This window comes from Pseudaeromonas paramecii (assembly GCF_039540575.1).
GTDB classification, from domain to species: domain Bacteria; phylum Pseudomonadota; class Gammaproteobacteria; order Enterobacterales; family Aeromonadaceae; genus Pseudaeromonas; species Pseudaeromonas paramecii.
In genome coordinates this window covers 1-56,578 of record NZ_BAABFC010000007.1, presented here as the reverse complement: position 1 = coordinate 56,578, position 56,578 = coordinate 1, and the positions used below count along the sequence as shown (strand labels likewise).

49 protein-coding genes and 3 tRNA genes (1 of these 52 cut by a window edge) are annotated in these 56,578 nt (G+C 63.2%); 32 read left to right on the top strand and 20 right to left on the bottom strand.

Annotated elements, in window-relative coordinates:
* The 10 genes from radD to ABD847_RS04935 form a co-directional block, all read left to right on the top strand.
* Positions 1-645: the 3' portion of a DNA repair helicase RadD gene (gene radD, locus ABD847_RS04980; RefSeq protein WP_345010664.1), read on the top strand. 1,125 nt of this gene lie to the left of the window's left edge; the window shows 645 of its 1,770 coding nt (coding positions 1,126-1,770); its start codon lies beyond the left edge, outside the window; it ends in the stop codon at positions 643-645.
* A 25-nt stretch (positions 646-670) separates the two neighbouring features.
* A complete protein-coding gene (dacB, locus tag ABD847_RS04975; RefSeq protein ID WP_345010662.1) occupies positions 671-2,125 on the top strand; it encodes a D-alanyl-D-alanine carboxypeptidase/D-alanyl-D-alanine endopeptidase in 1,455 nt (484 codons plus the stop codon).
* A gap of 247 nt (positions 2,126-2,372) precedes the next feature.
* Entirely contained in the window at positions 2,373-3,587 is a 1,215-nt protein-coding gene (locus ABD847_RS04970; protein WP_345010660.1) for a pyridoxal phosphate-dependent aminotransferase, read from the top strand.
* A 108-nt stretch (positions 3,588-3,695) separates the two neighbouring features.
* Positions 3,696-4,013, top strand: coding sequence for a hypothetical protein (locus ABD847_RS04965; RefSeq protein ID WP_345010658.1), 318 nt, complete (start codon positions 3,696-3,698; stop codon positions 4,011-4,013).
* Positions 4,014-4,021: 8 nt separating this feature from the next.
* Positions 4,022-4,612 carry a 5'-deoxynucleotidase gene (gene yfbR / locus ABD847_RS04960; RefSeq protein ID WP_345010656.1) on the top strand — a complete coding sequence of 197 codons (591 nt, stop codon included), beginning with the start codon at positions 4,022-4,024 and terminating at the stop codon, positions 4,610-4,612.
* A 63-nt stretch (positions 4,613-4,675) separates the two neighbouring features.
* Complete coding sequence (gene acsA, locus ABD847_RS04955) at positions 4,676-6,430, top strand: acetate--CoA ligase (protein WP_345010654.1); 1,755 nt, start codon at positions 4,676-4,678, stop codon at positions 6,428-6,430.
* Positions 6,427-7,410 carry a pyruvate dehydrogenase (acetyl-transferring) E1 component subunit alpha gene (gene pdhA / locus ABD847_RS04950; RefSeq protein ID WP_345010652.1) on the top strand — a complete coding sequence of 328 codons (984 nt, stop codon included), beginning with the start codon at positions 6,427-6,429 and terminating at the stop codon, positions 7,408-7,410. Before acsA ends, pdhA begins: the two co-directional genes overlap by 4 nt.
* The gene (locus ABD847_RS04945) at positions 7,403-8,392 is read left to right on the top strand and encodes an alpha-ketoacid dehydrogenase subunit beta (RefSeq protein WP_345010650.1); all 990 of its coding nucleotides are present in this window, start codon (positions 7,403-7,405) and stop codon (positions 8,390-8,392) included. The genes pdhA and ABD847_RS04945 overlap by 8 nt, the downstream gene beginning before the upstream one ends.
* A complete protein-coding gene (locus tag ABD847_RS04940; RefSeq protein WP_345010648.1) occupies positions 8,389-9,630 on the top strand; it encodes a dihydrolipoamide acetyltransferase family protein in 1,242 nt (413 codons plus the stop codon). The genes ABD847_RS04945 and ABD847_RS04940 overlap by 4 nt, the downstream gene beginning before the upstream one ends.
* Positions 9,603-9,845: a phosphopantetheine-binding protein gene (locus tag ABD847_RS04935; protein WP_345010646.1), complete on the top strand. Its 243-nt coding sequence runs from the start codon at positions 9,603-9,605 to the stop codon at positions 9,843-9,845. Before ABD847_RS04940 ends, ABD847_RS04935 begins: the two co-directional genes overlap by 28 nt.
* Positions 9,846-9,902: 57 nt before the next feature.
* Here the strand turns inward: ABD847_RS04935 and fabB are convergent, their stop codons facing one another.
* Complete coding sequence (fabB, locus tag ABD847_RS04930; protein WP_345010644.1) at positions 9,903-11,117, bottom strand: beta-ketoacyl-ACP synthase I; 1,215 nt, start codon at positions 11,115-11,117, stop codon at positions 9,903-9,905.
* A 123-nt stretch (positions 11,118-11,240) separates the two neighbouring features.
* Here fabB and mnmC point away from each other — a divergent pair, with 123 nt between their 5' ends.
* Positions 11,241-13,115 (top strand): bifunctional tRNA (5-methylaminomethyl-2-thiouridine)(34)-methyltransferase MnmC2/FAD-dependent 5-carboxymethylaminomethyl-2-thiouridine(34) oxidoreductase MnmC1, encoded by a 1,875-nt coding sequence (mnmC, locus tag ABD847_RS04925; RefSeq protein WP_345010643.1) that lies wholly within the window; start codon positions 11,241-11,243, stop codon positions 13,113-13,115.
* 59 nt (positions 13,116-13,174) lie between these two features.
* Here the strand turns inward: mnmC and ABD847_RS04920 are convergent, their stop codons facing one another.
* Complete coding sequence (locus ABD847_RS04920) at positions 13,175-13,804, bottom strand: DUF922 domain-containing protein (RefSeq protein WP_345010642.1); 630 nt, start codon at positions 13,802-13,804, stop codon at positions 13,175-13,177.
* A 262-nt stretch (positions 13,805-14,066) separates the two neighbouring features.
* On the opposite strand from ABD847_RS04920, the gene corA reads away from it, so the two are divergent.
* Positions 14,067-15,014, top strand: a complete 948-nt coding sequence (gene corA / locus ABD847_RS04915) for a magnesium/cobalt transporter CorA (RefSeq protein ID WP_345010641.1) — start codon at positions 14,067-14,069, stop codon at positions 15,012-15,014.
* A 61-nt stretch (positions 15,015-15,075) separates the two neighbouring features.
* Here corA and ABD847_RS04910 read toward each other — a convergent pair whose 3' ends face one another.
* Positions 15,076-15,696, bottom strand: a complete 621-nt coding sequence (locus ABD847_RS04910; protein WP_345010639.1) for a lysozyme inhibitor LprI family protein — start codon at positions 15,694-15,696, stop codon at positions 15,076-15,078.
* A gap of 348 nt (positions 15,697-16,044) precedes the next feature.
* Between ABD847_RS04910 and nrdD the strand changes: the two genes are divergently transcribed.
* Positions 16,045-18,162, top strand: coding sequence for an anaerobic ribonucleoside-triphosphate reductase (gene nrdD / locus ABD847_RS04905; RefSeq protein ID WP_345010637.1), 2,118 nt, complete (start codon positions 16,045-16,047; stop codon positions 18,160-18,162).
* 51 nt (positions 18,163-18,213) lie between these two features.
* Here the strand turns inward: nrdD and ABD847_RS04900 are convergent, their stop codons facing one another.
* Entirely contained in the window at positions 18,214-18,558 is a 345-nt protein-coding gene (locus tag ABD847_RS04900; protein WP_345010636.1) for a DUF805 domain-containing protein, read from the bottom strand.
* Between the two features lie 149 nt (positions 18,559-18,707).
* On the opposite strand from ABD847_RS04900, the gene nrdG reads away from it, so the two are divergent.
* The gene (gene nrdG, locus ABD847_RS04895) at positions 18,708-19,244 is read left to right on the top strand and encodes an anaerobic ribonucleoside-triphosphate reductase-activating protein (RefSeq protein WP_345010635.1); all 537 of its coding nucleotides are present in this window, start codon (positions 18,708-18,710) and stop codon (positions 19,242-19,244) included.
* Positions 19,238-19,546: an HlyU family transcriptional regulator gene (locus ABD847_RS04890; RefSeq protein WP_345010633.1), complete on the top strand. Its 309-nt coding sequence runs from the start codon at positions 19,238-19,240 to the stop codon at positions 19,544-19,546. Before nrdG ends, ABD847_RS04890 begins: the two co-directional genes overlap by 7 nt.
* A 65-nt stretch (positions 19,547-19,611) precedes the next feature.
* On the opposite strand, the gene ABD847_RS04885 is transcribed toward ABD847_RS04890, so the two are convergent.
* From ABD847_RS04885 to uvrB, 5 genes are all read right to left on the bottom strand, one after another.
* Positions 19,612-22,236 (bottom strand): hsp70 family protein, encoded by a 2,625-nt coding sequence (locus ABD847_RS04885; protein WP_345010630.1) that lies wholly within the window; start codon positions 22,234-22,236, stop codon positions 19,612-19,614.
* 2 nt (positions 22,237-22,238) lie between these two features.
* Positions 22,239-24,044, bottom strand: a complete 1,806-nt coding sequence (locus ABD847_RS04880; protein ID WP_345010628.1) for an Hsp70 family protein — start codon at positions 24,042-24,044, stop codon at positions 22,239-22,241.
* On the bottom strand, positions 24,041-24,568 hold the full coding sequence (locus ABD847_RS04875) for a DUF2760 domain-containing protein (protein ID WP_345010626.1): 528 nt from the start codon (positions 24,566-24,568) through the stop codon (positions 24,041-24,043). The genes ABD847_RS04880 and ABD847_RS04875 overlap by 4 nt, the downstream gene beginning before the upstream one ends.
* Before the next feature lie 211 nt (positions 24,569-24,779).
* A complete protein-coding gene (locus tag ABD847_RS04870; protein ID WP_345010624.1) occupies positions 24,780-25,340 on the bottom strand; it encodes a hypothetical protein in 561 nt (186 codons plus the stop codon).
* Positions 25,341-25,407: 67 nt separating this feature from the next.
* Positions 25,408-27,417: an excinuclease ABC subunit UvrB gene (gene uvrB / locus ABD847_RS04865; RefSeq protein ID WP_345010621.1), complete on the bottom strand. Its 2,010-nt coding sequence runs from the start codon at positions 27,415-27,417 to the stop codon at positions 25,408-25,410.
* 190 nt (positions 27,418-27,607) lie between these two features.
* On the opposite strand from uvrB, the gene ABD847_RS04860 reads away from it, so the two are divergent.
* A tRNA-Asn gene (locus ABD847_RS04860) sits at positions 27,608-27,683 on the top strand.
* A 620-nt stretch (positions 27,684-28,303) separates the two neighbouring features.
* Positions 28,304-28,379 (top strand) — tRNA-Asn (locus ABD847_RS04855).
* Between the two features lie 53 nt (positions 28,380-28,432).
* Here ABD847_RS04855 and glgC read toward each other — a convergent pair.
* Positions 28,433-29,725, bottom strand: coding sequence for a glucose-1-phosphate adenylyltransferase (glgC, locus tag ABD847_RS04850; RefSeq protein ID WP_345010619.1), 1,293 nt, complete (start codon positions 29,723-29,725; stop codon positions 28,433-28,435).
* Positions 29,726-30,010: 285 nt separating this feature from the next.
* On the opposite strand from glgC, the gene ABD847_RS04845 reads away from it, so the two are divergent.
* On the top strand, positions 30,011-31,930 hold the full coding sequence (locus ABD847_RS04845; protein WP_345010617.1) for an EAL domain-containing protein: 1,920 nt from the start codon (positions 30,011-30,013) through the stop codon (positions 31,928-31,930).
* Here ABD847_RS04845 and ABD847_RS04840 read toward each other — a convergent pair.
* The 5 genes from ABD847_RS04840 to gyrA form a co-directional block, all read right to left on the bottom strand.
* Complete coding sequence (locus ABD847_RS04840) at positions 31,872-32,387, bottom strand: hypothetical protein (RefSeq protein WP_345010614.1); 516 nt, start codon at positions 32,385-32,387, stop codon at positions 31,872-31,874. The two genes, ABD847_RS04845 and ABD847_RS04840, sit on opposite strands and share 59 nt — an antisense overlap.
* A 126-nt stretch (positions 32,388-32,513) precedes the next feature.
* The gene (gene aroA, locus ABD847_RS04835; protein WP_345010612.1) at positions 32,514-33,791 is read right to left on the bottom strand and encodes a 3-phosphoshikimate 1-carboxyvinyltransferase; all 1,278 of its coding nucleotides are present in this window, start codon (positions 33,789-33,791) and stop codon (positions 32,514-32,516) included.
* Between the two features lie 117 nt (positions 33,792-33,908).
* Entirely contained in the window at positions 33,909-35,003 is a 1,095-nt protein-coding gene (hisC, locus tag ABD847_RS04830; RefSeq protein ID WP_345010610.1) for a histidinol-phosphate transaminase, read from the bottom strand.
* Between the two features lie 81 nt (positions 35,004-35,084).
* Entirely contained in the window at positions 35,085-36,173 is a 1,089-nt protein-coding gene (gene serC / locus ABD847_RS04825) for a 3-phosphoserine/phosphohydroxythreonine transaminase (RefSeq protein ID WP_345010608.1), read from the bottom strand.
* Between the two features lie 139 nt (positions 36,174-36,312).
* Positions 36,313-38,880 carry a DNA topoisomerase (ATP-hydrolyzing) subunit A gene (gene gyrA / locus ABD847_RS04820; RefSeq protein ID WP_345010606.1) on the bottom strand — a complete coding sequence of 856 codons (2,568 nt, stop codon included), beginning with the start codon at positions 38,878-38,880 and terminating at the stop codon, positions 36,313-36,315.
* Between the two features lie 170 nt (positions 38,881-39,050).
* Here gyrA and ubiG point away from each other — a divergent pair, with 170 nt between their 5' ends.
* From ubiG to ABD847_RS04795, 5 genes are all read left to right on the top strand, one after another.
* Positions 39,051-39,749 (top strand): bifunctional 2-polyprenyl-6-hydroxyphenol methylase/3-demethylubiquinol 3-O-methyltransferase UbiG, encoded by a 699-nt coding sequence (ubiG, locus tag ABD847_RS04815; RefSeq protein ID WP_345010604.1) that lies wholly within the window; start codon positions 39,051-39,053, stop codon positions 39,747-39,749.
* On the top strand, positions 39,746-40,411 hold the full coding sequence (locus tag ABD847_RS04810) for an HAD family hydrolase (RefSeq protein ID WP_345010602.1): 666 nt from the start codon (positions 39,746-39,748) through the stop codon (positions 40,409-40,411). Before ubiG ends, ABD847_RS04810 begins: the two co-directional genes overlap by 4 nt.
* A 210-nt stretch (positions 40,412-40,621) precedes the next feature.
* A complete protein-coding gene (gene nrdA, locus ABD847_RS04805) occupies positions 40,622-42,892 on the top strand; it encodes a class 1a ribonucleoside-diphosphate reductase subunit alpha (protein WP_345010600.1) in 2,271 nt (756 codons plus the stop codon).
* A 46-nt stretch (positions 42,893-42,938) separates the two neighbouring features.
* On the top strand, positions 42,939-44,039 hold the full coding sequence (gene nrdB / locus ABD847_RS04800; protein WP_345010598.1) for a class Ia ribonucleoside-diphosphate reductase subunit beta: 1,101 nt from the start codon (positions 42,939-42,941) through the stop codon (positions 44,037-44,039).
* Complete coding sequence (locus ABD847_RS04795; protein ID WP_345010596.1) at positions 44,039-44,299, top strand: 2Fe-2S iron-sulfur cluster-binding protein; 261 nt, start codon at positions 44,039-44,041, stop codon at positions 44,297-44,299. Before nrdB ends, ABD847_RS04795 begins: the two co-directional genes overlap by 1 nt.
* On the opposite strand, the gene ABD847_RS04790 is transcribed toward ABD847_RS04795, so the two are convergent.
* Positions 44,292-44,585, bottom strand: a complete 294-nt coding sequence (locus ABD847_RS04790) for a DUF1496 domain-containing protein (RefSeq protein WP_345010594.1) — start codon at positions 44,583-44,585, stop codon at positions 44,292-44,294. The two genes, ABD847_RS04795 and ABD847_RS04790, sit on opposite strands and share 8 nt — an antisense overlap.
* Before the next feature lie 105 nt (positions 44,586-44,690).
* Positions 44,691-44,903, bottom strand: a complete 213-nt coding sequence (locus ABD847_RS04785) for a cold-shock protein (protein WP_345010592.1) — start codon at positions 44,901-44,903, stop codon at positions 44,691-44,693.
* A gap of 451 nt (positions 44,904-45,354) precedes the next feature.
* Here ABD847_RS04785 and ABD847_RS04780 point away from each other — a divergent pair, with 451 nt between their 5' ends.
* The gene (locus ABD847_RS04780; RefSeq protein WP_345010590.1) at positions 45,355-46,041 is read left to right on the top strand and encodes an NAD(P)H-binding protein; all 687 of its coding nucleotides are present in this window, start codon (positions 45,355-45,357) and stop codon (positions 46,039-46,041) included.
* A gap of 75 nt (positions 46,042-46,116) precedes the next feature.
* The gene (locus ABD847_RS04775; protein ID WP_345010588.1) at positions 46,117-46,311 is read left to right on the top strand and encodes a heavy-metal-associated domain-containing protein; all 195 of its coding nucleotides are present in this window, start codon (positions 46,117-46,119) and stop codon (positions 46,309-46,311) included.
* 53 nt (positions 46,312-46,364) lie between these two features.
* On the opposite strand, the gene ABD847_RS04770 is transcribed toward ABD847_RS04775, so the two are convergent.
* The gene (locus tag ABD847_RS04770; protein WP_345010586.1) at positions 46,365-47,534 is read right to left on the bottom strand and encodes an aminotransferase-like domain-containing protein; all 1,170 of its coding nucleotides are present in this window, start codon (positions 47,532-47,534) and stop codon (positions 46,365-46,367) included.
* A gap of 112 nt (positions 47,535-47,646) precedes the next feature.
* Between ABD847_RS04770 and ABD847_RS04765 the strand changes: the two genes are divergently transcribed.
* The gene (locus ABD847_RS04765) at positions 47,647-48,120 is read left to right on the top strand and encodes a MarR family winged helix-turn-helix transcriptional regulator (RefSeq protein ID WP_345010584.1); all 474 of its coding nucleotides are present in this window, start codon (positions 47,647-47,649) and stop codon (positions 48,118-48,120) included.
* On the opposite strand, the gene ABD847_RS04760 is transcribed toward ABD847_RS04765, so the two are convergent.
* Both ABD847_RS04760 and ABD847_RS04755 read right to left on the bottom strand, forming a co-directional pair.
* Positions 48,101-48,262, bottom strand: a complete 162-nt coding sequence (locus ABD847_RS04760) for a rubredoxin (protein WP_345010582.1) — start codon at positions 48,260-48,262, stop codon at positions 48,101-48,103. The genes ABD847_RS04765 and ABD847_RS04760 overlap by 20 nt on opposite strands.
* A 95-nt stretch (positions 48,263-48,357) precedes the next feature.
* Positions 48,358-49,587, bottom strand: coding sequence for an iron-containing alcohol dehydrogenase (locus ABD847_RS04755; protein WP_345010581.1), 1,230 nt, complete (start codon positions 49,585-49,587; stop codon positions 48,358-48,360).
* A 294-nt stretch (positions 49,588-49,881) separates the two neighbouring features.
* Between ABD847_RS04755 and ABD847_RS04750 the strand changes: the two genes are divergently transcribed.
* The 6 genes from ABD847_RS04750 (at position 49,882) to ABD847_RS04725 (ending at position 56,510) form a co-directional block, all read left to right on the top strand.
* Complete coding sequence (locus ABD847_RS04750) at positions 49,882-51,297, top strand: alkaline phosphatase (protein ID WP_345010579.1); 1,416 nt, start codon at positions 49,882-49,884, stop codon at positions 51,295-51,297.
* A 22-nt stretch (positions 51,298-51,319) separates the two neighbouring features.
* The gene (locus ABD847_RS04745) at positions 51,320-52,699 is read left to right on the top strand and encodes an alkaline phosphatase (RefSeq protein ID WP_345010577.1); all 1,380 of its coding nucleotides are present in this window, start codon (positions 51,320-51,322) and stop codon (positions 52,697-52,699) included.
* Positions 52,700-52,755: 56 nt separating this feature from the next.
* On the top strand, positions 52,756-53,442 hold the full coding sequence (locus ABD847_RS04740; RefSeq protein WP_345010575.1) for a hypothetical protein: 687 nt from the start codon (positions 52,756-52,758) through the stop codon (positions 53,440-53,442).
* A gap of 131 nt (positions 53,443-53,573) precedes the next feature.
* A tRNA-Thr gene (locus tag ABD847_RS04735) sits at positions 53,574-53,649 on the top strand.
* 90 nt (positions 53,650-53,739) lie between these two features.
* On the top strand, positions 53,740-53,964 hold the full coding sequence (locus tag ABD847_RS04730) for a hypothetical protein (protein ID WP_345010573.1): 225 nt from the start codon (positions 53,740-53,742) through the stop codon (positions 53,962-53,964).
* Positions 53,965-54,179: 215 nt separating this feature from the next.
* A complete protein-coding gene (locus ABD847_RS04725) occupies positions 54,180-56,510 on the top strand; it encodes a methyl-accepting chemotaxis protein (RefSeq protein ID WP_345010571.1) in 2,331 nt (776 codons plus the stop codon).
* The last annotated feature ends 68 nt before the right edge of the window (positions 56,511-56,578 follow it).

The following is a 56,578-nucleotide window of genomic DNA, read 5'->3' as shown; positions in this document are numbered from 1 at the left end:
CCCAGGCCCGCCGCCGATACGGTGCCGGTGCAGGTGCTCTGTCCGGCCTGCGGCTTTGCCAACCAGTTTTGGGGCCGACTGGACGCCCAGGGCCAGCTGTTGGAGCACTTTGGCCGGCGCTGCCAGGGATTTTTTGAAGAAGAGGATGGACAACGGGAATTTTGCGATTATCGTTTCCGCGCCAAGTCCTGCCCGCATTGCGGTGAGGCCAACGACATAGCCGCGCGCATCTGCCACGGCTGTCAGGCCACCCTGGCGGATCCGGATGACAAGCTCAAGGCCGCCCTCGCCCTCAAGGATGCCAAGGTGATCCGCTGCGCCGGCCTCAGCCTGGCACGGGTCAGCGTCAAGGGACAGCCCAGGTTGCGGGTGACCTACCACGACGAGGATGGCGCCAGCTTGAGCGAGTCGTTCGATATCGGCTCGCCCGCCGGCCTGGCCCGGCTGCAACAGCAGTTGGTGCAGCGCCACTGGCACCTGCCGGGACTGGTGGCACCGACCCTGTCGGTGGAGGCCCTGCTGGCCCAACCCGCTTGCCTGCGCCATCCGGATTTTGTGGTGGCCCGCAAGCAGGGGCCCGTGTGGCGGATCGTGGACAAGATTTTTGATTATCAGGGCCGTATTCGTCTGGCCAATGCCCTGTGAGAAGGCCGCATTCAAGGTAAATGTCATGCTGAAAAAAGTACTGCTGGGCCTGTGTGCCCTCCCCCTGCTGGCCCAGGCCTCCATCCAGGCGCCCACGGGTGCCCGCGTCGCCCTGGCCTACAACGAACCCGGCCAGGCCGGCAGCCAGGGAGTTCATGCCGATGCCTTCATGATCCCCGCCTCAACCCAGAAGGTGCTCACCGCCTTGGCGGCCTCCTTGTATCTGGGCAAGGAGTGGCGCTTCAAGACCCGGCTGCTGGCCCCCACCGGCGCCCTAGCCCAGGCCAAGCAGACCGGTGTGCTGCAAGGAGATCTGGTGCTGGAGTTCAACGGTGCGCCGGATCTAACCCGCCAAGCCCTGGTCAACCTGCTGGCCTACCTCAAGCAGCAGGGCATCAGCCAGATCCAGGGGGATCTGCTACTGGATACCGGCAACTACGCCGGCTACGACCGAGGCAACGGCTGGTCCTGGAACGATCTCTCCATCTGCTTCACCGCCCCGGCGTCGGCGGTGATCGTGGATCGCAACTGTGTCTACGCTCAGCTCGAAGCCAACCAGATAGGCGAGACAGCCCAGCCCAAGGTGCCCGCCGGCCAGCCCATACAGGTGACCAGTGATGCCAAGGTGGTGGCCCTCAAGGAGTATTACGCCGGCTGCGAGTTGCGGGTGGACATGAATACCGGCAACAACTACCACCTCACCGGCTGCATCCCGCCCCAGCAGCAGGGCAAGCCCTGGCCCCTGTCGTTTGCCATTCAGGACCCCACCGCCTGGGGCGAATCCCTGTCGGCCTGGGCCCTGGCCCGGGCGGGCCTCAGCCTCACCGGTCAGGTTAAGGCGGTGCGCCATGCGCCGGCCAACCTGGAGGAGATTGCCCACCTGCCCTCGGCGCCCCTGTATAAGCTGATGGACCGGATGCTGAAGAAATCCGACAACCTGTATGCCGATGCCATCGCCCGCGCCCTGGGTCACCTCTATCTGAACCGGCCGGCCAGCTATGCCACCGGCGCCGAAGCTGTGCGCCTCATCCTCAAGAACAAGGCCGGCATCGATCTGGGCTCCGCCCTGCTGGCCGACGGCTCCGGCCTGTCGGCCCATAACCTGATCACCGCCAACCAGATGCTGCAGGTGCTCGATTACATGGCACTGCACGATGACGAGCTGGGCATCATAGGTCTGCTGCCGGTGGCCGGCATGAGCGGCACCCTGGGCTCCCGGGGCAGCGTGCAGCGGGCGCCGCTGCTCAAGAACGTCACCGCCAAGACGGGCACCCTGCAGAACGTCTCCAACCTGGCAGGCTTTCTCACCACCGCCAGCGGCAAGCGCAAGGCCTTCGTGCTGATGGTCAACGGTCTCACCTTCCCGCCCAAGGTGCGCCAGGCCCTGAAGGCTCACCGCATCAGCTCGCCTCACTACCCGTTCGAGCGTGCCGTGCTGGAGCAGATCTACAAGGAACAACCGGTGCAGATCACCGACTAGCAGCAGCTACCGCCAGCCGCTCAACGGGCGATTTACATAAAAAACCACACCAAGTAGAAAGTGTGGTTTTTTATTTCGCAGCTTAAACAGAAATCAGAATCTAAAACTAAGATCTTCCATGAAACCGCTAGCTAGCGACGAAGAAAAAGCCCGCGTCAGCCGTTGTGTTACGCACCAAGAAGGGGAAGAATAGGGGGCCTTGGCCGGCCCCCGCCGGCCCGCGGTATTGCAGAAGGCGCCCCCACAGATGTATTCAATTGAGAAATCCCACAAGCTGGACAATGTCTGTTACGACATTCGCGGCCCGGTGCACAAGGAAGCCCGCCGCCTGGAAGACGAAGGTCATCGCATCCTCAAGCTCAACATCGGCAACCTGGCCTCCTTCGGCTTTGATGCGCCCGAAGAGGTGATCAAGGACGTCATCGTCAACATGTCCCAGGGCCAGGGCTATTGCGACTCCAAGGGGCTGTTCGCCCCTCGCAAGGCCATCGCCCACTACTACCAGCAAAAAGGGTTACGCAACGCCGATGTCAACGACATCTACATCGGCAATGGGGCCTCCGAACTCATCGTCATGGCCATGCAGGCCCTGCTGAACAACGGTGACGAGATGCTGGTGCCGGCGCCCGATTATCCGCTGTGGACCGCCGCCGTCTCCCTGTCCGGCGGCAACCCGGTGCATTACATCTGTGACGAGCAGGCCGACTGGTACCCGGATCTGGATGACATGCGCAAGAAGATCACCCCGCGCACCCGGGGAATCGTGCTCATCAATCCCAACAACCCCACTGGCGCCGTCTACAGCAGCGAATTCCTGATGGAGGTGATCGAGCTGGCCCGTCAGCACAAGCTCATCATCTTCGCCGACGAGATTTACGACAAGATCCTCTACGACGACATCGCCCACCACAGCGTCTGCTCCCTGTGTGACGATGTGCTGGTGGTGACCTTCAACGGTCTGTCCAAGGCCTACCGCGCCTGCGGCTTCCGTCAGGGCTGGATGATGGTCAGCGGCCCCAAGCAGTTTGCCCGGGATTACATCGACGGCCTGGAGATCCTGGCCTCCATGCGTCTGTGCGCCAACGTGCCCATGCAGTTTGCCATCCAGACCGCATTGGGCGGCTACCAAAGCATCAGCGAGCTGATCCGGCCCGGTGGCCGGCTGCGCAAGCAGCGGGATCTGGCCTGGGAGCTGATCAACCAGATCCCCGGTGTCTCCTGCGTCAAACCCAAGGGCGCCTTGTACATGTTCCCGCGGCTGGATCCCAAGGTCTACCCCATCAAGGACGACCAGAAGATGGTGTTCGATCTGCTGCAGCAGGAGAAACTGCTGGTGGTGCAAGGCACCGGCTTCAACTGGCCGGCGCCGGATCACTTCCGCCTGGTGTTCCTGCCGCAAGAAGAGATCTTGGAGGACGCCATCGGCCGCCTGGGTCGCTTCCTCAAGAACTATCACCAATAGTCTTGCCGACAGAGGGGCCCAGCCGGGCCCCTTTCGTTTTGCCTTGCCGCAGCGGCCAATGCTATGGTGCGCCTCTGGCTGCGTGTTACCGCCCCGTTAGGAGAACCCATGAAACAGCTATTCCAAGCCGGCCTCATCCTGTTACCCCTGATGCTGCTCAGCGGCTGCGGCGAACCCTCGGAAGCCGATCTCAAGGCCGCCCTGGAGCACGACCTCAAGGAAGCCAATGCGGTCACCACCTCCGTCATGGGGGACAGTGGCAAGATTGAGATACTGTCGCTGAAGAAGCTGGGTTGTGCCGAAACGGGCGGGGCCTGGCAGTGCACCGTGGACATCCAAAGTCGCCTGCCCCTGATGGGCGACAAGCGGCAGACCCGCCAGATCAAGGTGGCCAAGGCCGACGACGGCTGGCAGCTGGTGGAGTAAGCCAGAACATGAGCAGTCATTTCTTCGCCCAACTGTCGCGGATGAAACTCATCAATCGCTGGCCCCTGATGCGCAACGTGCAGAGCGAGAATGTCAGCGAGCACAGCCTGCAGGTGGCCATGGTGGCCCACATGCTGGCGCTGATTGAGAATCGCCACTTCGCCGGCCAGCTGAACCCGGAGCGGGCCGCCCTGATGGCCCTCTACCACGATGCCAGCGAAATCCTCACCGGCGATCTGCCCACCCCGGTGAAGTACCAAAATCAGGCCCTGGCCACCGAATACAAGAAGATCGAGAAGCTGGCCGAGCAGCGGCTGCTGGCCATGCTGCCCACCGAATTTGTGGAAGATTTTCGTCCCCTGCTGGACTCGGGGAGCCAGGATGCGGCCCACGCCGCCGTGGTGAAGGCCGCCGATACCCTGTGCGCCTACAGCAAATGCCTGGAGGAGCTGGCCGCCGGCAACCACGAATTCACCGTGGCCAAACGCCGGCTGGAAGCCATGCTCGCTGATCGCATGACCCCGGCGGTGCGCTACTTCCTCGACACCTTCATGGCCAGCTTCTCCCTGACCCTGGATGAGATGAGCCAGCACGACTGAGGTTCACGGCGGGCGCGGGTGGTCTAGGCTTCTGATAGGTGTTCATGTCACCGGAGGCCCCAGATGCCCACGCCCCCCATCCTCAAGGATCCCACCCAGGCCAGCCGCCACAACCTCGACGACTATGCTCGCTGCTACGCCAGCTTCGACTGGCAACAGGCCCAGGCCCAGATCAAGGGGCTGGGTCTGGCCCTCAACATCGCCTATGAGGCGGTGGATCGCCATGTAGAAGAAGGCCATGGCGAGCTGGTCGCCCTGCGCTGGCTGGGCAAAGACGGCCAGCAGGTCGACATCAGCTACCAGCAATTGATGGCCGACACCGCCCGCTTCGCCAACCTGTTGGCCAGCCTGGACGTGCAACCCGGCGATACCGTCTTTGGCCTGTGCCACCGGGTGCCCCAGCTCTACACGGCGCTGCTCGGCAGCCTCAAGTTCGGCGCCGTCTTCTCGCCCCTGTTCAGCGCCTTCGGCCCCGAGCCCATCCAGGCCCGCATGGCCATCGGCCAGGCCAAGGTGCTGGTGACCAGCGAAGCCCTCTACCGCAAGAAGGTGCAGCGCTGGCGCCACGAGCTGCCGAGCCTGCAGCAGGTGCTGCTGTTCGACATCCAGGGAGAGCTGCCGGACGGCTGCCTGGATCTGGACGCCCTGCTGCCCCAGGCCAGCGACGACTTTTCCCCCCATCGCAGCAATCCTGAAGATCTGGCGCTGCTGCACTTCACCTCCGGCACTACCGGCAAGCCCAAGGGCGCCATGCACGTGCACAAGGCGGTGATCTACCACGCCTACTCGGGGCGCATGGCGCTGGATCTGCAACCGGGGGACATCTTCTGGTGCACGGCGGACCCGGGCTGGGTCACGGGCACCAGCTACGGCATCATCTCCCCCCTGTGCAACCGGGTGACCCTAATCATCGATGAGCAGGAGTTCGATCCCCAGCATTGGTACCAGCTGCTGGCCCGGCAGCGGGTCAACGTCTGGTACACGGCCCCCACCGCCATCCGCATGCTGATGAAGGCCGGCGCCGCCCTGGCCCTGGGCCACGATCTCAGTGCCCTGCGCTTCATGGCCAGCGTGGGGGAACCCCTCAATCCGGAGGCGGTGCTCTGGGGCCAGCAGGTCTTCGGCATGCCGTTTCACGACAACTGGTGGCAGAGCGAGACCGGCGGCATCATGATCGCCAACTTCGCCGCCGAGCCCGTCTATCCCGGCTCCATGGGCCGTCCCTTGCCCGGTATCCGCGCCGCCATCGCCCTGCATCAGCCTGACGGCAGCATTCAGATCAGCGACAGTCCCAACCAGATAGGTGAGCTGGTCCTCAAGCCCGGCTGGCCTTCCATGTTCCGCGGCTACCTACACGAGGAGGCCCGCTATCAGAAGTGCTTCGTCGACGGCTGGTACCTCTCCGGCGATCTGGCCCGCCAGGACGAGCACGGCTTCTTCTGGTTTGTCGGCCGGGCGGATGATGTCATCAAGTCCGCCGGCCACCTCATAGGGCCCTTCGAGGTAGAGAGCGTGCTGATGGAACACCCAGCGGTGGCGGAGGTAGGCGTCATCGGCCTGCCGGACGAGATGGCTGGCGAGGTGGTCAAGGCCTTCGTGGCCTTGAAACCGGGTTACGAGCCCGACGAAGCCCTGCAACTGGCGTTGCTGGGCCATGCCCGCTCCCGTCTGGGGCCCGCCGTTGCGCCGCGTGAGATCGCCTTTCGCCACAACCTGCCCAAGACCCGCAGTGGCAAGATCATGCGCCGCCTGCTCAAGGCCCGGGAGCTGGGGTTGCCGGAGGGGGATCTCTCCACCCTGGAGAGTGACGAGTCATGAACAAGCCACATCTGAACCCGTCCCAGCTGCAGCAGCTGCTCTACCAGATGCTGCGGATCCGTCGCTTCGAAGAGCGCTGTGCCGAGCTGTACCAGCAGGAGAAGATCCGTGGCTTCCTGCACCTGTACAACGGCGAGGAGGCGGTGGCGGTAGGGGTGATCCAGGCCCTGACGCCTGCCGATGCCCTGCTTTCTACCTATCGGGAACACGGCCATGCCCTGGCCCGCGGCGTGAGCATGAACGCCATCATGGCCGAGCTGTTCGGCAAGCAGAGCGGCTGCAGCGGTGGCCGCGGCGGCTCCATGCACCTGTTTGATGTGGCCCACCGCTTCTACGGCGGCAATGCCATCGTCGCCGGCGGCCTGCCCCTGGCGGTGGGGCTGGCCCTGGCGGACAAGATGCAGGGGCGGCGTCCGGTCACCGCCTGCTTCTTCGGCGACGGCGCCACCAGTGAGGGTGAGTTTCACGAGAGCCTCAACCTGGCCGCCCTGTGGCAGCTGCCCATCTTGTTTGTCTGCGAGAACAACCGCTATGCCATGGGCACGGCCCTGGAATACGAGATGGGCAATCCCCAGCTGACTCAGCGGGTGGCCGCCTATGGCATGGATGCCCAGTCGGTGGATGGCATGAACGTGGTGGCGGTCTTGAGCGCCGCCCAGCTCGCCTGTGAGGCCATCCGCACCGGCGGCGGCCCTGTGTTTATCGAATGCCAGACCTACCGCTTTCGCGGCCACTCCATGTTCGATGCCCAGCTCTACCGGGAGCCTGCTGAGATTGCCCAGTGGAAGACCCGCTGCCCGATTGACCAACTGAGCCAGTGGTTGCGGGCCAATGACCAATTGGAGGAAGCCCAGCTCACCGCCCTGGAGCAGCAGGTGGAGGCCGAAATCGACGTCGCCGTGGCCTTCGCCGAGGCGGCTCCCCTTGAGCCCACCGAGGCCCTGCTACACCACCTGGTCACGGAGGCACCCCATGAGTGAAGCCAAGACCGAGCTGACCTATCGGGAGGCGATCAAAGCCGCCCTGCGGGAGGCCCTGCAGCAGGATCCCCGGGTATTCTTGATGGGTGAGGATGTGGGCCATTACGGCGGCTGCTATGCGGTGAGCAAGGGCCTGCTGGAGGAGTTCGGCCCGGAGCGCATCCTGGACACCCCACTGTCCGAGTCGGGCTTCGTCGGGGCCGGCATCGGTGCCGCCTTGGGCGGCATGCGGCCCATCGTCGAGGTGATGACGGTGAACTTCAGCCTGCTGGCGCTGGATCAGATCGTCAACAATGCCGCCACCTTGCGCCACATGTCCGGCGGCCAGGTCTCGGTGCCCCTGGTGATCCGCATGGCCTGTGGTGCCGGCCGCCAGCTGGCCGCCCAGCACAGCCACAGTTTCGAGGGCTGGTACGCTCATATCCCGGGGATCAAGGTGCTCTGCCCCGCCACCGTCACCGATGCCCGCTACATGCTGGGCCAGGCCCTGGCGGATCCCGACCCCGTGATCCTGTTCGAGCATGTGATGCTCTATAACCGCCAGGAGTCCGTGGCGGATGGCCCGGCGGCGCCCATGACCCAGGCCCTGGTGCGGCGGCCAGGGCTGACCCTCAGCCTGTTCACCTGGGGAGGCAACCTGCCCAAGGCCTTGGCGGCGGCGGAACGCCTGGCCGAGGAAGGCATAGAGGTCGAGGTGGTGGATCTGCGCTGTCTGCGCCCCTTGGACAAACCCAGCCTGCTGGCCTCCCTGGCCAAGACCCACAAGGCGCTGATCGTCGATGAGGCCTGGAAGCAGGGGGGCATGAGTGCCGAGATTGCCGCCTTTGTTGCCGAGGAGGGCTTCTGGCTGCTGGATGCCCCCCTGGCCCGGGTGTGCAGCGCCGAGGTGCCCATCCCCTACCCCGCCCACCTGGAGCAGGCCGCCCTGCCGTCGGTGGAGCGCATCCTGGCTGCCGCCCGGTCTCTGGTGGCGAACCGATGAAGACCATCCCCATGCCCTCCTTTGGCGCCGACATGGCCGAAGGCACCCTGATCGAGTGGCAGGTGAAACCCGGAGACAGGCTCAGCCGTGGCCAGGTGGTGGCGGTGATCGAAACCAACAAGGGGGCCATCGAGCTGGATCTGTTCGAAGAAGGCATAGTGGACGCCTGCCTGCTGGGGCTGGGGCAGACCGCCCGGGTCGGCACCCCCATACTCCGGCTGCGGGATCCTGCCGAGGCCGCCAGTGCCACGCCACAGGATGCCAGCGTTCCCGTCTCGCCCCAGACCGCACCAGCCGGCGAGGCGCTGCCGGCCCATGCCGAGGCCGCGGCCCCGGCGCCGGGTGCCCCCCTGCGTCACGCCGGTTTTCTGCCCGCCAGCCCCGCCGCCCGGGCATGGGCAACGACACTGGGCCTGCCCCTGGCCAGCATTCACGGCAGCGGGCCAGACGGGGCCATCCTCCTGCGGGATATCGAGGCCAGCCAAGCTGAGGCCCGGGCCAAATCGGCTGAACGCCTTGTCACCGCCCCGGCCAGCGGAGGCGGGCTGGATATGGCCGCCATGCGCGCCGCCATCAGTGCCACCGTCAGCCGCGCGAAAAAAGAGATCCCCCACTACTACCTGAGCCTGGATGTCTGCCTGGGCGCCGTGCAGGACCAACTGACCGCCGGCAACGCCCAGCGGGCGGTGGAGGATCGCCTGCTGCTGGCCGCCCCCCTGCTGTGCGCCATCGCCCGCACCCTGAGCCGTCATCCCGAACTCAACGGCAGCTGGCGTGATGACCAGTATCAGGGCTGCCAGGAGGTTAACCTGGCCAATGCCATCAGCCTGCGGGGTGGCGGTCTGCTGATGCCGGTGATCCCCCAGGCTCAGCAGTTGGACGCCCCCGGCATGATGGCTTGGCTCAACCGCCTGGTGGACAAGGCTCGCCATGGCAATCTGCGCCATTCGGAACTCAATGGCGCCACCTGTACCGTCAGCAACCTGGGTGAGCGGGGCGCCGATCGTCTGCTGGCAGTCATCTATCCGCCCCAGGTGGCCATTCTTGGGCTGGGCCGGCCACGCCAGGCGCCCTGGGTACTGAACGGGCAACTGACGGTGGCGCCAGTGATCACCATCAGCCTGAGCGCCGATCACAGGGTGAGTGACGGCCACCAGGGCGCCCTCTTCCTGCACGAGCTGGACAAGCTGCTACAACAACCGGAGGTCTTATGGACACCACTGACGCCCTCACCCTGATCCAGACCGAACTCTACCGCATCGCTCCTGAGCTGATGGGCGGCGAGCTACCCCTAAACGAAGATCTGCGGGATGCCGCCGATCTCGACTCCATGGACTTCCTGCGGCTGGTGGCTGCGGTCAGCAAACAGAGCCAGTGCATCATTCCCGAGGCGGATTATCCGAAGATCCTCACCCTGCAGGACTTTGCCAGCTATCTGGCCCAGCCCCGATAAGCGGATAAAACAAAGGGGCCATCAGGCCCCTTCTTTCGGACAAACCAGAACGTCTGCTTAGCCCTTGTACTTGCTCATCACCAGAGTGGCATTGGTACCGCCAAAGCCGAAGCTGTTGGACATGACGGTGTTGAGCTCAGCCTCTTCGTAGGCGGTGACGATGGGCAGGCCAACGGCTTCGGCATCCAGCTCGTCGATGTTGATGCTGGGGGCGATGAAACCGTGCTCCATCATCAGCAGGGAGTAGATGGCCTCATGCACACCGGCGGCGCCCAGGGAGTGACCACTCATGGCCTTGGTGGCAGAGATCTTGGGCGCCTTGTCACCAAACACCTCGCGGATGGCCTTGAGTTCCTGCACATCACCCACAGGGGTGGAGGTGCCGTGGGTGTTCAGGTAATCGATGGGGCCCGGCGCAGTGGCCATGGCCTGGCGCATGCAGCGCACCGCACCTTCACCGGACGGCGCCACCATGTCATAGCCGTCGGAGGTGGCACCGTAGCCGGTGATCTCGGCGTAGATCTTGGCACCACGGGCCAGAGCATGCTCCAGCTCTTCCACCACCACAATACCGCCACCACCGGCGATGACGAAGCCATCCCGGTTGGCATCATAGGTACGGGAGGCCAGCTCGGGGTTCTCGTTGTACTTGGTGGACAGGGCGCCCATGGCGTCGAACAGACAGGCCATGGTCCAGTCCAGCTCTTCACCACCACCGGCAAACACCACGTCCTGTTTGCCCAGCTGGATCTGCTCTACGGCGTGACCGATGCAGTGGGAAGAGGTGGCACAGGCGGAGCTGATGGAATAGTTGATGCCCTTGATCTTGAAGGGGGTGGCCAGACAGGCGGAGGTGGTGGACGACATGGTGCGGGGCACCATGTAGGGACCAACACGCCGCACGCCCTTGTCACGCAAGGTGTCACAGGCTTCCAGCTGGTTCTTGGAGGAAGCGCCACCGGAGCCGGTCACCAGACCGGTACGCTCGTTGGATACCTGTTCTTCGGTCAGGCCAGAATCGGCAACGGCCTGTTGCATGGAGAGGTAGGCGTAGGCAGCCGCCTCGCCCATGAAACGCATCACCTTGCGATCGATGAGGGTGCTGGGATCCAGTTTGATGTTGCCCCATACCCGGGAACGCAGGTTCATCTGCTCGAACTGCTCGGAGTAGGTAATGCCGGACTTACCCGCCTTCAGGGAGGCGAGGACTTCGGCGACGTTGTTACCCAGGCTGGAGATGATACCGATGCCGGTAATAACAGCTCTTCTCATTGAATGTGGTCTCTGTTGATAGATATGGACAAACCCTAGCCGAGTTTACCGTTTTTGGCCTCAACAACTGGTCTGCTTTCACGTAGAATCCCAGCGCTTTTTGTGAGCCGAGCCGAGGTATGCATGTCTACTCCCGCCCTGACCCCAGCCAGCGTGCACTGGAACGAACAAGGTACGCCGGTGGCCGACACCTTTGATGACGTCTACTTCTCCAACGACAACGGGCTGGAGGAGACCCGCCATGTGTTCCTGCACCACAATGGTCTGCCCGAACGCTGGCACCACCACGACAGGCCCCTGTTTGTGGTGGGGGAAACCGGCTTCGGCACCGGCCTTAACTTCCTGGCGCTGTGGCAGAGCTTTCGCCTCTACCGGCAGCAGCAGCCACAAGGCGCGGTACAACGACTGCATTTTATCAGCACAGAGAAGTACCCTTTATGTCAGGCGGATCTGCAACGGGCGCTGGCGGCCTGGCCCATGCTGGCGGAGCTGACCGAACCACTGCTTGCCCAGTATCCTCTGCCGCTGCCCGGCTGTCACCGATTGATCCTGGATGAGGGGCGCGTAACCCTGGATTTGTGGTTTGGCGATGTGAACGACAGCCTGCCGCAATGGCCGGCGCAAGAGGCTGGCTGGGTGGATGCCTGGTTTCTGGACGGCTTTGCCCCCAGCAAAAATCCCCAGATGTGGCAGCAAGACCTGTTTGAGCAACTCTATCGGCTGGCCCGCCCCGGCGCCACCCTGGCCACCTTTACCTGTGCCGGCTTCGTGCGCCGCGGCCTGCAGGCCGCCGGCTTCACCATGGCCAAGGTGCCGGGTCACGGCAGCAAACGGGAGATGCTGGCGGGCCACAAGCCAGGTCAGGCCGCACCGTCCCCCGCCCTGCCCACCATCACCCTGATAGGTGGTGGCATTGCCTCCGCCTGTCTGGCCGAGGCCCTCACCCGGCGTGGCCAGGCGGTACGGCTGCTCTGCGCCGATCCAGCGCCAGCACAAGGCGCCTCAGGCAACCGCCAGGGCGCCCTCTACCCCCTGCTGAACCCCAATGCCCCTGTGCTGAGCCAGTTCTACGCCACAGCCTTCATCCTGGCCCGTCGCCTGTATGATGGGCTCGCCGACAGGGTGGATCACAGCTGGTGTGGTGTCATCCAGTTTGCCCAGGATGCCAAGGCCCAGCGCAAGCTGCAGGCCCTCACCGAGGCAGGCTACCCGGTGCAGCTGGTCGAGGCCTTGAGCCCGACCCAGCGGGACGACCTGGCCGGCCTGTCCTTGGCAGGCACGGCGGTACACTATCCCCAAGGCGGCTGGATCTGCCCGGCCCAGCTAACCCAGGCGTTGCTCGATCGCGCTCAGGCCAGCGGCCGGCTGGAGCTCGTCACCGACTGTCGCATAAGCCACTGTGCGCCCACAGAGCAAGGTTGGCAGCTCACCGACCAGCATGGCCGCCACTGGTCGGCCCCCATCTTGGTGGTGGCCGCCGGCCATGAGACGCCACACCTGCCGGGTCTGGCGGACGTGCCGATGAGCGCGGTACGCGGTCAGGTCACGCATCTGGCGCCCCAGGCCGCCTTGCAGCCCCTCAATACCGTGCTGTGTTATGGCGGCTATCTCACGCCCCTAGGCCCCTTGGGCCACTGCATCGGCGCCAGCTTCGAGCGGGAGTTTGACCAGCTTGACTACAGCCCCAGCGAGCAGGCGGCGAATCTTGCCAAGCTGCAGCAGGCGCTGCCCAATGCGTCCTGGCCACAGCAGCTGCAGCTGGGCGAGGAGGCCCGGGTGAGTGTGCGGGCCACAGTACGGGATCATCTACCCATCGTGGGCCCATGGGCGTCGGCCGGGGACCCTCTGTGGCTGCTCACCGGTCTGGGGGCCCGGGGCCTGTGTTCTGCCCCTCTGCTGGCCGAGGTGCTGGCAGCGCAACTGCTGAACGAGCCCATTCCTCTGGCGGCGGATCTGCTGGCTGCCATCGACAGCCAGCGCTTTTCCACCGCCGGCTAGGGTGGCAGGCAGCAAAAAGGGGCGCGATGCGCCCCTTCTTTCGTTGTTAGTTTGCCGTTCTACAGGCCTGTCGGGAGGCTCATGCCCAGATGCTTGCCGTTGGCGGTCTCTTTTTGATAGCGCCGCACCTGCTGGCGGGCATCGTTAAGCTCCTGGCGCCCCAGGGCGTCCGCCTGCTGGCGCAACAACTGGCAAGACTCCGCCTTCGGCAGCTCGGCGATGCCCTGGCCGATGCGTTCACTGGTGGAAAGCACCAGATCCTTATGCCAGGCCTCGTATTCCAGCATGCTGCCCAAGAAGCCGTTCCAGCGCTCCTGGGCATCGGCGTTGAGCTTGGAGAGCTGCAACCAGTTGGGCACCAATACATCCACCTGGGTCTTTACCTTGACCCCATAGAGGTAACAGGCCCCCTTGCGCTGGCTGGTATCCAGTTGCCAGTCCACCTTGTAGATGGCCCGTCCTACCGCCCGACGCCCTGACTGCCCCACCGGGGCCTGGCGCAGTATGCTGCTGGACAGCTGTGCCGGAGTGGCCGCATCCAGATCGTAGAAGCGGAAATTCACACTGGTCTTGGGCTCGATCTTGACGTTGGCGTAGTGATCGGCCGCCTGCACTGTGCCACACAAAAGCAGGCCCCCCAGGATCAGGGCCAAGGGGCGGATCCGTGACTCCCTGCCGCATGCAGTCATGGCATCATCCTTACACATCTTCTGACGCATTAACCGAAACCATTGTATTTCGTACACTATTGACCGGGGGTAACATAGCATAGGCGAGACTCATAGGAGCAAGAGATTCTGTGATCTCCCTTAAACTACCCGGCATGCGCTGGAGGATGCCGCGCCCAATAATTAGCCGGTCGCGCCTGCTCAGACCTGACTTTGTCACCTTGGGCGAGTATAGTGCGGGCGTTTACACTAGAGCCATAAAACAGTTGGAAAAGGGGACGAAATGATTACCGCCTACATGCTGCATAATCAGGTGCTGGAAGTGGTGCCCCTCACCACCAACGACGTTCTGCCCCCCAACACCATCTGGCTGGATGCCTACAAGCCCGATGATGACGAGCGGGAGTGGCTCAGCGGCCTGTTTCTGGAAGATGTGCCCGAAGAAGAGGAGCTGGACGAGATCGAGGCCTCGGCCCGTTTCTACTGGGACACCGACGGTCTGCACATTCTCTCCCTGTTCCCCCAGCGCATCGGCGGCGAAACCCGCGGCGTCAACATGTCCTTCACCCTGCGCAACAACCTGCTGATCAGCTTCCGTGAGGAGGACATCGGTGTGGTGCGTCTGCTGCGCCACTACCTGCGCCACGACAGGGTGGAGATCACCGACGCCATGGACGTGCTGCTGGAGCTGCAGGATCTCAAGGTGGAGTACCTCTCCGATCTGATTGAGGACGGCTACACCACCCTGGAGGAAACCTCGGAACAGGTGCTCAACGACGATGAAATCTACGACATGTTGAAGGAGCTGATGGAGCAGGAAGAGACCAACAGCCAAATCCGTCTGGCCCTGCACGACACCCGACGCGCCCTGCGCTTCGTGCGCCGCACCGTGCGTCAACAGCTGACCAACAAGCAGAAGAAGGCCATCGATGAGGTATTGCATGACATCGAATCCCTGCTGCCCCACACCCAGTTCCTGTTCGACAAGATCAACTTCCAGCTGGAGGCGGCCATGGGCTTCACCAACCTGCAGCAAAACAAGGTGATCAAGATTTTCTCGGTGGCGGCCGTGGTGTTCTTGCCTCCTACTTGGATTGCCAGCATCTACGGCATGAACTTTGAGCGGATGCCCGAGCTCTCCTGGGCCTTCGGGTATCCCTTCTCCATCGGCCTGATGCTGATCTCGGCGTTTGCCACCTATTACTTCTTTAAGCGACGCGGCTGGCTCTAGTCGTAGGCCGAGAACAAGAAACCCCGCCATCAGGCGGGGTTTCTTGTTTACATCGAACGCATTATTGCTGCTGGCACTGGCGCCACTGGCCCTGCCATTGAATACGTGCCGCCCCCTTTTGTTCGTCAACGTTGGTGGCCACGCCCCGGTAATGCACACCCATGCCATCGGGATGCAAAAAGGCCAACTCACTCACCGCGTCCTGCTGTACCACCACCGCCGGCGGCTCGGTCGCCAAGAAGCTCACGGCCAGCTCCCCTTCAGGGCAGTGGTAGGGGATAGGTCCCTGGGCGACGATCCGCTCTCTGTGATACCGCCAGTCCAACTCGATCATTCGCTCGGCATAGATCAACTCCAAGCAGCGATGAATGTCCTGGCGCTGGGCACAGGCATTGCGCCGCTGAAACCAGTGATCATGGCTGCGCTCGAGTTCTGTGCCGCCCACTTGGGCAAGCTCCTGCATCTTGGCCTTGAGCTGCTTGTCCAAGGCCACGAGTGTGGTGCGCTCACAAACGGTGCGATTCACCGCATCGCTGATGAGACGGCAGGATGGATCATTGGTGCGAGACGGCGGGCGCTTGGTGGGCACCCGCTTGGTCGCCTCCTCTGCCAGGCTGGCGCCGGAGGTCAAGAGAAAAAGTGTGCAACAAGCCCACACCAGGGGGCGAAAACCAGGCAACAAGGCGAACCTCCTCACAGACTGCACTCAGGGCAGGCGCTAGCTTACACGCTGGGCCCCATCCCTGGCAAAGCCGCCGCACAGGCCTCATTCCAGCTGGCCAAATAACGGTCAAATGGAACCATGAATCCGATCGCATCTTTCGGCCAACGCTTGACCCATCCCTCGAAAACCCTGCGCTGGATCAATAAATTCGGCGTCGCGATTGTGCTTAATACCCACCACATATAGGCAAGGAGCTACACAAAGACCCAACATGTTGTGTAAGCAGGGTCAACTTTTCGTCAGCCCCCCGCCACAGTAGCGCCCCCTCGCGGCGCCCTCTTTGCCACTCTCACAGGAGTCAAGCGCGTGAAACCAGTTGTCATCAAACGGGATGGGTGTCGTGTGCCCTTTAGCGGCATGCGCATCATAGAGGCGGTCGCCAAGGCCGCCGAGGCGGTAGGCGTCAAGGATCTGGCCTATTGTGCCCAGGTGGCCGAACAGGTGGCCCAGCGCCTGAGCGAACAGGATGAGGTGGCCATCGGCGACATCCAGTTGCTGGTGGAAAACCAGCTGATGGCGGGCCCCCACAAGGAGATGGCCCGCGCCTACATCGAATACCGTCACGACCGGGATCTGGCCCGGGAGAAGCAAGGGCGCCTCAATCAGGAGATCCAGGGGTTGGTGCAGCAGAGCAACTCGGATCTGCTGAACGAGAACGCCAACAAGGACTCCAAGGTGATCCCCACCCAGCGGGATCTGCTGGCCGGCATCGTCGCCAAACACTACGCCAAGCAGTACCTGCTGCCGCGGGACGTGGTGCAGGCTCACGAACGGGGTGAGCTGCACTTCCACGATCTGGACTATTCCCCCTTCTTCCCCATGTTCAACTGCATGCTGATCGACCTGCAGGGCATGCTGACCCACGGCTTCAAGATGGGCAATGCGGAGATCGACACCCCCAAGTCCATCAGCACCGCCACCGCGGTCACCGCCCAAATCATCGCCCAGGTGGCCAGCCACATCTATGGCGGCACCACCATCAACCGCATCGACGAGGTGCTGGCGCCCTATGTCACCAAGAGCTACGACAAGCACCTGGAAGTGGCCCACGAGTGGGGGATCCCGGACGCCGAGGGCTATGCCCACTCCCGTACCGAGAAGGAGTGCTACGACGCCTTCCAGTCCCTGGAGTACGAGGTCAATACCCTGCACACCGCCAACGGCCAAACCCCCTTCGTCACCTTCGGCTTTGGCCTGGGCACCAGCTGGCAGTCCCGCCTGATCCAGGAGTCCATCCTGAAGAACCGCATCGCGGGGCTGGGCAAGAACAAGAAGACCGCCGTCTTCCCCAAGCTGGTGTTTGCCATCCAGGCCGGTCTCAACCACAAGCCGGGCGAGCCCAACTACGACATCAAGCAGCTGGCCCTGGAGTGCGCCAGCAAGCGCATGTACCCGGACATCCTCAACTATGACCAGGTGGTCAAGGTGACCGGCTCCTTCAAGACCCCCATGGGTTGCCGCTCCTTCCTGGGCACCTACGAGGAAAACGGTGAGCTGGTGCACGAAGGCCGCAACAACCTGGGGGTGGTAAGCCTCAACCTGCCGCGCATCGCCCTGGAGGCCCGGGACGAAGCCCACTTCTACGATCTGCTGGACGGCCGCCTGCGCCTGGCCAAGAAGGCGTTGCTGGCCCGCATCGAGCGGCTCAAGGACGTCAAGGCCCGGGTTGCCCCCATCCTCTACATGGAAGGGGCCTGCGGCGTGCGCCTCAAGGCCGACGACAACGTCAGCGAGATCTTCAAGCACGGTCGTGCCTCCATCTCCCTGGGCTACATCGGCATCCATGAGACGGTCAACGCCCTGTATCGGGAACAGGGTCACCTGTTCGACAGCCAGGTGCTGCGGGACAAGGCCCTGAAAATCGTGCAGACCCTGCGTAATGCGGTGGACGAATGGAAGGCCGAGACCGGCTATGGCTTCAGCCTCTACAGCACCCCCAGCGAAAACCTCTGCACCCGGTTTTGCAAGCTGGACGCCAAGGAGTTCGGTGTGGTGGAGGGCGTCACCGACAAGGGCTACTACACCAACAGCTTCCACCTGGACGTGGAGAAGAAGGTGGACCCTTACGCCAAGCTGGACTTCGAGATGGGCTACCCGCCCCTGGCCAATGGCGGCTTCATCTGTTACGGCGAGTACCCCAACATCCAGCACAACCTGGAGGCGCTGGAAGATGTGTGGGACTACAGCTATGACAAGGTGCCCTACTACGGCACCAACACCCCCATCGACGAGTGCTACGACTGCGGCTTCACCGGCGAGTTCGAGTGTACCAGCAAGGGCTTCACCTGCCCCCGCTGCGGCAATCATGACTCCACCCGGGTCTCGGTGACCCGCCGGGTGTGCGGCTACCTGGGCAGCCCGGATGCCCGCCCCTTCAACTCCGGCAAGCAAGAAGAGGTCAAGCGGCGGGTCAAACACCTGTAACCGGACACAAAAAGGGCGCCTTTAGGCGCCCTCTGTCGGTGTTCAGAGACCTTAGGCCGCCTTGGGGTCGGCGCCGAAGCGGTTCTCCTGCTTCTCCCCTTCCAGGCAGAAGAACACCAGCAGCACTATGGCACCGATCAGCGGGATCAGGCCGATGAGCATCCACCAGCCGCTGCGATCCGTGTCATGCAGGCGACGCACGCCCACGGCGATGGCCGGCAGCAGGACCGCCAGGGTGTAGATCAGGTTGATGAAGCCCAGGCCCAGCACGGCGTCCAACACACCGGCGACGATGGAGAAGATGATGTTGAACAGGGTGAACATCCAGTACTCGGTGCGACGCGCACGGCCATTGAAGGTGACGTAGTTCTTCAGGACGGAGATATACCAGTTCATTCCATGATTCCTTTATTAGTGAGGGAGTAATTGAAAGCCCGGCTTCATCCGGGCTTGGAGCCAAATGGTATACAGACCCGACCGTCAAGCCAAGGACGCACATCAAATTTATCGATAAAACAACAACATCTAATGTAAAGGACCGTCCGATGCACTATCACCAGTACTACCCCATCGACGTGGTCAATGGTCCCGGCACTCGGGCCACTCTGTTTGTCTCCGGCTGCGAGCACCAGTGCCGGGGCTGCTACAACCAGAGCACCTGGCGGCTGGACTCCGGTCATCCCTTCGACCCAGCCCTGGCCGATCGCATCATCGCCGATCTCAACAACCCCCGGATCAAGCGTCGCGGCCTGTCGCTGTCCGGCGGCGATCCCCTGCACCCGGCCAACCTGGCGGAGGTCGCGACCCTGGTGGCCCGGGTGCGGGCCGAGTGTCCGGGCAAGGACATCTGGTGCTGGACCGGTTACCGGCTGGAGGAACTCAGCGACGCCCAGTGGCAACTGGTGGAGCAGCTGGATGTGCTGGTGGATGGCCGCTTCGAACAGGCCCTGGCAGACCCGGCCCTGCGCTGGCGCGGCAGCCACAATCAGCGGATCATCCAGTGCCCCCGCCGGCAGGCTTGCGGCGGCAGCCGGGATCAGGCGACACTGACGGCCTCGCATAAGGAGTCAGTGTCATGTTGAAGAAACTGTTTGGCAGCCTGTTTGGTGCCTCGGCCACCGCCCAGGCGGCACCCACCGTGGAACCCGTGGCCTACCAGGGCTATCTCATCTACCCCGAGCCCAAGGCCGAAGGCAGCCAGTTCCGTCTGGCCGGTCGCATCACCCGGCAGCAGGGCGACGAGACCCTGAGTCATACCTTTATCCGTGCCGATCTGCTGCCCAGCGCTCAACAGGCCGAGGAGCTGATGGTGGACAAGGCCAAGCGGCTGATCGATCAGCTGGGTGACGAGCTGTTTACCCCACCCAAGCGGAACCAAGACTAAGGCATTTACCGCTACCTTGCTGTCCCCGTTCCTCACATCGAGCCTGGTCTGCTGACTCACAACGCTCAGGCCAGGCTTAGTCCCAGCGGCAGGCTGTCCCCCCACAGCTGGCTGAGCAGATCCGCATCTGCCGCCGTCTCACCATTGAGCCAGCCCTGCCAGCGTTCCCGCTGCCGACTGTCCAGCCGGGCCAGCACCGCCTGACGCAGGGGCTCCTCCAGCCCATCGGCCCCCTGGCAGCTCATGGCCACGGCGGCAAAGGCCAGCTCTGGCACAGCCCCCCAGTCCAGCGCCAGCAGTGCCGCTAGCCAGGGGCGTATGGTCGCGGCCGGCAGACGATAGTCAGCCTCGGCATAGGCCAGCTGCCGCGCCGCGAGGCGGGCCAGGGCCCAGGCGTCGGCCGCCGCCGGTTGCCGGCACAGGCGGGCCAGCACCAGTTCCGCCACCTGGGTCTTAAGGCCTACGGGAATGCGCTCCAGGGCGCCGATCAGCCGCAGCGGCTCGTCGCCACGCACCTTGGCCGGCGGCGTCGGCATCAGGGCCGCCCCCACCTCGTCCAGCACCGCCAGCTGCGCCGCCTCGTCGAGCCCCGCCGCCAGCCGCCGCCAGAAGATCCACCAGGTATCCCAGGCGCCGGCCTGATGGCCGTGCTGCAGCCCTTGGGCAAACAGGGGCCACAGCTGGGCCACCCGGTCTGGATCGCCGGGCATACCCAGGCCGGGCCGCAGGCAGTAGCCCAGCAGGCTAAACCAGATCTGCTCGTGCTCGGCGCTGCGCCGCCGCCGCGGCAAGCCAATCAGCAGGGCGTCCGCCAAGGAGCGGGCCTGCTCACTGGTCCACTGGGCGCGGGGCCCCAGCCGCTGCTCCAACTGATGGCGCAGATGCCGCGGGATCAGCCCAGCCGTGGCCTGGCGGGCACCATACAAGCCCTGGATGGGCGCCAGGACAGTAGCCGGCAGCGCGGCAGTCGCTGGCTGCGCCTGTTCATGGCCGCGCAGGTTGAACTGCAGGGGCCAGCGTCGCGCCGAGCCGTCCGTGGCGGCGCAGTGCAGCGCCAGCAGCCCTATCTCGTCGAGGTGGGCACTGAGCGCCACCGGCACCTGGCCCTGACCCGCGAGCCGGGTGCTGAGCCGAGGCAGCGGATGCAGCCTAGCCGGCGCCTGGGCCGGCTCGCCGGGGGCATAATTTTTCGTCTCGGTAGAGCTGGCCAGGACAAACTGCACCGGCGCGCCGCATTGCAGCTGCAAGGGCAGCGCCAACGGACACTCGGCCCCCACCGGAGTGCCTCTGGGCAGCAGGCACAACCAGCTGAGCCCCTGGGGCCCTGCCAGCTGCACAAAGTAGTGCCGGGCCACGTCGGCCTGGATGAGGCGCTCACCCTGTTGCCGATGCCAGCCAAACAGGGCCGCGCCCCGGGCCACCGCCGAGTCCAGATCCGTTTGTTGCAGCAGACGCACCGGCGCGCCGCGCCATTGGCTCAGCTGCTGAGCCAGGCGCTGGGCCAGGGCGGGGCTGGCAAAGGGTCCGCCGTTGAGCAGCAGGGCGTCCGGCAGGGGCTCCTCGCCCCCGGCATCCAAAAAGGCCGCCAGATGGCGGCTGATGGCCACATCCGCAGGGTACGGCAGGCCAGTCTGGCGCAGGGCCGAGCGGGCCCCCTGGGGCCGGGCGGTCAGGGGCACCAGGGGGAAGAAGCCCTCCAGCAGCAGCTGCGCCACCTCTTTTGCACTGAGCCGGGAGCTCTGGCTCTGGCCGATGAGGGCGCTGCCACGGCCCAGCAGGGTCACCGGCAGGGCCTCCGGGGCCGCCGGCCCCAGCAGGGCTTCTTTCACCGGCCGACAGGCCTGGGCCAGGGCCGGCCACTGGCGCGGCGTGAGTCGCTGCGCCGCGCCTAACTTACTGGCTGCCTGCAACGCCAGCGCCAAGTCCATGTTGTCCCCCCCCAGCATCAGGTGCTCCCCCACCCGCAGGCGGCGCAGGCTGCCGTCCTCCGCTACCTGCAGCAGGCTGAAGTCGCTGGTGCCGCCCCCCACATCACAGACCAGCAGCCGCTGGCACTGCTTAAGCTGCGCCTGAGCGTCGGGCTGCTGCAACCAGGCATGACAGGCGGCCAGGGGTTCTTCCAGCAGGGTGACGTGCGTGAGCCCGGCCAGATGCGCCGCCGTCAGGGTCAGCTGACGAGCCTGCTCATCGAAGGAGGCCGGCAAGGTCAGCACGATTTGCTGCTGCGCCAGGGGATGGTCGGGATGCTGCCAGTGCCAGGCCTGGGCCAGATGCTCCAGATACCCGGCGCTGGCCAGCAGGGGGGAGATGCCCTGCTCCGCCGGCAGAGCCGGAGGCAGGTGCAGGGCCTCGGCTTGCTCCAGTGCCAGGTAGCTCTTGGCGCTGTGCACCAGGCGTTCTGGCTGCTGCTGGCCCAGCTGGCGGGCCCAGGCCCCCAGCACCGCCGGGGGCTGCTTGGCCGCCAGGGGGCCGACTGGCCAGGGCAGGCTGATGAGGGCGGGATCCAGATCCGCGCCGGGGTGAAACCGCAGGGCCGGCAGGCTGGGCAGGGCCTGCCACTGCCCCGGCCCGGTGGACTGAGGGATGGGCAGGATCTGCACCTGGGGTTCAGCCCCCCCCAAAGGGGTGTAGGCCAGGACGATATTGCTGGTGCCCAGATCGATGGCCACCAGGAAGGCCGGGGCCCCCATGCTTAACAGGCCTGACCGCGGGTGTCGAACTGCACCTTCCAGCGCTGGCTGCCATCCAGACTCACCGCCTCCAGCAGCAAGGTGCCCAGCTCATCGATGGCGGCCTGCAGCCGCACCTGCACCAGCTCGCCGGGCTGTCGACCCTCGGCACTTAGCAGCGCCTCGATGAGGGGCAGCTCGTCCAGCGCCCCCTCAGCCCAGAACTCCAGCAGGCTGCCGGGCACATCTTCGCGGCGCACCGTGGAGCTGTAGAAGTGAAAGCGCACCGGCTCCCCCACCACCAGGGCGAACACCGCCTCGCTGGGAGCACAGGCACTGCCCTCCTCCATGCCAAAGGGCGCGATACACAGGGCCTGCATCATGGGTGGCAGCCCCGGCACCGTGGGCAGGGCGCTCTCGATGCCCACGTAGTAGCTGCAGGCGGTGCCGCCACGGATGCGGATCCCCTGGCCGGCGCGAACGCCGCCGTAATAGGCCGCCCCCCGGGCCACCGCCTGATCCGGATCCGTGCCGGTGAGGCGGCGCACCGGCGGTGCCCCCTCGGCGGCCAGCCAGCCGTTCAATACCGACTCGAGCCGCTCCACCAAGGGGGCGGCTTTCATCACGCCGCCGTTGAACAGCACGGCGGTAGGATGGACAAACTGGCCGCCCTGGCCGGGCAGCGCCTCCCGCTGGCGGGTGAGGAAAGCCGCCAGATGGCGGGTGATGGCCGCATCCTGGGCATAGGGCAGGCTGAGGGTGGTGAGGGCCGCCCGGGGGCGCTGCTGCACCGGATCCGTCACCGCCACCGCCGGGAAGAAGCCTTCGAGCAGCACGGCCTCGATCTCGGCCCGGGTCAGCTCGGTACGCAGGCTGCCACCGATCAGGCTGGAGCTGCGGCTGGGCACCACTATGGGGGCGCGCTCCAGGCTGGCCTCGGCAAACAGCTGCTCCTTGGCCTGGCGACAGCCATGGGCCAGGGCCAGGATCTGCCAGGGCTGCAGCTGGGTGCCCTGCTGGGCCAGCTTCATGCGGATGACGTTGGCCAGGGCCAGGTCCATGTTGTCGCCCCCCAGCAGCAGGTGCTCGCCCACGGCGATTCGCTCCAGGGCCAGGGCACCGTCCTGCTGGCGGACGCTGATGAGGGACAGGTCTGTGGTGCCGCCCCCCACGTCCACCACCAGGATGCAATCCCCCACCTGCACCTGCTCACGCCACTGCTCGGCGTGCACCGCCAGCCAGTGATACAGGGCCGCCTGCGGCTCCTCCAGCAAGGTGGCATGGCCCAGGCCCGCCGCCCGGGCCGCCTCGGCGGTCAACTCGCGGGCGGACGGATCGAACGAGGCCGGCACCGTCAGGGTGATCTGCTGCTCGGCCAGGGGCGCCTCGGGGTAGAACTCCTGCCAGGCCGCCACCAGGTGGTTGAGATAGTGCAGGCTGGCGTCATAAGGGGAGATGGGGATGACATCCTCCGCGGCCTGCAAAGGCAGCAGGCCGGCGCGGCGGTCCAGCTGGCCGTGGCACAGCCAGCTCTTGGCGCTGCTCACCAGCCGGTTGGGGCTCTTGGCGCCGCGCTCCCGGGCCAGCTGGCCACAGACGGCAGCACTGTCGCCCCAGGGCAGCCGGCGCAGCTCGGGGGCCAGCTCGTTGTCATTGGGCAGGTACAAGAAGGACGGCAGGGCATCCCGGGCCTCCAGTTGCCCCGGCGCCACCAGCTGTATGATGGGGAACAGCTCGGGGCTGGCCCCCGGCTCCCCCAGCTCCAGCGCCGCCACCACGCAGTGGGTGGTGCCCAGATCGATGCCGACCGCGTATTTGGCCTGACTCATACTTCCACCTCCGCCGGGGCCAGCACGCTGGCGTCATAGCCGGGCAGGGTCTGGGGCAGCTGGATGGCGCTGGCCTGCCAGCCCTTGTGCAGCAGGGTGCCGTTGAAGGGTCCCTGACCGCTGACGTTGCCCACCAGGCGGTAACGCTGGCTGTCAAAGCCCGCCGGCAGGCTGATGGCCTGCCCTTCGCTCACCTGGGCCACCGGCGCCAGGGTCACGTGCTCGCGGATCACCTTACCCAGCCCCTGGTGCACCACCCGGGCGGCGGCGCCGATCTGGGCATCGTCGAAGCCGGTCAGATCCTCCTGGATGAAGTCCAGCAGGCGCCCCTCCTGTTGCAGCAGCGCCAGCAGCTGCAGGGCGCGATCGATCTGAGGGGCGGCCGGGGCCACAGGCGCCGGCTCAACCGGGACAGCTTCCGCAACGGTGGCAACGGCCTGGGACGCCAGCAGACGCTGGGCGGCCTGGGCATTGAACAGGACATGCAGAGACAGCCGCAGGCGGCCAAACAGGCTTACAGACATAGGTATTTCCCGTGTGTCGTTGAATCGATTGGCAGGGGGAACAACCGGATGGGCCGGTTCCCTGATTAGCAGTGGCTGAAATGTATCACACTCTGCCGGCACGCCCAAGACGGGCGCCGGCGGCCAGACCCGAGGGTAAACAGGAAGGCCGCCAGTCGGGGCGCAGCAAACAAGAAGGCGGCCCGCAGGCCGCCTGGGGAGGGCTTCGGCCTTACAGGGCGCCGCGGGTCTCGCGCTTGTGTTCGATGCGACCGGCCAGTACCTCTTCCCAGCTCATCAGCGGGGACTTGGCCTGATAGCCGGCGAAGGCCTGATACAGGGTATGGATCTTCTCGCCACTGGTCTGGCCCTTGAAGTCACCCTTCTCCAGGTAGAGCATGTCAACGAGCTCGTTCCACACCATGCCCTCGGGCAGCGGGATCAGCTCGCAGCCGAACTCGCCCAGGTTGACCTGGGCCGGCTTGGGCAGATTTGCGACAAAAAAGATCAACTTGGTATCAGCCGCGACATCCTGGCCGTAGAGGGCAAAGAACAGCGGCAGGTTGGCCGCATCGTCCAGCAGACCGGCCACCAGGGCCAGCTTGTCGGCACCGGTCAGCATGACCACCGCCTTCAACACCGCCTCCGGCGGCAGGCGCCGACCGGCGTCGTCAGCCACTTCGCCCTGTTTGAGCACCAGTTCCCCCCGGTAGCCGGTCAGCCCAGCGGCGGCGGGCTCTTTGAAGTTCATATTCAGCAGCAGGCCGTTCTTTTCATAGGTATCCAGCAACATGGGTCATCCTCCATTGATTGATGCTGACCCGCTTTTGCAAGGATGACGCCAACCTGCCGGCCCGGCCCTAGCCCTCCTGGATCAGCTGCTCATGCAACAGCTGAATGCGATCCCGCAGGGCGGCGGCTTGCTCGAACTCCAGGTTGCGGGCGTGCTCGTACATCTGGCCCTCCAGCTGCTTGATCTGCTTGGCCAGGGACTCGGGACTCTCGGGCTGATAGAAGGCGGCAGACTCGGCCACCTGGCGCCGCAGCGATTCCTGGGTCGGGGCGCTGCCGGCGACCTGCATCACATCGACGATCCGCTTCTTGAGCGCTTGCGGCACTATGCCGTTGGCGGCGTTGAACGCCTCCTGCTTGGCCCGCCGCCGCTCCGTCTCACCCATGGCCGCCCGCATGGAGTCGGTGATGCGATCGGCATACAGTATGGCCTTGCCATTGAGGTTACGGGCCGCCCGGCCTATGGTCTGGATCAGGGAGCGGGTGGAGCGCAGGAAGCCCTCCTTGTCCGCATCCAGGATGGCCACCAGGGACACCTCGGGCATGTCCAGCCCCTCCCGCAGCAGGTTGATCCCCACCAGCACATCGAACTTGCCCAGCCGCAGATCGCGGATGATCTCCACCCGCTCCACCGTGTCCACGTCCGAGTGCAGGTAGCGCACCCGCACCCCGTGCTCCTCCAGGTATTCGGTGAGATCCTCGGCCATCCGCTTGGTGAGGGTGGTGATGAGCACCCGCTCGTCCTGCTTGGCCCGGGCGCGGATCTCGGAAAGCACATCGTCCACCTGGCTGGCCACCGGCCGCACCTCAATGAGGGGATCCAGCAGGCCGGTGGGCCGCACCACCTGCTCCACCACCTCGCCGGCGGACTTCTCCAGCTCGTAGTTGGCCGGGGTGGCCGAGACATAGATGGTCTGGGGCTGCAGGGACTCGAACTCATCGAACTTGAGGGGCCGGTTGTCCAGCGCCGAGGGCAGGCGAAAGCCATACTCCACCAGCGTCTCCTTGCGGGAGCGGTCGCCTTTATACATGGCCCCCAGTTGCGGCACGGTCACGTGGGATTCGTCGATGATCAGCAGGCCGTCCGCCGGCAGGTAGTCGAACAGGGTGGGCGGCGGCTCCCCGGGGGCCCGGCCGGAGAGGTAGCGGGAATAGTTCTCGATGCCCGAGCAATAACCCAGCTCCTGGATCATCTCAATGTCGAACTGGGTGCGCTGGGTCAGCCGCTGCTCTTCCACCAGCTTGTTGGCGGCCAGCAGCTGGGCCCGGCGGTCCACCAGCTCCACCTTGATCTGCTCGATGGCGTTCAGCAACGTCTCCCGCGGGGTGACGTAGTGACTCTTGGGGAAGATGGTGAAGCGCGGCACCTGCTTCTCCACCGCCCCGGTCAGGGGGTCGAACAGCGACAATCGCTCCACCTCCTCATCGAACAGCTCCACCCGCAGGGCCAGCTTGTCCGACTCGGCGGGGTAGATGTCGATCACCTCCCCCCGCACCCGGAAGGTAGCCCGGGCGAAGGCGGCATCGTTACGGCTGTACTGCAGCTCCGCCAACCGGCGCAAGATCTCCCGCTGGTTGATGATGTCCCCCTGGCGCAGGTGCAGCATCATGCTCAGATAGGCTTGCGGATCCCCCAGGCCATAGATGGCGGACACGGAGGCGACGATCACCACATCCCGCCGCTCCATCAATGCCTTGGTGGCGGAGAGGCGCATCTGCTCTATGTGCTCGTTGATGGCCGAGTCCTTCTCGATGAAGGTGTCGGTGCTGGGCACATAGGCTTCGGGCTGGTAGTAGTCGTAGTAGGAGACGAAGTACTCCACCGCGTTATTGGGGAAGAACTCCCGCATCTCGCCGTAGAGCTGAGCTGCCAACGTCTTGTTGTGGGCCAGTATCATGGTGGGCCGGTTGAGCTTGGCGATGACATTGGCCATGGTGAAGGTCTTGCCCGAGCCCGTGACCCCCAGCAGGGTCTGATGGGCCAGGCCGTCTTCCAGCCCCTCGCTCAACCGGGCGATGGCCTGGGGCTGATCGCCCCCCGGGGCAAACTGACTCACCAGCTCAAATGGCTTGCTCATGGCTTCTCCTGACTGCGGTCCGACAAGGACAGTCCGGCATTTTAGCCCCGCCAACCGCCGGGATCATCCCCAAGATTCCTGCGCCCCGATGAGGTTTTGTGTGCCACAGGCAAAAAGCCCGACTTTTTAGCCAGTTGCTCTCTTGACCCTGGTGGCTGCCCGCGGCTATCATCTGCCCCCTGCCTGCGATTCCCCCGTAGTTCAGTCGGTAGAACGGCGGACTGTTAATCCGTATGTCACTGGTTCAAGTCCAGTCGGGGGAGCCACTACTTGGGCTTTTTTCCTACCTTTCCCATACCAGTTATCCACGCATTTCCTGCTATTGCGCCAAAACAATGCACAATGGCGGCCTCTCTGTTTCCGTTGTCCAGTGAAATTTAACAGCTCAGCAGCATTTGGCCGCATCAAGAGTAACATACTGTTTTATCAATACTTTTTATTTGCAACTCTTTTGCTCAATTCAAGCGCAAAGCCTTATGCCATGCGGCTTTGCGGCTGTTTTCTATAAACAACCCACACCGTTATCCACAGAAATAGTGGATAAGTGAGCGCAAGCCTGTTGCCACAGGGCTTGCAGCCCTTGTGCATAACCAAGCCCCAGATAATGACCGCCAGTTACACGGGATTTTCACAGGCTGGCGAGGGGTTATGGTGCCGGCGAATTTTCCAGCAAGCTGCACCACAACGGCGAGCTGCTAGTCGGTGGGGCAGCCTCTTTTGTGGCAAAAAAACCGGTCTGGCGCCGAGATCAGCATGATAAAAAGCCCGTTAGCCAGACGTGCTCCCCCCAGAGGGCCACAACAGGCCGACCAACCACCCCCAGGTTGACAGCCAGAGGCGCTATGAGTAACATGCGCACCGTCTTGCAGGGGTCTGCAGGCACGCTTCCTCCGTAGTTCAGTCGGTAGAACGGCGGACTGTTAATCCGTATGTCACTGGTTCGAGTCCAGTCGGAGGAGCCACTTATCGCACAAAGGGCCGCATCTTGCGGCCCTTTGTCGTTGCTGCGCCGGCCTCAGGCCGGATCGGTCTGCACCTCGGCCTCCTGGGCCAAGATTCGGGCCCGGGCCTGCAGCATGCTGCGGGTGATCAGCACTACCCCCTGCTCGCTGCGATGGAAGAAGCGGGCATCCGCCTGGGGATCCTCCCCCACCACCAGGCCGGCGGGGATCTCGCAGCGCTTGTCGATGATCACCCGCTTCAAGCGACAGCCCCGATTGATCACCACATCCGGAAACACCACCGCCTGTTCCAGATGGCAGCCCGAGTGCACCCGCACCCCGGTAAACAGCACCGAGTCCTGAATATGGGAGCCGCTGACGATGCAGCCACCGGAGAACACCGAGTTTTTGGTGCTGCCGGATTGCCCCGTGTAGTCCTGCACGAACTTGGCCGGCGGCAGCTGCTTTTGATTGGTCCAGATGGGCCAGTGCTCATCGTACAGGTCCAGCTCGGGGATCACCGAGGCCAGATCCATGTTGGCCGCCCAGAAGGAGTCCACCGTCCCCACATCCCGCCAGTAGCAGGCGTCCCCACTGCCCCGATTGCGCACACAGGACTGGCTGAACGCATGGGCATAGGCCTGACCGGCCTGCACCACGGCAGGAATGATGTCCCGGCCAAAGTCCCGGCAGGAATGGGGATCCTGCTGATCCGCCTCCAGCATCGCGTATAAGAAGCGCGCATCGAACACATAGATGCCCATGGAGGCCAGGCAGGTATCCGGCCGCCCCGGCAGCGTGGGGGGATCGACAGGCTTCTCCACAAAGTCGGTGATTCGTCCCTCCTCATCCACCTGCATGACCCCCAGGGCGCTGGCTTGCTCCTTGGGGACCTCAATGCAGGCCACGGTCACCGGGTTGCCTCGCCGCACATGATCCAGCAGCAGGTTGGCGTAATCCATCTTGTAGACATGATCCCCCGCCAGCACCAACACGTACTTGGGGCCATAGTCCCGCACTATGTCCATGTTCTGATAGACGGCATCGGCGGTGCCGCGATACCAGTTCACCTCATCCACCCGCTGCTGGGCCGGCAGCAGATCGATAAACTCGTTCATCTCGTAACGCAGGAAGGACCAGCCCGCCTGAATATGGCGCAACAGGCTATGGGACTTGTACTGAGTCACCACCCCAACGCGATAGATCCCCGAGTTGATGCAGTTGGAGAGCGCGAAATCTATGATGCGAAACTTGCCGCCAAAGTGGACGGCCGGCTTGGCGCGTGTGTCGGTCAGCTGCATCAGGCGGCTACCCCGACCTCCGGCCAGCACCAGGGCCATGGTCTGCTGTATGGCTTCTCGCGCCATACCCAGCCCTTTCGTGTCAATGTTTGCCAAAATCCAATTTCCTTATCTCTTTTTAAGAATCACAGGCCGGCGGCGTCGGCCGGTCTGCCTCTATCATCCCTGCTTATGCCGCAGCGCACTGTCGCCCTCGTCACGAAAGCGATTTCAGTGCGTGACTGTTAACAAAGTATTCGTATGACACTAACAAAATTTGCGAACAATAAATGGTCAAACAGCGGCTTATCCATTATTTTTGTAGCCTTAATGACTCGCTCACTCCCCTCGTCTCCACCACAGGATCTTCGCATGAAAAAAACATACCGACATGGCCTCTATCTGGGCCTCGCCAGTTGGCTGGCCGTCGGCCTGTTACTCGCCCTGCTGGCCATCCACCACACAGGGCAGGCATTGAACCGCCACGCCCAACAGGTGAGTGATGAGCTGGCCCGCCAACTCACGGGCCAGCAGGGAGACAAACCCGCCGCGTCCGAGGCTCTGTTAACGCGTTGGGAGTTGGCTTGGCTGGAAGTGCGGGATCGGCAGAAAAACACCTGGCTGGCGGGTGGTCAGGGCACCCCGGCCCCTGCCTGGTTCAAGCAGCTCTATGCCGAAGCCGCACAGCCCCAGCATATGAGCACCCAGGAGGTGCTGTTTAATTACCAGCTCAATTTCGCCAGCCAGCGTCAAACCCTGCTGCAAACAATGGGGGTGATTGCCATCGTCTGGCTGTTGGGCAGCCTGTTGCTGTTAGCCAGCCACCGGGGATTAATGCGCCACTTGCGTCGCCAGTTGCAACACCAGATGGATCAATTGCTGAACCAGCATAACCTCGTCGAGGGCCCCTTTCCCTGTGTGACCGAAGGCCTGGCCCAATGGCAACAACAATGGCAACAGCAGCTGGATACCCTCAAGCAGGACGCCGAGCACCTGGCCCGCCAGGCCAGCAGCGACCCCCTCACCGGCCTGTATAATCGGGAGCGCTTCCGTCGGGATCTCACCGAGATACTGCAGGCGGAGGATCAAGGCCAGCCCCACTATCTGGTGATGGTGCGCGCCTCCTCCTTGCAGAGCGTCAACGAGTTGCGCGGCCATGCGGTGGGGGACAAATACCTGCAGGAGGTGGCCAATCAGCTGTCCCGCAGCCTGCGGCCCCTGGCAGACAGCCAGGCTTACCGGCTAAGCGGCAGTGATTTCGCCATGCTGATCCGCAAAAACAGCAACCAGCTGCCCAGCCTGTTGGGGCGGGAGCTCAAGCAGGCCTTCGACGGCAAGCAGCTGGAATTTGAACTGGAGAGCGTGGCCTATACCGGCATCACCCTGTTCCACCCTGGCCAATCCCCGGAAGAGGTCATAGCCCGGGCCGATCTGGCCCTGGCCCGCGCTCAGACCGGCGAGTCCAACGGCAGCTATTACCAGGAAGGCAGTGAGGTGGAGTTTCTGCAGGGCGAGAGCCATTGGAAACGGGTGATCAATGAGGTGATTGAGCAAAAGTCCCTGGTGCTGATGCGCCAGCCCATTCAATCCCTGAGCATCGCCAACCACAACTACCATGAGATTTTCGCCCGCTTCGTGGGCAGCGAGCAACAGAGCCTCCCCACAGAAACCCTGCTGGCCATGGCCCAACGCCATGATCTGCTGGTGAAGGTGGAGCAGCTCATCATAGAGACTATCGTGCAGAAGTACCCCAGCTACGCCTCGCCAGGCCAGCGCTGGGGCATCAACCTCAGCAGCAGTGCCCTGACCAGCAACGCCTTCCTGGTGTGGCTGGAGCGGCTGCTGTTGCGGGATGTCACCCTGGCCGCCTCCTTCGTGTTCGAGGTGGAAGAGGATCTGCTGGATCGCAACCTAGCGGCCAGCCGCCGGTTGTTCGAGTTGTTGCGTCGGGCCGGCAGCCGCTCCAGCATCTCCAAGTTCGGCAAGGGGCTGGCCTCATTCCGCCTCTACCGGGAGCTCAAGCCCGACTTTGTCAAACTGGATCCCAGCCTGTTGCAGAACCTGGAGCAGGAGAGCACCAATCAGCAGTTCATCCGCATGATAGTGGAGCTATCCCACCGCATGGGTTGCGTGGTGGTCGCCGAAGGGGTGGAGAAACTCAGCGAGAAGCAGCTGCTGGAAAACATGTACGTGGATGCCATCCAGGGTTACCTGGTGGCCAAACCGGCCCCTCTCACCGATCCGGTGACGGCGCCCCATCTGGACGTTTTAGGCGCATCAAGCGGCAGATGACCTCATTGAGCAGCCGGTAGCGTTCCAGCTCCGGCTTGCTGTAACGGGTCGCCAGGGCTGAGGGTTTCTGGCGCAGCTTGAGGTAACGGGCGATCTGCAGGCGGTTGAAGCCCCCCACCTGATAGACCAGCTCCAGTAACCCCTGCAGCTCGCCGTCCTCCGGCAGTGCCCGCCGGGCATACTCCGGTTCCCCTGCCTGCAATACCTGGCAGCTCACCTGTTTGAGTTTTCCCGCCTCTTCCAGATAGTGCAGCCACTGCTCCACATAGACGGGTTTGCAGCCTGCCAGCAGGTTGAAATAGCCCCCGATGTCACTACGGCAGCCCTGTAGCAGCAAGCAGGCCAGGCCATCGTCGTTGCAGGCAAACTGCACCTCACCCTGCTGGGTCCAATCCAGCGCCTGGATGCGGATCTGGGCCTCGCCCCCGTTTGTCCCTGTACAGTGAAAGATAAACACCTGGCCACCCTGACAAGACTGTAAAGGGGCCATTGTAGCCCATTCGGCCGCGCTATGCGCCTCTGACCAGCCAGCACCAATGACAAGGCCGGCATTAAGCCGGCCTTGTCGGGGTAAGCAACAGCCTCAATGACTGATGCTGGCCAGCTTATCGAAGTAATCCGGGAAGGTCTTGGAGGTACAGCCCGGATCATTGATGGTCACCGGCGTGTCGCTCAAGGCCACCAGCGAGAAACACATGGCGATGCGGTGGTCGTTGTAGGTATCGATGGCAGCGTGCTTGAGTTGAGCGGCCGGCGTCACCTCGATGAAGTCCTCGCCTTCCACTACCTCGACCCCCAGCTTGCGCAGCTCGGTGGCCATGGCGGTGAGCCGGTCGGTCTCCTTCACCCGCCAGTTATAGATGTTGCGGATGGCCGTCTTGCCTTGGGCGAACAGCGCCGTGGTGGCGATGGTCATGGCCGCATCGGGAATGCGGTTGAGATCCAGATCCACCCCCTTGAGCTCACCCTGCTCCGCCAGGATATAGTCATCCCCCCAGGTGATCTTGGCCCCCATCTTCTCCAGCACATCGGCAAAGCGGATGTCCCCCTGGATGCTGTGCCGACCAATGCCGGTGACCTTGACCTTGCCCTTGATGGCGCCGGCGGCCAGGAAGTAGGAGGCCGAAGAGGCATCCCCTTCCACCAGGAAGTCACCGGGTGACTGATAGGACTGGTTACCCTTGATGTAAAAGGTCTGGTAGTTGTCGTGCTCAATCAGCACGCCAAACTGCTGCATGATGTGCAGCGTGATGTCGATGTAGGGCTTGGACACCAGCTCGCCCTGGATCTTGATCCGGGTATCGCCAGCGGCCAGGGGTGCCGCCATCAGGAAGGCGGTGAGGAACTGGCTGGAAACCGAGCCATTGATGTGTACCTCGCCACCCCACAGCCCCTTGGCGTCTATGGTCAGCGGCGGATAGCCTTCGTTCTTCAGATACTGGATCTGGGCCCCGGCTTCCCGCAGGGCATCCACCAGGTGCCCTATGGGGCGCTCTTCCATACGCGGCTCGCCGGTGAGGGTAAACTCCCCGGAGCCCAGGCACAGAGCCGCACACAGGGGGCGCATGGCGGTGCCGGCATTGCCCAGAAACAGCTGCAGCGGTTCCTTGGCGGCAAAGGGCCGTCCCAGCCCCTGCACCACGCACTGGGTCTTGTCGGCGGACAACTCGTAACGCACGCCCAGGCTCTGCAGGGCATTCAACATGTGACGGATATCGTCACTGTCCAGCAGGTTGGTCAGACGGGTGGTGCCGTGGGCCAGGGCGGCCAGCAACAGGGCACGGTTGGATACGCTCTTGGAGCCAGGCAGATTGACGGTGCCTTCGACCCGGGCAATGGGGTCCAGTGTCAGGCTATTCATAGACATCCTGTTCTAACATCTCAACGACTATGGGAAGGTAAGCAACTTAGCAGGCGGTGCCGGCCAGGGCAAGGCGAGTGGGGCCAAGAGGGGCGTCCTGCCCCTCTGTGAGCACCGTTAGCCCAGCACCTTGTCCAGGGCGGCAAAGAAGCGATCGTTCTCCGCCATGGTACCTATGCTCACCCGCAGGTGATTGGGCATGCCGTAACCGGCGATGGGCCGCACTATCACCCCCTCGCGCAGCAGGGCTTCGTACACGGGGCCGGCGGGACGCGCCAGATCCACTGTGATGAAGTTGCCACTGGAGGGGATATAGCCCAGACCACGGGCGCTGAAATAGGCCTCGTAGCGACCCATCTCACTGCGATTGAGGCGCACCGCCTCCGCCAGGTAGTCGGCATCGTCCAGGGTGGCCTGGGCGGCCACCAGGGCCAGGCTGTTGCAGTTGAAGGGCTCGCGCACCCGGTTCAGCACAGACGCCAACTCTGGGGTGGAGAGGGCGTAGCCCAGGCGCAGGCCGGCCAGACCGTAGGCCTTGGAGAAGGTACGGGTGACCACCAGATTGGGGAAGCGCTTGACCCAGTCGGCACTGGGTGCCCGCAGGGCCGGATCCATGTATTCGTTATAGGCCTCGTCCAGCACCACCAGGATCTCGGACGGCACCTTGGCAAGAAAGGCTTCCAGCTCGGCCGGCGGCAACACGGTTCCGGTGGGGTTGTTGGGGTTGGCGATGCAGATGAGCTTGGTCTTATCGGTGATGGCCGCCAGCATGGCATCCAGATCATGACCCCAGTCGCGAGCCGGCACCACCACCGCCTTGGCGCCATGGGCCTGGGTGGCCAGGGCATAGACGATGAAGGAGTACTGGGCGTAGATCACCTCATCCCCCTGCCCCACAAAGGTGTGGAACAGCAGATCGATCACCTCGTTGGAGCCATTGCCCAGGGTGATGCCGGCCGGATCCAAATCGAAGCAGTCCCCCAGCTTGTGCTTGAGGTAGTAGCCGTTGGCGTCGGGATAGCGGGTGAGATCCTTGAGGGCCGCGCTGATGGCCGCCTGGGCCTTGGGGCTCAGCCCCAGGGGGTTTTCGTTGGAAGCCAGCTTGACGCAGTTGCTGATCCCCAGCTCCCGCTCCAGCTCCTCGATGGGCTTACCGGCCTGGTAGGGATGCAACCCCGCCACCCCGGCATTGGCCTGCGCCAGATAATCCATAGTGTCCTCTTGATACGGCAATAGAGATTGATGTGATGATGAAAGGGCCCCGTAGGGCCCTTAGGTGTAATCCGGGGCCGCCTAGGCGTGCTGCTTGGCAAAACGCTCCATGAAGGCCACCAGTGCCTTGACGCCTTCCAGCGGCATGGCGTTGTACAGGCTGGCACGCATGCCGCCCACGATACGGTGCCCCTTGAGGGCCAGCAGACCGGCCTCCTTGGACTCCGCCAGGAAGGCGGCATCCAGGGCCGCATCCTTCAGCTGGAACGGCACGTTCATGCGGGAGCGGCAGTTCTTGGCCACCTTATTGCTGTAGAAGTCGCTGGCATCGATGTAGTCGTACAGGAAAGACGCCTTCTCGAGGTTGCGGGCTTCCATGGCCTGCAGACCACCCTGAGCCTTGATCCACTTGAACACCAGACCGGCCAGGTACCAGGAGTAGGTGGGCGGGGTGTTGAACATGGAGTCGTTGTCGGCGGTGACCTGATAATCGAAGATGCCGGGGGTATCCGGACGGGCCTTGCCCAGCAGGTCATCCCGCACCAGCACCACGGACAGGCCAGACGGGCCTATGTTCTTCTGGGCGCCGGCATAGATGATGCCGAACTGGCTCACATCCACGGGGCGGGAGAGGATGGTGGAGGACATGTCGGCCACCAGGGGCACACCGCCGGTCTGGGGCAGGTCGAACATCTCCACCCCTTCGATGGTTTCGTTGGGGCAATAGTGCACGTAGGCGGCATCGGCGCGGAACTGAGGCGCCGCCACCAGACTGAAGCTGCCGTCGTCACCCTTGATCACCCCTTCCACCGCCTGGATGTCGCCGTACTTCTTGGCCTCGGCCAGGGCAGCCTGGGACCAGTTGCCGGACAGCAGGTAATCGGCCTTCAGATTGGCGCCGCCCAGCAGGTTCATGGGCACGGCGGCAAACTGGCCGCGACCACCACCGTGCATGAACAGCACCTTGTAGTTGTCGGGCACCTGCATCAGCTCACGCAGATCCTTTTCCGCCTCGGCGGCCACCGCCATGTACTCCTTGCCCCGGTGGGACAGCTCCATCACCGAGACACCCAGGCCGGCAAAATTGACGAATTCCCGTTGGGCCTGAGCCATGACGTCCACCGGCAGCATGGCCGGACCTGCACAAAAGTTGTAAACGCTCTTATCCATCATCATCCTTTTCCGTTGGCGTTCCGTGAGGATCACTGCTTTTACACCTAACTGTGACGCGGCGCAAAGCATTTTCTTTGTCCGGATCCCGCTAGACAAAGGGCGACCCAATTGGGTCGCCCTTTTAACGGACATCCGTTTATTCGGCGTCGTTGCCCAGGTCGGCGTCGTCATCCTCCGCCGGCTCGGCAATCCGCTCCAGGCTGACCACCTCTTCCCCTTCCATGGTACGGATGAGGCGCACCCCGGCGGTGTTGCGGCCAATGATGCTCACCTCGCTGACGCGGGTCCGCACCAGGGTGCCACCGTTGGTGATGAGCATGATCTCGTCCTGCTCGTCCACCTGGATGGCGCCCACCACCTTGCCGTTGCGCTCGCTCACCTGGATGGAGATAACCCCCAGGGTGGCGCGGCTCTTGGTCGGGTACTCCGCCTGGGCGGTGCGCTTGCCATAGCCGTTGGCGGTGGCGGTGAGGATGGCCCCCTCGCCTTGCGGCACTATCAGGGACACCACCTTGTCGTCGTCACCCAGCTTCATGCCGCGCACCCCGGTAGCGGTACGGCCCATGGCGCGGACGTCCTCTTCATGGAAACGCACCACCTTGCCGGCGTCGGAGAACAGCATGATCTCGTCACCGCCATTGGTGATGGCCACGCCGATGAGGGCGTCGCCGTCGTTGAGGTTGATGGCCCGGATGCCGGAGCTCAGGGGACGGGCGAAGGCCGACAGGGCGGTCTTCTTCACGGTGCCGTCGCCGGTGGCGAAGAAGACGTACTTGTCGTCGTCGTAGGACTTCACCGGCAGTATGTTGGTGATGCGCTCATCCTCGTCCAGCGGCAACAGGTTGACGATGGGACGACCCCGGGCGGTACGGCTGGCCTCCGGCAGGTTATACACCTTGAGCCAGTACACCTTGCCGCGGCTGGAGAAGCACAAAATGGTATCGTGGGTGTTGGCCACCAGCATGCGCTCGATGAAGTCTTCATCCTTCATCCGGGTTGCCGACTTGCCGCGACCACCGCGACGCTGGGCCTCGTAATCGGACAGCGGTTGGTACTTGACGTAGCCTTCATGGGACAGGGTCACCACCACGTCGGTGGGGGTGATGAGGTCTTCCATGTTGATCTCGACGCTGGCCGCCTGGATTTGGGTGCGGCGGGCATCGCCAAACTGGGCCTTGACCGCCTCCAGCTCCTCGCGGATCACCTCCATCAGGCGCACCGGGCTGTTGAGGATATGCAGCAGCTCGGCGATCAGGGTCAGCAGTTCCTGGTACTCATCCAGGATCTTTTCATGTTCCAGGCCGGTCAGCTTGTGTAGGCGCAGATCCAGGATGGCCTGGGCCTGCTGCTCAGTCAGGTAATAGTGGCCATCACGGATGCCGAACTGCGGCTCCAGCCACTCGGGGCGCGCGGCGTCATCGCCGGCCCGCTCCAGCATGCTGGCCACGTTGCCCAGCTCCCAGGCGCGGGCAATCAAACCGGCCTTGGCTTCCGCCGGGCTGGCGGAGTGGCGGATCAGCTCGATGACCGGATCTATGTTGGCCAGGGCGATGGCCAGACCTTCCAAGATGTGGGCGCGATCCCGGGCCTTGCGCAGCTCGAACACGGTGCGACGGGTCACCACTTCACGGCGGTGATCGATGAAGGCCTCGAGGATCTCCTTGAGGTTCAGGGTCTTGGGCTGACCATTGACCAGCGCCACCATGTTGATGCCGAACACGTTCTGCATCTGGGTGTGGGCGTAGAGGTTGTTGAGCACCACCTCGGAGACTTCATTGCGACGCAGCTCGATCACCACCCGCATACCGTCCTTGTCGGACTCGTCGCGCAGGGCTGTGATGCCGTCGATCTTCTTGTCCTTGACCAGCTCGGCAATCTTCTCGATGAGGCGCGCCTTGTTCACCGTGTAGGGCAGCTCGGTGACGATAATGCTCTCTTTGCCGTTCTTGTCGTCGGTCTCGATGTGGGTCTGGGCCCGCACATAGATCTTGCCACGGCCGGTGCGGTAGGCATCTATGATGCCGGAGCGGCCATTGATGATGCCGCCCGTCGGGAAGTCGGGACCCGGCACCAGCTGCATCAGCTCGTCGATGGTCAGCTCACCGTTGTCGATGAGGGCCAGGGTGCCGTCCACCACCTCGGTGAGGTTGTGGGGCGGAATGTTGGTGGCCATACCCACGGCGATCCCGGAGGAGCCATTCACCAGCAGGTTGGGCACCTTGGTGGGCAGCACGGCGGGGATCTGCTCGGTGCCATCGTAGTTGGGCACCCAGTTGACGGTTTCTTTATCCAGATCCGCCAGCAACTCGTGGGCAATCTTGGCCATGCGAATTTCGGTATAACGCATGGCTGCCGCGGAGTCGCCATCCACGGAACCGAAGTTGCCCTGACCATCCACCAGCATGTAGCGCATGGAGAAATTCTGGGCCATCCGCACTATGGTGTCATAGACGGCACTGTCACCGTGGGGGTGGTACTTACCGATCACGTCCCCCACCACACGGGCGGATTTCTTGTAAGGCTTGTTCCAGTCGTTACCCAGCTCGTTCATGGCGAACAGCACGCGTCTGTGTACCGGCTTCAACCCGTCTCTCACATCCGGCAACGCCCGACCCACGATCACGCTCATGGCGTAATCCAGGTAGGAGCTCTTGAGCTCCTCTTCGATGTTGACCGGCGTGATCTCTCTGGCTAGATCACTCATATAAATCCTGTGTCCCTAACTTCAAATGTCTTGAACGCAATAGCCGGGCATTCTACCACAGCTCACGCCGTTTCCCCAGCATCCAACCTGGGTGGCTGTCACAGCTTAACCGCTTGGCTATAATGGCGTTTCCCTGGCACACGCCGTAACCGCCAACAAGAGACAGCCCCATGAATGTGGATCACCAGGAAATTGCCAAGTTTGAAGCCCTCGCCGACCGCTGGTGGGATCCGGAAGGGGAGTTCAAGCCCCTGCACCAGTTGAACCCGCTGCGGCTGGACTGGATCAGCGACCATTGCGACGGCCTGTTCGGCAAGCAGGTTCTGGATGTGGGCTGCGGCGGCGGCATACTGGCCGAGTCCATGGCCCTGCGGGGTGCCCAGGTGCTGGGACTGGACATGGGCCGCGAGCCCCTGCAGGTGGCGCGCCTGCACGCCCTGGAAACCGGGGTGGAGCTCAGTTACCAGCAAGGCACGGTGGAGGAGCTGGCGGCCCAGCGGCCGGGTCAGTTCGACGTGGTGACCTGCATGGAGATGCTGGAGCATGTGCCGGATCCGGCCTCGGTGGTGCGGGCCTGCGCCAGCCTGGTCAAACCCGGCGGCAAGCTGTTCTTCTCCACCATCAACCGCACCTTGAAGGCGAAACTGCTGATGATAGTGGCCGCCGAGCAGCTGCTGAAGATGGTCCCCAAGGGCACCCACGATCATGCCAAGTTCATCCAGCCCGCCGAACTCTCCCGCTATTGCGAGTCTGCCGGCCTGCTGCTGCGCCAGATGAGCGGTGTGGTCTACAACCCGCTGACCGGGCGGTTCCGCTTAAGCCCGGATGTGGACGTCAACTATCAGCTTTATTGTGAGCGACCCCTATGAGCCATTTTGCCGCCGTGCTGTTCGATCTGGATGGCACCTTGCTGGACACGGCGCCGGATCTGGGCGCCGCCGTCAACCATGTGCTGCACACCCAGGGGCAGGCGCCGCTGGCCGAGGCCCATATTCGGCGCATCGCCTCCGACGGCGCCCTGGGGCTGCTCAAGGCCGGCTTTGGCGAGGAGCAGCTAGCCCAACTGGACACCCCCAGCCTGCGTCAGGCGCTGCTGGATCACTATGCCGCCCACCTCTATGAGGGCACCCGCCCCTATCCGGGCATGGTGGAATTCATCGCCTGGCTCAACCGGCACGCCATCCCCTGGGGCATAGTCACCAACAAGCCGGCCTTTCTCACCGAGCCCCTGATGGCCCAGGTGACTGAGCTGCCCGGCTGCGGCGTCATCGTCAGCGCCGATACCCTGCCGGTGCGCAAGCCCCACCCCGATCCCCTGCTCTTTGCCTGCCGCCAGTTGGCGGTGGATCCCAAGCAGAGCCTCTATGTGGGGGATCATGTGCGGGACATCGAAGCGGGTCGCGCCGCCGGCATGCAGACCGCCATCGCCGGCTGGGGCTATCTGGATCCTGACGAGTCACTGAGCGACTGGCAGGCCGATCACTGCTTTGCTGATGTACAAAGTCTGCACCACTGGCTGAGGCAGCCTTGACGAGTAAACCGCTGGGTTAAATAACCCGGCTTTTTTTTTTATCCCGCCCAAACGCCGACTCCGGCTGGCCTGAAAAGATCTATCCACAGCATACCTTTCATTTTTGGGGCTTGAACGCACCCAGTCATCACACTATGTTGTGCCTCATCAAGATAATTGACACCATATGTAGTGAGCACTGGGTGTCCACTCTTTGTCTAAGGAAGCGCCATGAACACCAATCTGAATGTCACCAAGCGGGACGGTCGGACCGAGCCGCTGGATCTGGAAAAAATCCACCGCGTCGTCACCTGGGCCGCCCAGGGTCTGGACAACGTCTCCGTCTCCCAGGTGGAGCTGCGGGCCCATATCCAGTTCTACGCAGGCATCAAGACCGCTGACATTCATGAGACCCTGATCCGTGCCGCCGCCGACCTCATCAGCGCAGAGACCCCGGATTATCAATACCTGGCGGCACGCCTGGCGCTGTTCCACCTGCGCAAGAAGGCCTATGGCGAATTCACCCCGCCCAGCCTGTTAGCCCAGGTACAGACCCAGGTGGCCGCCGGTCGCTACGATGCCCACCTGCTGCGGGATTATGATGCCAGCGACTGGGCCGAGCTGGACCAGCATCTGGATCACAACCGGGACCTGCAATTTGCCTACGCCGCCATCAAACAGCTCGAAGGCAAATACCTGGTGCAGGATCGCGTCAGCGGCCAGATCTTCGAGAGCCCGCAGTTCCTCTACATGCTGGTGGCGGCCTGCCTGTTCTCCCACTATCCCAAGGCCAGCCGGCTGGGCTACATCAAGCGCTTCTACGACGCCTGCTCCACCTTCAAGATCTCCCTGCCCACCCCCATCATGTCCGGGGTGCGCACACCGACCCGCCAGTTCAGCTCCTGCGTGCTGATCGAGTGCGATGACAGCCTGGACTCCATCAATGCCACCGCCTCGGCCGTGGTGCGCTATGTCTCCCAACGGGCCGGCATCGGCATCAACGCCGGCCGCATCCGCGCCCTGGGCTCGCCGATTCGCGGCGGTGAAGCCTTCCATACCGGCTGCATTCCCTTCTATAAGTACTTCCAGACGGCGGTGAAGTGCTGCTCCCAGGGCGGCGTGCGCGGTGGCGCGGCCACCGTCTTCTATCCCCTGTGGCATCGGGAGGTGGAATCCCTGCTGGTGCTGAAGAACAACCGCGGGGTGGAAGATAACCGGGTGCGGCATCTGGACTACGGCGTGCAGATCTCCCGCCTGCTCTATCAGCGTCTGCTGCAAGGTGGCGACATCAGCCTGTTCAGCCCGGCGGACGTGCCCGGTCTTTATGACGCCTTCTTTGCCGATCAGGACGAATTCGAGCGCCTGTATCGGCAGTACGAGGCCGATCCGGCCATCCAGAAGAAGACGCTCAAGGCGCTGGATCTCTTCTCCTTGCTGATGCAGGAGCGCGCCGGCACGGGTCGTATCTACATTCAGAACGTGGATCACTGCAACACCCACAGCCCCTTCGATCCCGTCAAGGCACCCATCCGCCAGAGCAATCTGTGCATGGAGATCGCCCTGCCGACCCAGCCGCTGAACGATCTGAAGGATGACCACGGCGAGATTGCCCTGTGTACCCTGTCCGCCATCAACCTGGGGGCCCTGACGAGCCTGGATGAACTGGCCAACCTGAGCGATCTGGTGGTGCGCGCCCTGGATGCCCTGCTGGATTATCAGGACTACCCGGTGCCGGCCGGTAAGAATGGCGCCCTCTGGCGCCGACCGCTGGGGGTGGGTGTCATCAACTACGCCTATTACCTGGCCAAGCATGGCGTGAAATACTCTGACGGCTCTGCCCTGGCCTTGACCCACAGAACCTTCGAGGCGTTGCAATATCACCTGCTCAAGGCCTCCAACCAACTGGCCCGGGAGCAGGGTGCCTGCCCGCGCTTTGCCGACACCCAGTATGCCCAGGGCGTACTGCCCATCGACACCTACAAGCGGGATCTGGACGCCCTGTGTGACGAGCCGCTACACCTGGACTGGGAAACCCTGCGGGCCGAGATCCGGCAATACGGGCTACGCAACAGCACCCTCACCGCCCTGATGCCGTCCGAGACCTCCAGCCAGATCGCCAACGCTACCAACGGCATAGAGCCGCCCCGCGGCCTCATCAGCGTCAAGGCATCCAAGGACGGCATACTGCGCCAAGTGGTGCCGGACTACGCCCAGCTCAAGGACGCCTACGAGCTCTTGTGGCAGCAACCCGGCAACGACGGCTATTTGCAGCTGGTGGGCATCATGCAGAAGTTTGTCGATCAGTCCATCTCCGCCAACACCAACTATGACCCGAGCCGCTTCGAGGGCGGGCGGGTGCCCATGAAACAGCTGATCAAGGATCTGGTTACCGCCTACAAGCTCGGCATCAAGACACTCTACTACCACAACACCCGGGACGGTGCCGAGGATGCCCAGCACAGCGCCGATGACAGTTGCGCCGGTGGCGCCTGCAAGATCTGATGTTGACCAGGGCGGCTCGCCGCCCTCTTTCGGAATAGAAGAGCCCATGGCCTATCAAAGTTTCAGCAAGACCCCCAATAACGCCCTCGCCGAGCCCATGTTTTTCGGTCAACCGGTGAACGTGGCCCGTTACGATCAGCAGAAGCACCCCATCTTCGAGCAGCTGATCGAAAAGCAGCTCTCCTTCTTCTGGCGACCCGAAGAGGTGGACTTGTCCCGGGATCGCATCGAGTTCGCCGCCCTGCCGGCCCACGAGCAGCATATCTTCCTGTCCAACCTCAAGTACCAGATACTGCTGGACTCCATCCAGGGCCGCAGTCCCAGCGTCGCCCTGCTGCCGGTGGTCTCCTTGCCGGAGCTGGAAACCTGGATCCAGACCTGGGCCTTCTCTGAGACCATACATTCCCGCTCCTACACCCATATCATCCGCAACCTGTTTGCCGATCCCAGCAAGGTGTTTGACGAGATAGTGCAGAACCCCCACATCATAGCCAGAGCCGACGACATCGCCGGCTACTACGATGCGCTGATCCAGGGGGTGCAGGCGTGGCAGGCCAGTGGCGCGCAGGCTGCCAGCCGTGAGTTGAAGAAGCAGCTCTACCTCTGCTTGATGAGCATCAACGCCCTGGAGGCCATCCGCTTCTATGTCAGCTTTGCCTGCTCCTTTGCCTTTGCCGAGCGCAAGCTGATGGAAGGCAATGCCAAGGTGATCCGGCTGATCGCCCGGGATGAGGCCCTGCACCTCACCGGCACCCAGCACATGCTGAACCTGCTGCAACACGGCAAAGACGATCCCGAGATGGTGGAGATAGCCCAGGCGTGCCGGGAGCAATGCATAGCACTGTTTGTCAGTGCTGCGCAGCAGGAGAAGGACTGGGCCGCCTACCTGTTCAAGGACGGCTCCATGATAGGTCTCAACCAGGAGATCCTGAGCCAGTACGTGGAATTCATCACCAACGTGCGCATGCAGGCCGTGGGGCTGCCCGCCCCCTTCGCTCCTCGTCCCAACCCCCTGCCCTGGCTCAACGCCTGGCTCAGCTCCGATCAGGTGCAGGTGGCCCCGCAAGAGGTGGAGGTGAGCTCCTATCTGGTGGGGCAAATCGATGCCGAAGTCAGTGCCGGCGACCTGGCAGAGTTGACGCTCTGATGAGCCAGCTGGTGGAGGAGGTCGTGACGGTGGCTTGTGAGGCGGGCGAGAGCCTGCTGAGCGCACTGGAGCGGCAAGGCCATCGGGTGGAATATCAATGCCGGCAGGGCTACTGTGGTGCCTGCCGGCTGCCACTGGCGGACGAATCTCAACCACAGGCATTGACGTACCTGCGACCGCCCCTGGCCTGGCATGAGGATAACGAGGTGCTGACCTGCTGTGCCCACGCCAGCACCCCCGTCTGCCTCAAGCTTACTTGAGGTTGATCTGCACCTTGGACTGCCCCTGACGCTTGAGGGCGATCTCCTCGGCCGTCTGCCAGCTCACGGCGCCATTGAGCTCCTGTGGTTGCTCCGGCGCACAGATAAACCACTGATCTGCCATCTGCAATCGCGCCCCCACAGAATATTGCTGACCCTGAAACCAGCAGACTCGCTGGTTAAGCGCCCCGGGTTCCACCAGCACCCCCAGGGACTGACCGCCCGTGTTGGCCGCCAGACCCGGCAGACAATAGAGTCCGCCCAACAGCACCCATGTTGCTCTCATATGGTCTCTCCTGTGGTATCATCCGCGATCGCGTATAAACAAAAAGCGCCCCTTAGGGCGCTTTAATCGACTCTGACGGCACCCATTCCGGGCACCTCATCACCATTATTGAACGATGGTGACGTTCTCAGCTTGAGGACCCTTTTGGCCTTGAGTCACGCTGAACTGCACGCGTTGACCTTCAGTCAGAGTCTTGAAACCGGGAGCGTTGATCGCTCTGAAGTGTACAAATACATCCGGGCCTTGGTCTTGCTCGATGAAGCCGAAACCTTTGGTCTCATTGAACCACTTAACCTTGCCAGTGCGGACGTCAGACATAATCAATTTCCTAAATATCAAAATAACTAGATGCCTTGTTCAGGCAGTACCAGCTTGAGAGGCAGCAAACTATTGCTAACGACCGCTACAAGCTGTTTGCATTGTAACCAATGCCCTAGGCATGTCAATCGACTTATTTTCAAGAATTCCGGGAATTTTGTAACGAAATCACTGTCGACAAAGCTGGCCTCATTTCAGGGCCCAATAATGCAGCAAACCGGCCAATCCATGAGCAAAAAGAATCTATTTTTCAAAAAGATGAAAAACTGTCTCATGGTTCACGATTTTAGATGGACATCAGGTTCTTAACCCCTAAGCCTCCCCTAAGATGAAGGACTACCTCACCACAGGGTTCAGGTAGACAGGCGCAATGGCAGGCCTGCTGCTGGCCGGATGCCATAGCCGGGTGCGTCACAGTCCCACGGTTGTGCAGGATGATCGGACCAAAAACATGAAGATAATTTTGTTAGGCGCCACGGGTCAGGTAGGTCAAGCACTGTTGCAACAGGCCCTGGCTGAGCCAGCCATTACACAGATCACGGCCCCCACCCGCCAACCCTTGCCCCTCCATGACAAGTTGTGCAACCCGGTCATCGATTTTGCCCAGCTGCCCACGGAGGCAGAGTGGTGGCAGGCGGATGCCCTGCTCAGTGCCCTGGGCACCACCCGCCGGCAGGCTGGCTCCTTGGCCGCCTTTCGCGCCGTGGATTTGGCCATCAATCTGGCCTGTGCCCACGCCGCCCGTCAGCACGGGACCCTACGATACGGCCTGGTTTCCGCCCTGGGCGCCAATGCCAAATCCTGGGTGCCTTACCCTCAAATCAAGGGCGAGCTGGAACTAGCCGTTCATCAGTTGGACTTCGAGCAGTTGGTACTGATCCGCCCCGCCCTGCTGGATGCTCCGAATAGGCCGGAGCCACGCCCCATGGAGGCCCTCGGGCTTTGGCTGAGCCGGCGTGTGAGCCGTCTGCTGCCCGCCCGCTATCGTCCAGTGACACCTAGTGCCGTGGCCGCCACCCTGCTGGCCGCGATCCAGCACGATATCCCAGGGGTACAGATCATCGAATCCGAGCAGATACAGACCCGCAACAAGCCAGACAACAATCCCCCCCAGACCCGCCTGCAACGTCCCGTCTGATCCCAAGGCATGGGCAGTCGGGTCCGGTCCCTGTTATGCTCGGAGCAGATGGCATAGAAAAAGAAGGAGAACAGCATGTACGAATTCACCCTGCCCGACATGGGCTGTCAACACTGCGTCAACACCATCACGGAAACGCTCACCCAGGCAGATCCCACCGTAGCCCTGCGTTTCGAACTGCCCAGCCACAAGCTGGAGGTGACCAGCCAGCTGGCCCGCTCCGTCATTGCCCGCAAGCTCGAAGAGCTGGGCTATCCGCCGGCCGAATAAGCTCCAAAACATAAAGGCGCCATCAGGCGCCTTTTGTTTATCTGGACAAGGGCTTAGGCCGTCACGGCCTGGGCCGCATAGGCCTCCTCGAACACCTGCCGCAGCCGGCGCAGACCTTCTTCGATCAATTCGGGCGGCGTGTGGCTGAAGTTCAGACGCAAGTAGCCTACCGGCGGCTCATCATCGGCAAAGAAGGCTTCACCCGGCATGAAGGCCACCTGATTGGCCAGCGCCTGCTTGAGCAGCGGCCGGGTGTCCATGGGGCGCTTGAGTTTGAGCCAGACAAACAAGCCGCCAGAGGGCACCTGCCAGTCCGCCAGATCGGCAAATTGCTCGGCCAGTGCCTTGGCAAAGGCATCACGGCGCAGGCGGTAGAAATCCTGCAGCTTGGCCAATCGCGCTTGCTTGTCCGCCGAGCGCATGTACTCCAGCGCCAGCCACTGACCGGGTCGGTTGGTGTGCAGATCGGAGGCCTGCTTGAGGCGCACCAGGTGCGGCATCAGACTGGGATGGGCAATCAGATAGCCGACCCGGATGCCAGGCATCAGTATCTTGGAGAAGCTGCCTTGGTAGATCCAGGGAGCGGACTTGAGCAGGGAGCAGATGGGCGGCTTGGCCACACCATCATAATCCAGCTCGCAGTAGGGCTCGTCTTCCAGCAGCGGCAGTTGATGGCGATCCAGCAAGGCGGCCACCGCCTGGCGCGCCGCCACCGAATAGCACAGACCAGACGGATTCTGGAAGCTGGGAATGAGATAGCTAAATCGCGGAGCCTGGCTGCGGATCACCGCGTCCATCTGCGCCAGATCCGGCCCAGTCTCACCCAGGGGCACACCGACACAGCGGGCCTGGAACAGCCGGAAGCACTGCAGCGCCGCCAGATAAGTGGGGGACTCCACCAGCACGGGACTCTCCGGATCCAGGAACAGCTTGGCCACCAGATCCAGCCCCTGCTGGGAACCGGAGATCACCAGCACCTGACTGGCCTCGCACTGCAGACCCTTCTCCCGGGCCGCGGCGGCAATGGCTTCCCGCAGCTCGGGCTCCCCTTCACTCATGCCATATTGCTTGATTTGCGGTGGCAGGGCCGCCCAGTTGGGCTCGGGGAAGCTGTCGGCGGCCGGCAGACCACCGGCAAAGGAAATCACCCCGGGCTGCTGGGCCGCAGCCAGTATTTCCCGAATGATGGAAGAAGAAAGCGTGCTGATCCGCTGGGCAAACATAAAAGGCTCCGTGGCAAAAAGGTCCCTGTAGACGGGTTGCATTTGCCGGGCTAAGCCGGTAAGTAGGTCAACTCGGTTGACGTATATTGCCAGCAGCAAGGATTAAGTCAATATGATTGACCCACAGGAGCAGGCCACCCTCAATCAGGCCCTGGAGCTGTTTCACTTTGCCTTTCGCGCCTTCACCCTGGGACCGGATGCCGTGCTGGCTGAACAGGGACTACAGCGGGTCCATCATCGGATCCTCTATTTCGTCGGTCGCTATCCGGATCTCAGCATCAACGATCTGCTGGGTATCCTCTCGGTGAGCAAACAGGCGCTCAATGCCCCCCTGCGTCGCCTGCTGGAGCTGAACCTGATCCAGGCCAGTCAGGATCCCCAGGACAGACGCATCAAGCGGCTGCAACTGACCGAGACAGGCCATCAGCTGGAACAACGCCTGTCCGGCAGCCAGCGGGAGCTGATGGCCCGAGTGTTTGCCCATCACGGCGCCCCCAGTGAGGCCGCCTGGCGGGAGATCATGGGCACCATTGCCGACTGGCAGTTGCCGGCGGTGCGCCGCGCCCCTACTCCTCGAGCGGAATAAATTCCTCCACCGCCGCACCGCACTCGGGGCACTCCCAATCCTCCGGCAGGGTGTCCAGCGGGGTGCCCGGAGGGATGCCATCTTCCGGCAGTCCGTGGGCGTCATCGTAGATAAAGCCGCATACCTCACATTGCCATCGCATGTGCACTCTCCTGTGTTGGGCCAAAAATAAAGGAGCCATAGCGGCTCCTTGCAGGAAAGAGGGAACCGGTTCGGCTCCCTTGAGTGTAGGCGGCCTCAGAGGGCTGCCAGCAGGATCTGACGCACCCGCTCCAGGGTGACGGACTGGTGCTCCCCCAGGATCACGAAGCCGTGCTGATTGAGGCGCTCCAATACCTCCCCCAGATTCTCCTCCTTCACTCCGTAATCGGACAGACGGGTGGCAACCCCCACGGATTCAAAGAAGGCGCGGGTTTGGGCGATGGCCGCCTCGGCACGCGCCTTGTCCGCTCCCTCGGTGATACCCCAGATCCGCTCGCCATACTGCACCAGCTTGTCCAGCTTCTCATCCAGCTGCAGGGTCAGCAGAGCCGGCAGCACCACCGCCAGGGTTTGGGCATGATCCATGCCGAACAGGGCCGTCAGTTCATGGCCAATCATGTGGGTAGTCCAGTCCTGGGGCACACCGGCACCAATCAGGCCATTGAGGGCCAGGGTGGCGGTCCACATCAGGTTGGCCCGCACCTCGTAATTTTCCGGCTCCGCCAGAGCCCGCGGCCCCTCTTCGATCAGGGTCAGCAGCAGACCTTCGGCCAGCCGGTCCTGCACCTTAGCCCCGGTGACATAGGTCAGGTATTGCTCGGTGACGTGCACGAAGCTGTCGATGATGCCATTGCCCACCTGGCGGGCCGGCAGGGTATAGCACTTGCTGGGATCCAGCACGGAGAAGCGCGGATAGACCAGGGGATTGGTGAAGAACAGCTTCTCGTTGTAGCTCTGGGTGATCACAGATTGCACCCCTGCGTTCACCGAACCGCCGCCTGCAGGCAGATTGATCTGGCGATTGGCGCGACTGATGACGGCGCCGCAGTTCATCTCCGACCCCGTGGCCGGCAGGGTCAACACGGTTCCTAATGGCAGGGCACGATGAATACCCTTGCCGGCGTGCAGCAGAATGTCCCAGGGATCACCCAGTTCCCAGCAGGCCGCCGCCGCCAAAAACTTGGTGCCGTCGATCACTGAGCCGCCGCCCACGGCCAGCAAGAAGTTGATGCTCTCGGCCTTGATGATCTCGAGTCCCTTCATCAGGGTCTCATAGGTGGGATTGGGCTCGATACCGCCGAATTCAAAGAGTTGGCGCCCAGACAAGGCACTCTTCACCTCATCTAGCACACCATTGCGCAGCACGCTGCCGCCACCATAAGTAATGAGAATACGGGCATTCTCTGGAATTTCTCGCCCAAGGGCTGCGATCTGGCCTTCACCAAATAGGATTTTGGTCGGGTTCTGAAATTCAAAGTTCAACATGCTCTTTCTCCTCTTAAATGGCTCAAATGGAGTGTTTTATCTTCCTTACCATGAACACTTTTTTAGCAACGGGCCGACAAGATACCACTGTTTCCCTCAAAAATTGCTGAAAAATCCAAGTTTTGTGAGCAACTGGCCGTTAATTGAGCCCTTGGCCCTGATCACAGTGCCAGACGGTAACAATACCGCCCAATGTTGCAGATTATTCACATGTTTTCACATTGGCTGTCACATAAGCCGCCTAGCATCGAGCCGCCTGAACAAAGGAGCATATCCAAAAGGAGCTTACGCAGAATGAAACGACTTGCCCCCCTCGCCCTGCTGTGTGGCGGCCTCTTGCTGGCCGGTTGCAACAGTGATGACGACAGCGCCCGCAGCAGCAGCCCGAGCGTGAAAACCGCCAAACATGTGCTCTTCTTCCTGGGCGACGGCATGGGGATCACCACCCTGACCGCTGCCCGCATCTATGCCGTAGGGGAAGACGGCAACCTGACCATAGATACCTTGCCGGAGACGGCGTTTCTCAAGACCTATTCCCACGATTCCCAGGTCACCGACTCCGCCCCCTCCATGGCCGCCTACATGACCGGCGTCAAGAGCAACAACGGCGTCATCAGCATGGATGCCAACGCCACCCAGGAAGACGATTGTGCCGACAGCGCCGGTAGCGCCGTCACCACCCTGCTGGAGCTGGCCAAGGCCAAGGGCATGGGCACAGGTGTGGTCACCAGCACCCGGGTGACCCACGCCACCCCTGCCGCCACCTATTCCCACATCTGTAACCGGGATCTGGAATATGACATCGCCGCCCAACTGGTACCGGGCACCGACAGCTTCAACAGCGCCCTGGGTGATGGGGTGGATCTCATCCTCGGCGGCGGCCGCAAATACTTCCTGCCCAAGAGTGCCGGCGGCGGTCGCAGCGACGAGCGCAATCTGGTGAGTGAGCTGCAGGCCCTGGACTACCAGTACGCCAGCAACCTCAACGAGCTGGTGGCCGCCGACACCAGCAAGCGCCTGCTGGGGCTGTTTAACAGCAGCCACCTCTCCTATGACCTGGACCGCCTCAACGGGGATGCCCCCACGGAGCCGTCCCTGGCGGAGATGACTGCCAAGGCCATCGACATGCTGGGCAGCAAGGAAGAGGGCTTCTTCCTGATGGTGGAAGGCGGGCGCATCGACCACGCCCTGCACGACACCAACGCCAAGCGGGCCCTGCAGGATACCGTCGCCTTCGACAACGCCATCAAGACGGCGCTGGACAAGATGAAGGTGATCGACCCCGACCTGTCCGAGACCCTGATCGTGGTCACCGCCGACCATGACCACACGCTGGTGCTCAATGGCTACGCCCAACGGACCGGCAAGACCACCGCGAGCCAGGCCGGCGTCCTCGGGGTGGTGAAGAACTACGGCGGCAGCAGCGCCGGTGAACCCGCCACCGACGCCGATGGCGCCCCCTACACCATCATCGGCTTCGGTAACGGCTCCAACCGCATCGACGGCCCCCGTGAGGCCCTGGATGACGACACCACCAGCGCCGACGACTACCGCCAGGAGGTGGTGTTCAAGACCGGCACCCCGGGTAGCGAGTCCCACGGCGGCACCGATGTGTTTCTCGGCGCCATCGGCCAGGGGGCCGACAGCTTCCACGGTGTGATGGAAAACACCGCCGTATTCGACAAGATCAAGGCCGCGGCCGCTCTGTAACCGACTCAAGGAGCCTACACCCATGTTTAACAAGACCCTGCTGGCCAGCGCCTTGCTGTCCGCTCTGATGGCCACCCAGGCCTCGGCCGCCACCGCCAAGAACGTCATCTTCTTTCTGGGCGATGGCATGGGCCCCACCACTGTCACCGCCAGCCGCATCTACAAGGTGGGTGAAGCCGGCCAGCTGACCATGGAGACCCTGCCCCGCACCGCGCGGATCAAGACCTTCTCCAACGATGCCCAGACCACCGACTCCGCGCCCTCCATGTCCGCCTACATGACAGGGGTGAAGATGAACAACGAAGTCATCTCCATGAGCAGCGATACGGTGGCCGAGTCGGTGAAAAAGGACGCCAACGGCAATTCCGGTCTGTCCGGTTGCAGCACCGGCAATGGTGAGGCCGCCACCACCCTGCTGGAGCTGGCCAAGGCCGCCGGCAAGAAGGTAGGCGCCATCACCACCACCGAGCTGACCCACGCCACCCCGGCGGCGACCTTCGCCCACATCTGTCATCGCAACGCCTACTACGACATCGCCGCCCAAGCGATCCCCGGCGGCAGCGGCTTCAACAGCGCCCTGGGTGATGGAGTGGATGTGCTGATGGGTGGCGGCGCCAACTACTGGACCCCCTATGACGCCACCAGCAACCCCAAGGGCCGCGCCGACGGCCGGGATCTGCCGGCCGAGCTGGTGAGCCAGGGCTGGAGCAGCGTGACCACCCAGTCCGAACTGGCGGCCCTGGATCCGGCCAGCCAGTCCCGGGTGATCGGCCTCTTCTCCAAGACCTCCCACCTGGCCTACGACCTGGATCGCCAGGCCGACGCCAGCAGCACAGAGCCGTCACTGGCGGAGATGACCGCCAAGGCCATCGACCTGCTGGCCACCGGCGAGCAGGGCTACTTCCTGATGGTGGAAGGGGGCCGTATCGACCACGCCCTGCACGGCACCAATGCCAAGCGGGCGCTGCAGGATACCGTCGCCTTCGATGAGGCCATCCAGACCGCCCTGGACAAGGTGGATCGGGAGAACACCCTGATCGTGGTGACCGCGGATCACGACCACACCATGACCATCAACGGCTACTCCGCCCTGGGCAACCCCATCCTGGATCTGGTGAAGGAAGGCAGCGATCTCACTGTGAAGCGAGATCTGGACGGCAACGCCATCACCACCCTGGCCTTCGGCAACGGCCCCAACCGCAAGGAAGTCCGCGAAGACCTGACCTCAGAGCAGGTGATGGCCGATGACTACCTGCAAGAAAGCGGCGTCAAGCTCTCCTCCGAAACCCACGGTGGCGGCGATGTGATGCTGTTTGCCGACGGCGCCGGTGCCGAAACCTTCAAGGGCACCCTGGACAACACCCAGGTGTTCGGCAAGATCAAGAGCGCCATGGGCCTGTGATCCATCCGGCCACGGCAAGCCCCTGCCGTGGCCCCTTCATGCGACAAGGACACCCTATGCAATCCCTCCGCCCCCTCCTCGGCCTGCTGGCCCTGCTGAGCCCGGCCCTGTGGGCCAGCCCAATGCCGGATCTGATGGCCACATTGCAGTTTGACAGCCGCGAGATGAGTGCCGACGGCATCGACCAGCGCCACAGCTACCGCGAGACCTGGATCCGCCAGGGCCATACCCTGTGGAGCGAACGCCAGATCCCCGAGTCCGTGCGTCACGCCTTCGAGCAGCAGCACGAACACAGCAAGACCCCTCACAAGCACTTCATCCCCGAGATGGCGGCCCGTTGGGTCACCCAGGATGCCGATGGCCAGTTTCATCTGGAATACGTAGACGGCGACCATAAACAGCGAGTCTTCTACCCGGCCACCGAATACGGCCAGGCGGGCTTTCGCCCCGACTGGGCGCAACTGAGCCGGCTGTTTGACCCGGCCCAGCTCAAGGAGCTGACCGCCACCGGCGAGACCGGCGAACACGACAGCCGCTGGTATGAACGCCGTCAGGGCGACCAGATCCTGCGGGTGCTCTGGTCCGACAGCCTGCAGCTGGCCCTGGCCATCGACCGTCAGACCCAGGACGGCTATCGCCAGTACCATATGCGCGCCACCCTGGCGCCGGCCCTGCCCAGCCCCCTGCCCTGGCAACAGCTGACCGACTACCAGCAAAAAGAGGTCAGCGACTTCCTCGACTGACGGTGGGCCCAGCCCCGCCGGCGGCTAAGCGCACAAAAAAGCGGCAAACGCACCGCCAAACCGGCAGATTGTGAGACAAGACAACTCCAGGGGATTGATCTGTCAGACAATAAGGGCAAAATACAGCAGCCGCCGGTATAGCTCAGTTGGTAGAGCAGCGCATTCGTAATGCGAAGGTCGTAGGTTCGACTCCTATTACCGGCACCATATAAAACAAAGGGTTAGCTTATTCATGAGGCTGACCCTTTGTGTTTTGTGGCTTCATCCCCCTCTTTTTCGATTGGCTACCCTGCACACTTGCTCGCCATCGTCGCGGCTATCAAATTACGGCAAGCCCCGCAGACTTCTCCAGCCCAGCAGAGCGGCGGCGAGCCCATCGGCGAGCGGCTAAGCCGCCTGCAGGCCTCGCCACACTACCGCCATGGCGCCTTCACCAACCCGGAGCCCGCTCCTTCCCCGCTGGTGGCCTCCCCGCAGACGGCGGCCCGCCAGGGCAACGCCAGTCCGGTGGAGGAACAGTAAGCCCGGGCGTCCGCCCTGGTTTTTCATCCCATGCCTGGCCAGCTGCGCCCCTGTGCCGCTGGCGCTGACGCGCAAGGGCCCGGTCTTTTGAGCCCGTTGCCCCTCTGGCCAGCCCTCTGGCCGGGCTAGCCGAACTGGGGACTTTCGCTGGCTTGGTTATTGCTTCTGCCTCTGCCCGTAATGGATGGAACATATCCTGGTGGTTAGGAGTAGGGATGAGAATTAAGACCAAGCTGATGCTGGCCATTTTAGGGACCGGCGTGTTGCCCCTTATTTGTGCGATGGGGGTGATCAGTTTCTCCATCTCGGATCAGCTGGGCAGCGCCCTGTACCAGCAGTCCGCCGACAAGCTCACCGCCGTGCGGGAGGTGCGGCGGGAGCAGATCCACGACTATTTCCAGCAACTGCAGACCATAGTCACCAGCCTGGCGGACAGCCCCAATACGGCGCTGGCCATGCGGGATCTGGCCAACGGCTTCGAGGCCGATGCCCAGCCCGACGCCCAGGAGCAGGCTGCGCTCAAGGTTTTTTATCAGCAGACGGTATTGAAGCAGTATCAGCAGCAGGATCCGGCCGCGGACGCCCGCCTGATGGACGACTATCTGAGTCAGGCCGACGGCGCCATGCAGTTCTATCAGGCCCGCTACCTGGCACAGAACCCCAACCCCCTGGGGGCCAAGGCCAAGCTGGATCAGGCAGCGGCCAAGGGCAAGTTCGCCTCCCGCTACGATCGCTACCACGGCACCTATCACCCGGTGTTCCGCAAGATGCTGGACGAGTTCGGTTTCTACGATCTCTTCCTCATCAACGAGCAAGGCCGGGTGGTCTACTCGGTGTTCAAGGAGGCGGATTTTGCCGCCCCCCTGGCCAGCGGGGCCTTGGCCAGTTCCGGCCTGGCCCGCGCCTGGCACGCCGCCCAGCAGGCGGACCGCGGTCAGGTGCGCCTCACCGACTTTAGCCCCTATTTCCCCTCCTACGGCGCCCCGGCGGCGTTCTTGAGCGTGCCCATCTTCGAGGGGGAGAGCCGCCTCGGCAGCTTGATAGTGCAGCTGCCCCAGGCTCAGCTCAACGATCTGATGACCAGCCGCCAGCAGTGGACCAACCTGGGCCTGGGCCAGACCGGCGAGGCCTTCCTGGTGGGGGCCGACGGCCTGGCGCGCTCCGACAGCCGCCTGCTGCTGACCGAGCCGGACCGCTTCCTGGCGGAGGTGGGCGCCAGCGGGCAGCAGAGCCCCGCCGCCCTGCAGGCCATGGCGGATCGCCACATCGCCACCGGCTACCTGCAGCTGGACCAGGATCTGGTGCAACGGGGTCTGGCCGGTGAGTCGGCGGTGATCCAGGGGACGGATTATGCCGGTCGGCAGGCCATCCTCTCCTTTGCCCCGGTGGAGGTGATGGGCCAGACCTGGCTGGTGGTGGCCCAGATGATGCGGGACGAGGCCAACGCCTCCTTGCTCAGCATACTGGGCAGCCTCACCCGGGATACCCTCATCATACTGCTGGTGGTGGTGGTGCTGGCGGTGCTGGTGGGCCTCACCACGGCCCGCAAGCTGGTGTCGCCCCTGCGGGAGCTGGTGGACTCCTTCCAGGAGCTGGCCCGCGGCCAGGGCAACCTGGGGGTCCAGCTGGCCAGTGCCCGGCGCCAGGACGAGATCGGTGAGTTGTCGGTGGCCTTCAACGCCTTCATCGGCAACATACGCCAGATCGTGCTGGAGGTGACGGCGGCTGCCGGCGAGCTCAAGCAGGTGGCCCAGCGCCAACGCCAGCAGATGAGCCAGACCCTGAGCGGCATGACGGAGCAGCGGGCCAAGTCCCAGAACATCGCCAGCGCCATGACGGAGTTTGCCGCCTCCATCGACGAGGTGGCCCGCAACAGCCAGGACACCTTCGATGCCATGACCCAGGCCGATGCGGTGACCGCCGCCGGTGCCGGCAAGGCCAACCGCTCCGCCGGCGACATCCAGCAACTGGCCCAGGGCACTCAGGCCTCGGCCGACGCCATGGGCCAGCTGAGCCAGCAGATCCAGGACATCAGCAGCGTGCTGGAGGAGATCAACGGCATCGCCGCCCAGACCAGCCTGCTGGCGCTCAACGCCGCCATCGAGGCCGCCCGGGCCGGCGAGCTGGGCCGCGGTTTTGCGGTGGTGGCGGACGAGGTCCGCTCCCTCTCCGCCCGTACCCAGGGTGCCACCGTCAACATCCAGGAGCGCATCGGCCAGCTGCGCCAGGCCGCCGAGCTGTCGGTGAGCCAGGGCAACCAGACCCGGCAGCATGCCCAGAGCAGCCTGCAGCTGGTGGAAGAGACCGCCAGCGAGATCCAGCAGCTGCGCCAACTGGTGGGGGATGTACAGGACAGGCACGCCCAGATCACCACGGCCTTGGGGCAGCAGCAGAGCACGGTCAAGGAGATGGAGCGGCACATCGGCGAGATCCACGCCCTGTCTCAATCCGGTGAGGAACACACGGGACGGGTGGCCAAGGAGGCCGAACAGCTGCAACTGCTCTCCAGCCGGCTCGACGAACTGGTGGCGCGCTTTGCCACCTAGCTGTGTAAACCCACCAGGTTGTTCACGGATTGAAGACGACTGATTGGGGGCAGGTAGTCCAGACTGGC

Excerpts from the sequence above, each read along its gene's own strand:
- dacB (WP_345010662.1), top strand. The coding sequence starts at position 671 with ATGCTGAAAAAAGTACTGCTGGGCCTGTGTGCCCTCCCCCTGCTGGCC.
- ABD847_RS04970 (WP_345010660.1), top strand. The coding sequence starts at position 2,373 with ATGTATTCAATTGAGAAATCCCACAAGCTGGACAATGTCTGTTACGAC.
- ABD847_RS04965 (WP_345010658.1), top strand. The coding sequence starts at position 3,696 with ATGAAACAGCTATTCCAAGCCGGCCTCATCCTGTTACCCCTGATGCTG.
- yfbR (WP_345010656.1), top strand. The coding sequence starts at position 4,022 with ATGAGCAGTCATTTCTTCGCCCAACTGTCGCGGATGAAACTCATCAAT.
- acsA (WP_345010654.1), top strand. The coding sequence starts at position 4,676 with ATGCCCACGCCCCCCATCCTCAAGGATCCCACCCAGGCCAGCCGCCAC.
- pdhA (WP_345010652.1), top strand. The coding sequence starts at position 6,427 with ATGAACAAGCCACATCTGAACCCGTCCCAGCTGCAGCAGCTGCTCTAC.
- ABD847_RS04945 (WP_345010650.1), top strand. The coding sequence starts at position 7,403 with ATGAGTGAAGCCAAGACCGAGCTGACCTATCGGGAGGCGATCAAAGCC.
- ABD847_RS04940 (WP_345010648.1), top strand. The coding sequence starts at position 8,389 with ATGAAGACCATCCCCATGCCCTCCTTTGGCGCCGACATGGCCGAAGGC.
- ABD847_RS04935 (WP_345010646.1), top strand. The coding sequence starts at position 9,603 with ATGGACACCACTGACGCCCTCACCCTGATCCAGACCGAACTCTACCGC.
- fabB (WP_345010644.1), bottom strand. The coding sequence starts at position 11,117 with ATGAGAAGAGCTGTTATTACCGGCATCGGTATCATCTCCAGCCTGGGT.
- mnmC (WP_345010643.1), top strand. The coding sequence starts at position 11,241 with ATGTCTACTCCCGCCCTGACCCCAGCCAGCGTGCACTGGAACGAACAA.
- ABD847_RS04920 (WP_345010642.1), bottom strand. The coding sequence starts at position 13,804 with ATGACTGCATGCGGCAGGGAGTCACGGATCCGCCCCTTGGCCCTGATC.
- corA (WP_345010641.1), top strand. The coding sequence starts at position 14,067 with ATGATTACCGCCTACATGCTGCATAATCAGGTGCTGGAAGTGGTGCCC.
- ABD847_RS04900 (WP_345010636.1), bottom strand. The coding sequence starts at position 18,558 with ATGAACTGGTATATCTCCGTCCTGAAGAACTACGTCACCTTCAATGGC.
- nrdG (WP_345010635.1), top strand. The coding sequence starts at position 18,708 with ATGCACTATCACCAGTACTACCCCATCGACGTGGTCAATGGTCCCGGC.
- ABD847_RS04890 (WP_345010633.1), top strand. The coding sequence starts at position 19,238 with ATGTTGAAGAAACTGTTTGGCAGCCTGTTTGGTGCCTCGGCCACCGCC.
- ABD847_RS04885 (WP_345010630.1), bottom strand. The coding sequence starts at position 22,236 with ATGGGGGCCCCGGCCTTCCTGGTGGCCATCGATCTGGGCACCAGCAAT.
- ABD847_RS04880 (WP_345010628.1), bottom strand. The coding sequence starts at position 24,044 with ATGAGTCAGGCCAAATACGCGGTCGGCATCGATCTGGGCACCACCCAC.
- ABD847_RS04875 (WP_345010626.1), bottom strand. The coding sequence starts at position 24,568 with ATGTCTGTAAGCCTGTTTGGCCGCCTGCGGCTGTCTCTGCATGTCCTG.
- ABD847_RS04870 (WP_345010624.1), bottom strand. The coding sequence starts at position 25,340 with ATGTTGCTGGATACCTATGAAAAGAACGGCCTGCTGCTGAATATGAAC.
- uvrB (WP_345010621.1), bottom strand. The coding sequence starts at position 27,417 with ATGAGCAAGCCATTTGAGCTGGTGAGTCAGTTTGCCCCGGGGGGCGAT.
- glgC (WP_345010619.1), bottom strand. The coding sequence starts at position 29,725 with ATGGCGCGAGAAGCCATACAGCAGACCATGGCCCTGGTGCTGGCCGGA.
- ABD847_RS04845 (WP_345010617.1), top strand. The coding sequence starts at position 30,011 with ATGAAAAAAACATACCGACATGGCCTCTATCTGGGCCTCGCCAGTTGG.
- aroA (WP_345010612.1), bottom strand. The coding sequence starts at position 33,791 with ATGAATAGCCTGACACTGGACCCCATTGCCCGGGTCGAAGGCACCGTC.
- hisC (WP_345010610.1), bottom strand. The coding sequence starts at position 35,003 with ATGGATTATCTGGCGCAGGCCAATGCCGGGGTGGCGGGGTTGCATCCC.
- serC (WP_345010608.1), bottom strand. The coding sequence starts at position 36,173 with ATGGATAAGAGCGTTTACAACTTTTGTGCAGGTCCGGCCATGCTGCCG.
- gyrA (WP_345010606.1), bottom strand. The coding sequence starts at position 38,880 with ATGAGTGATCTAGCCAGAGAGATCACGCCGGTCAACATCGAAGAGGAG.
- ubiG (WP_345010604.1), top strand. The coding sequence starts at position 39,051 with ATGAATGTGGATCACCAGGAAATTGCCAAGTTTGAAGCCCTCGCCGAC.
- ABD847_RS04810 (WP_345010602.1), top strand. The coding sequence starts at position 39,746 with ATGAGCCATTTTGCCGCCGTGCTGTTCGATCTGGATGGCACCTTGCTG.
- nrdA (WP_345010600.1), top strand. The coding sequence starts at position 40,622 with ATGAACACCAATCTGAATGTCACCAAGCGGGACGGTCGGACCGAGCCG.
- nrdB (WP_345010598.1), top strand. The coding sequence starts at position 42,939 with ATGGCCTATCAAAGTTTCAGCAAGACCCCCAATAACGCCCTCGCCGAG.
- ABD847_RS04795 (WP_345010596.1), top strand. The coding sequence starts at position 44,039 with ATGAGCCAGCTGGTGGAGGAGGTCGTGACGGTGGCTTGTGAGGCGGGC.
- ABD847_RS04790 (WP_345010594.1), bottom strand. The coding sequence starts at position 44,585 with ATGAGAGCAACATGGGTGCTGTTGGGCGGACTCTATTGTCTGCCGGGT.
- ABD847_RS04785 (WP_345010592.1), bottom strand. The coding sequence starts at position 44,903 with ATGTCTGACGTCCGCACTGGCAAGGTTAAGTGGTTCAATGAGACCAAA.
- ABD847_RS04780 (WP_345010590.1), top strand. The coding sequence starts at position 45,355 with ATGAAGATAATTTTGTTAGGCGCCACGGGTCAGGTAGGTCAAGCACTG.
- ABD847_RS04775 (WP_345010588.1), top strand. The coding sequence starts at position 46,117 with ATGTACGAATTCACCCTGCCCGACATGGGCTGTCAACACTGCGTCAAC.
- ABD847_RS04770 (WP_345010586.1), bottom strand. The coding sequence starts at position 47,534 with ATGTTTGCCCAGCGGATCAGCACGCTTTCTTCTTCCATCATTCGGGAA.
- ABD847_RS04765 (WP_345010584.1), top strand. The coding sequence starts at position 47,647 with ATGATTGACCCACAGGAGCAGGCCACCCTCAATCAGGCCCTGGAGCTG.
- ABD847_RS04760 (WP_345010582.1), bottom strand. The coding sequence starts at position 48,262 with ATGCGATGGCAATGTGAGGTATGCGGCTTTATCTACGATGACGCCCAC.
- ABD847_RS04755 (WP_345010581.1), bottom strand. The coding sequence starts at position 49,587 with ATGTTGAACTTTGAATTTCAGAACCCGACCAAAATCCTATTTGGTGAA.
- ABD847_RS04750 (WP_345010579.1), top strand. The coding sequence starts at position 49,882 with ATGAAACGACTTGCCCCCCTCGCCCTGCTGTGTGGCGGCCTCTTGCTG.
- ABD847_RS04745 (WP_345010577.1), top strand. The coding sequence starts at position 51,320 with ATGTTTAACAAGACCCTGCTGGCCAGCGCCTTGCTGTCCGCTCTGATG.
- ABD847_RS04740 (WP_345010575.1), top strand. The coding sequence starts at position 52,756 with ATGCAATCCCTCCGCCCCCTCCTCGGCCTGCTGGCCCTGCTGAGCCCG.
- ABD847_RS04725 (WP_345010571.1), top strand. The coding sequence starts at position 54,180 with ATGAGAATTAAGACCAAGCTGATGCTGGCCATTTTAGGGACCGGCGTG.